The following is a 56,355-nucleotide window of genomic DNA, read 5'->3' on the forward strand; positions in this document are numbered from 1 at the left end:
CCAGCACGGATCAGTCGCCCGCCGACCCGCGCGCGGCGCAAGCAATGACTGCCTGCGCGGGTCTGGTGGCACCGCCCCGACATGGTGTGTTGTCACATCCGGCCCCCTGCGGCCGCTCCCTGTGCAGACCGCGGATCCCGCACCGCGGCGGACGAAGGAAGTGATCTCCATGCGAACCCTGGAAACCCTCTTCGGCGGAGAGTGGGTGGCGACCGGTGAGTGGATCGACGTCCACGACCCCTCCGATCTGCGGACCCCCGTCGCCCGCGTCCCCGCACTCAGCGCCGCCGACATCACCCGCGCCTACGACCACGCCGAGCGGGGCTTCGCCGTCTGGAAGCGCACCAGCCCCTTCGAGCGCGCCCGGATCATGACCGACGCCGCCCGGCTGCTGCGCGAGCGCCTCGAGGAGATCGCCGAGGACCTGGCGACCGAGATGGGCAAGACACGGGCCGAGGCGACCGGTGAGACGATCAAGGCCGCGGACTTCCTGGAGTACTACGCGGGTCTCGCCCGGCAGGGGTACGGCACCCTCGTGCACGACGTCCGCCCGGACACCCGTACCCACCACCAGCGCGAACCGCTCGGCATCGTCCTCGCGATCACCCCGTGGAACGACCCGCTCATCACCCCGGCCCGCAAGCTGGCGCCCTGCCTCGCGGCGGGCAACGCGGCCCTCCTCAAGCCGGCCACCGACACCCCGCAGGCGGCTCTGCACTTCGCCCGCGCCCTCCACGACGCGGGTCTGCCCGCCGGTGTCCTCAACGTGGTCACGGGGCGCGGGGCGGAGATCTCCGAGGCGCTGATCTCCGACCCGCGCCTGGCCGCGCTCACCTTCACCGGCAGCAACGAGGTCGGCGAGGCCCTGCGCGGCCGGCTCGCCAACAGCAACATCCGCTTCCAAGGCGAACTCGGTGGCAAGAACGCGACCGTCGTGCTCGCCGACGCCGACCTCACCGCCGCCGCGAAAGCGGTCGCCGCCGCGGGCTTCGCCCAGGCCGGGCAGCGCTGCACCGCCACCAGCCGGGTGATCGTCGAGCGGCCCGTGTACGAGGAGTTCACCGCGCTGCTGCTCGCCGAGGCGACCGCGCTGCGCGTCGGTCCGGGCCTTGCCGAGGGCACCACGATGGGCCCGCTGGTGAGCGCCCGTCAGCGTGACGGCGTCCTGTCCGACATCGAACGCGCGGTCAAGCAGGGCGCGACGGTCCTCGTCGGCGGAGACCAGCCGGGCGACGAGGCACTGAGCCACGGGTGCTACGTCAATCCCACCGTGCTGGGAGACATGACCCCGGAGCTGGACATCTGGCGCGAGGAGGTGTTCGGGCCCGTCGTCGCCCTGCTTCCGGTGGACTCCTTCGAGGAGGCGGTCGAGGCCGTCAACGACTCCGTCTTCGGCCTCGCCGCCGCCGTGTTCACCCAGAACCTGGGCGCCGCGTACCGCTTCGCCGACGAGGCCGAGTGCGGCCAGATCGCGGTGAACACCACCACCTCGGGCTGGGACGTCCACCACCCCTTCGGCGGCTTCCGCGACTCCGGATCGCCGTTCAAGGAGCAGGGCGAGGAGGCCCTGCGCTTCTACACCCGGGTCAAGACGGTCGCCGTGCACTTCGGTGCGTGACGGCCTCGGCGAGAATCAGGAGGGAAGCCGATGGCTGACGAGACGATCGGCATCGTCGGCGCCGGCATCGTGGGCCTGGCCACGGGGCGTGCGATCGCCCTGCGCCGCCCCGGTACCCGGGTCGTGGTGCTGGAGAAGGAGCGGGCGGTCGCCGTCCACCAGACCGGGCACAACTCGGGCGTCGTGCACGCCGGCATCTACTACGCGCCGGGCAGCCTCAAGGCGGACCTGTGCGTGCGGGGCGTGTCCGTCCTGCGCGAGTACTGCCAGGACCGGGGCCTGCCGTACGCGGAGATCGGCAAGCTCGTCATGGCGGTGCGCGAGGACGAGCTGGGCCGGATGGAGAACCTCTACGAACGGGCCAGGAACAACCATGTGCCCGAGTTGAGGAAGGCCTCGAAGGAGGAGATCAGGGAGCTGGAGCCCCACGCCGGGGGCATCGCGGCGCTGTACTCCCCGCGCACCGCGATCACCGACTACCCGGCGATCGCCCGGGAGTTCGCCAAGGACGTCGAGGCCTCGGGCGGCGAGGTGCGCCTCGGATTCCCGGTCACCTCGATCACCGACGTGCCGGGCGGCATCGAGGTGGCCTCCGGGCAGGAGCGTGTCCGCGTCGACCGGCTGATCCTCTGCGCGGGCCTCCACTCGGACTCCGTCGCCCGGTTCGCCCAGGACAAGAAGGAGCCGAGGATCGTCCCGTTCCGGGGCGAGTACATGCTGCTCAGGCCGGAGCGGACGGACCTGGTGCGCGGGCTGATCTACCCGGTCCCGGACCCGCGTTACCCCTTCCTCGGCGTGCACTTCACCCCCCGCGTCGACGGCTCGGTCGAGGTCGGTCCGAACGCCGTCCTGGCCCTGGCCAGGGAGGGCTACACGCTCGGCAGGATCTCACCGAAGGACCTCGCGGGACTCGCGGCCTATCCCGGCTCCTGGAGGATGGCCGCGCGGCACTGGAGGACCGGCATCAGGGAGTACCGCGGCTCGCTGTCCAGGGCGGCGTTCATGAAGGACGCCCAGCTGTACGTTCCCGATGTCGGCGTCTCGGACGTGGTCCGCGGCGGAGCCGGCGTACGCGCCCAGGCCCTGGACCCGGACGGCACGCTCGTGGACGACTTCCGCATCCACCAGGTGGGCCGGATCACCGCCGTCCGCAACGCGCCCTCCCCGGCCGCCACGGCCTCCATGGCGATCGCCGAGCACATCGTGGACGCCGTGCTCGGCGACACTTCCGCCATCTGAAAATGCCCTGCGTACGGGGGACTTTCGCGCAAGTAGTGCTTGCATCCCGGGGACTCGGCAAGGCCCCACCACCCGCCTAGCGTTCCTTCCACACCACCCCGCCACCCCCTTCCCTTCGAGGGAAGCACGTCCCCTTCGAGATAATTCGAGAGAAAGAGCCGAGGACATGTTCGTTGTCGACACGCAGATCCACATCTGGAAGGAAGAGACCCCGGACCGCCCCTGGGTCCCGGGCGCGCGTGAGCGCATCCGCCTCAACGGCCACCGCGAGGACCCCTTCTCCTACGAGGAGGCCCTCGAGCTGATGGACGAGGCCGGCGTCAACCGGGCGCTGATCCTGCCCCCGTCGTGGGAGGGCAACCGCATCGACTACGCGCTCGAGGCCTGCGAGGCGCACCCCGACCGCTTCGGCATCATGGCCCGTGTCCCACAGGACGACCCGGTCGAGGGCACCGCCCTGCTGAAGGAGTTCGCGCAGAACCCGTACATCAAGGGCACCCGGCTCACCTTCCACCGCCCCCAGGACCGCAACTGGATGATCGACGGGACCAACGACTGGTACTGGCCGATCGCCGAGGAACTCTCCGTCCCCACCATGGTCCACGCCCCGATCTGGAAGCGTGAACTCGGCCGGATCGCCGCCGAGCACCCCGGGCTGAAGATCATCATCGACCACATGGGCATCATGGCCCGCTGCGTGGACGACGCGATCGGCTACTGGGTCCAGGAGACCGCGGACCTCGCCGAGCACCCCAACATCTACGTGAAGGTCTCCGCGCTGCCGGGCTACTCGACGCAGCCCTTCCCGAACAAGAACATCGAGAAGTACGTGCGCGAGATGGTGGACAGGATGGGCCCGCAGCGCTGCTTCTACGGCACCGACATCACCCGGCTGCTCGGCCACGGCATCACCTACACCGACACCATCGAACAGTTCACCAAGCACTGGGACTTCACCCCCGAGGAGCTCGAGTGGATCATGGGGCGGGGTATCTCCGAGGTCCTGAACTGGCCGATCGAGGGCTGAGGAAGCACACGAGATGACGGACACCCGGAACACACCGGACGCCGCCGGAGGTGACGGCGGCGATGCCTTCGTGGCCGCCTTCAACGCCGTCGGCGCCGACTACCTCTTCTGCTCCTCGGGGTCCGAATGGGCTCCGGTGTGGGAGTCCCTCGCCCGCCGCCACCGTGACGGGCTGCCGTGCCCGCGCTACCTCGACCTGACCCACGAGACCGTCGCCGTCGGCATGGCCACCGGCTACGGACTGATCGAGCGCCGGCCGCAGGGCGTACTGCTGCACGCGGCCCCCGGACTGCTGCAGGGCTCCATGGCCGTCCACGGCGCGCTCCTCGCCGGCGTCCCGATGGTGGTCGCCTCCTCGGAGTCGACCACGTACGGCGACGGCCCCGGTCAGGACCCGGGCGGCCAGTGGTACCGCAACCTGTCTTTCGTGGGCGGCCCGCACGGCGTCGCCCAGCCCTTCACCAAGTGGGCCAACGAGGCGGCGAGCGTCCACACCCTGCCCACGATGATCACGCGGGCGGCGGAGCTGTCCTGGCGGGCCCCGGCGGGCCCGGCCTACCTCAACGTCCCGCTGGAGATCCTGTTGGAGGAGTGGGACGGCCGGGAGGCCGTGCCCGTGGTCCCGCCGGGCTCCACGCACAGCTCCCCCGAAGAGGTCGACCTCGTCGCCCAGCTGATCCGCGAGGCGGACAGCCCCGTGATCGTCACCGAGACGGCGGGCCGTGAGGCGGGCGGCTTCGAGGCGCTCCTGGCCTTCGCCGAAGCGTGGAACATTCCGGTCGTCGAGCCCGATTCGGCCGTGTGCGGCAACTTCCCGCGCACCCACCCGCTGCACGCCGGCAGCGACATCGGCCCCTGGATGGACGAGGCCGACCTCATCCTCCTCGTCAACTGCCGCGCGCCCTTCTACCCGCCCTCGCGCCGCCCGTCGAAGGCGCGGATCGTCGTCATCGACGAGGTGCCGCAGCGCCCGCACGTCGTCTACCAAGTCCTCTTCGCCGAGCGGTACCTGGAGGGCAACGTCGCCAACACCCTGCGCCAGCTCACCAAGCGGGCGAAGGCCGCCCACGCCGACGAGACAGCCGTGGCCGCCGCCACCGCGCGGCGCTGCGCGCAGGAGGAGCGGCACGCCGACGAACAGGCCGCGATCGCCGCGGCCGAGGCCAAGGCGGCAGGGGCCGAGGGCATCGACCCGGTGCTCGTGGCCGCGACCCTGCGGGGGCTGCTCGACGGGCGGGACGCGATCGTCGTCGACGAGACGATCACCCACAGCCGCGTCGTGAAACGCCATGTGCAGACCTCCGACCCCGACTCGTACTTCTATGTGCAGGGCGGACTCGGCCAGGGCATCGCCGTGGCCCTCGGCGTCAAACTCGCCGCCAGGGAAAGGTCCGTGGTCCTCACCATCGGCGACGGGGCCTTCGCGTACAACCCCGTCATCCCGTCGTACGACGCCGCCAAGGCGTACGACCTGCCACTGCTCATCGTGGTGTTCAACAACCGCGCCTACAAGTCGATGAACCTCAACCACCGCAGGTTCTACCCCGAGGGCGCGGCCGCCGAGACCGGCGAGTGGCTCGGCACCGATCTGCACCGGCTGCCCCGACTCGCCCAGTTCGCCGAGCCGTTCGGCATGCACACCGAGACCGTCGACGCACCGGACGCGCTCGCCCCCGCCCTGGAGCGCGCGCTCAAGGCCGTGACGGAGGGCACCACCGCCGTCGTCGACGTTCTCGTCACCCGCTGACCCAGGAGGCCCCCGCCACCATGACCGACACCCCAACGCCCAAGCCGGGCAAGGTCCTTGTCCCGGCCGACGATCTGCGCGCCTTCGCCGCCGCCCTCCTGGAGAAGGGCGGACTCGGCCCCGAGCACGCCCGCACCACCGCCGACGTGTTCGTCTGGGCCGCGCTGCGCGGCGTCGACTCCCACGGCACCGCGCGGGTCCCCGCCTATCTGGAGCTGCTCGCCAAGGGGGTGGCCAACGCCCGGCCCGAGATGACGTTCGCGTCCGGTACGTCGGCGGTCGCCGTCCTCGACGCCGACCGCGCGCCCGGCCCGGTGGCCCTCACCGCGGCCGCCGAGGAGGCGGTGACCCGGGCCAGGGCGGGGGGTGTCGCGGCCGTGGGGGTGCGCCGGACCGTCCACACCGGCGCCATCGGCTACTACGTGTCGAAGATCGCCGAGCAGGGCCTGGTCGGCATCGCCTTCGTCGCAGGGATGCCCAACATGGGCTACACCGGGGTCAAGGGCGCGGCCGTGGCCACCAGCCCGCTCGCCATCGCCGTACCCGCCGCGAGCCACGCGCCGCTCCTGCTGGACATGGCCACCGCCACGATCGCCCTGGGGAAGATCCGCCAAGCCAGGGCGAGTGGCACCCCGCTGCCGGAGGGGGCCGCCGCCACCGCGGACGGCACCCCCACCACCGACCCGGAGCAGGCGGTCATGCCGTTGCCGCTGGGCGGTGCCAAGGGGTCCGGCATGTCGCTGGCGTTCGAACTGCTCACCAGCGTGCTCGTCGGCGCGCCGATCTTCGCCGCCTTCCACTCGGACGATCCCCAGGGCCGGGGGCACCGCCAGAACGCCCTGATCATCGCCATCGACCCGGCGGCCTTCGGTGACGCGGACGCCTTCACGGCGGCTGTCGACGCCACTCTGGGCACGCTCAAGGGTCTGGCCGCGACGGACGGCGCCGAGGGGGTGTTCTACCCCGGTGAGCGCAGTGCCGCCGTGAGTGTGCGGCGCGCCGAGAAGGGGGTACCCGTGGCGGCGAAGGTGTGGCGTGAACTGACGGAGAGCGCGGACAGGTTGGGCATCACGCCACCCGAGGCCCGCTCGCAGGGCTGACAGTCACCTCCATGGAGAGGGGGATGGAGGAGCGGGTGGTCGGGGCGTCCGACGTGCGGCGGGCGCCTCGTCCGTCCCGGGCCCGCCCGCACGACCGCCTCCGGTCCGCCTTGCCCCTCCCGGTGTTCGGCGCTGCTCAACCGGCCTCGCGCGCCTCGGGGTTGAGGGCCTGCCGCACATGGCGGGCGATCACGGCGTAGGTCTCCAGGGCCTTCTTGTCGTCCTTCCCGTCGTACCCGTGATCGACCCCGAGCACGTCGTGGTGCTCGACGAGGGCGCCCGCCCGCTGAAGACGCTCGGCGTAGCGCACGGCTTCCGCCCTGAGAAGGTCGTACTCCGCCGTGACGACCAGAGCCGGGGCGATGCCCGTGAGGTCGGCGGTGTCGGCCGCGCCCGCGGGGGACACCAGTCGGTCGGCACGCTCGCGCGGGTCGGGGACGTACGAGCTGTCGAAGATCTCTCCCATCCAGGGGCGCAGCACCGGCTTGGCGATGGCGGCGCGCTTGTCCCGGGCGCTCGTCGCGAGGTCCAACGGCGGGTAGTGCAGGACCTGCAGGGCGATGCCGGGCCCGCCCTCCTCGAGTGCCTGGCGTGCGACGGCCGCGGCGAGACCGCCTCCGGCGCTCTGTCCGCCCACGGACAGGCGGCCGCCGTCCCAGCCGTGCTCGCCGCCGTGCTCGGCGACCCACCGGACGACCTCGAAGGCCTGCCGGGGCGGGGCGGGGAACGGGTGCTGCGGGGCCACGACGTAGTCGACGTTGACCACGGCCACCCCCGCCTCGGCGGCGAGGAAGCGGCAGAGCGGATCGTCGATCTCCGTCAGCGGCATCACGTACCCGCCACCGTGGAAGTTGACGTGAACCGGCGGTGGCGGACCCTCGGACGTCGGCAGATACACCACGACCCGGGCCGGAGCGACCGAGGTCGGGACCGTCAACTCGCTCACAGAGCGCGGGAATTCGGGGAAGCGGCCGTGCGAGGCGGCCGCCGAACCGCGGCCGCTCGGGCGCCGGTCGGCCGCCACGGCGAGGCGCTGTATCGACTTGGCGGCGAAGGAGGCCACTCCGGGCCGGGCAAGGAGAGACATACGGTTCCGATCGTCGAGCCGTGTCGCCAATCAACAGGATTCCTGGCAATTGGTGGGGCGATGCTAGCACGGGCACCCGAGCCTTCTCGGGGTTGATGCGGGCCTTCTCGGCGCCGTGTGACGTGGTCGGCCGGTCCGGCAGGCTGTGGCGGATCAGGGCGACGGCGATCCCGGCGAAGGCAGGGAAGGGTTACGCCTTGTTCTTGCAGCCATGATGCAAAGCCAGTTGAGGCGATCTCCGGGTGTCCGAGTCGGTGGTCACCAGCCAGTGGAACAAGAGGTGCGGCGAGGCAGAGGTTCATCATGTCTCTCCTGCGCGCCGGGCCCAAGCCGGACGGCGGCGCGACGTGGCACCCGCCGCGCCGCACGTCCGCAGGCTTCCCCGCGAGCCCCCATGATGGACCGGGCGAGCCCCTAGGGCCTGTCCGGCGGATCATGCCGCAGACGCGGGGGTTGGCACGCCCATCTGCGGCGTTGTCGTCACTCGCCGACGCTCCGCGTCGACTCCCTCCTCCGCCTTGCAGCTGCACGCACCAACCCCCGCTCACCAGCGTCGACGAGGCGCCGCCTGTTCCCTGCGACTTGATCCGCCGGACAGGCCCTAGGCGGTCCCGCCGTTGTTCCACAGCTGCTGGGGTTCGTCGCTGTTGCAGGTGGCCACCATCACCTGCTTGCCGCCGCCGTACGCCGGGGAGGCGATCTCCAGGCAATGCCCGGTCTTGGTGTTCTTCAGGGTCTGGCCTGCCGCGGTGGAGCTCCCGATACGCCACTCCACGTAGCCAGTGCCTCCGACGCCGCCGCAGGTTTCCAGCCCGGCCTTGTAGTCGTTGTTGAAGGGCGCCGACAGGCAGTTTCCACTCGCGCGGTTGACCAACTCGAAGGTGCCGCCGCCGGAGGAGCGCAACGTCCATACGTAGGCATCGCTGGAATTGCAGGTCCCGAAGCCGGGGTAGACCGAACCGTCGCCGGACGCGCACTGGTTGGTGGAGACGTTCCGGAGGCGCGACACGGACCCCGGGGAGAGCTTGCTCGCCCCGGACTCCGCGGAGGGCGGCGCCCCGGCTTCGGGCGTGGCCGCCGCACCGGTCCGCTCCGGCTGGGCCACGGCTGCCGCGGAGCCGGACGCGCGCACGATCGGTGCCGACGGCGAGGCGGGGGCGGACGGGGAGCCGGTGGCGGACGGCGGCCCGGAAGGCGACCGTGTCGCGGAGAACCACGGTGCCGGGGAGGACCGCTCGGGGCCCGACGGGGATGAGTCCGGCCCGAGAGTGATGGCCGTGATCGTCCCGCCCGCCACGACGACGGGCACGACCAGCATCCGCAAGCGGCGCGCACGCTGCTTGCGGATGTACGTGACATGGTCGGCGTGACCGACCGCCACCGCCCCATGGGAGGCGCTGACGTAGGAGGCCCGGATGTCACCGGCGGCGCCGAAGCCCGCCATGCGCAGCAGTCTTCCGAGGAACGCGCCGCGGCTACGGCGCTGTGGACTTGAGGAGCCGGGGGCGGTCAGTCCTGGACCGGCCCCGGCTTCGGAGGGTCCACGCGCACACCTCCGTTGACCACACCGGCGACAACCGATCCGTTTGTGGCCTTCATGGTGACGTCGCCGGTGACCGCGAACCCACCGGTACCGGCCGAGGCAGCGGAGCCGGAAGCGTGCTGCCGGACATGCTCGACCAGGGAACGCAGCGCCCCGACGGCCTCGTCCCCTTCAGGTTCCGGCAGATCCTGGAGCAGGTCCGTGAAACGCGTCTCCCAGGACAGGGACTGTGCGACACGTAACCGTTCCAGCGCCCCCTGCGCGTCTTCGGCGGATGCCCGTGCGAGATCGGCGGCGGTCTGGTCAAGGCGCTGCAACACCGCCTCTTCCCGTTGCCCGTCTCGCCCCAGGAGCCGGGCCACTGTTGTTCGGGTCCCTGACCAGGCATCGGTGCCGGCCGCCGTCACGACCGCCGTTCCCCCCGAAGCGGCAAGCCCGACCAAGATTTCCGGCAACATCCAGATCCCCTATGAACAGTTGAGTGACGGACCTTCAGCCACGCCATTCAACACGCCTCTTAGGGTGCGGGGGCGACGAATCCGACAACGGGGCGACCGACCGGGAGAAGGATTCGGAACTCGCCCGACCGGCCACGTTCGCCGACGCGCACCGCGCTCTCCCTCTGGCGCCCGTTGACAAAGCGGAACGTCGCTCCGTATCTTAATCGGAACGACGCTCCGTTTGATGCGGAGTCGATGCCGGACGCCCCTGACCGCCTCACCCGCCGTCAGCCGAACGGGACCGGCAGCAAAGGTCATTGAAGGGAAATACGCATCATGAGTGAATCGACGTACCCGGCCCACACCTTCGCTCCGCCCACTCCAGTGCTCTCGGTCAGTCCCGTAGTACTGCCGGCCCCCGGCCGAGCCGTGGATCTGGAGGTGCGCGTCTCCGCGCCCGTGACCGGGAGCGACCTGCCGGTCATCCTCCTCTCGCACGGCCAGGGTTACTCGAACCACCTCTCCTCGCTGAACGGCTACGCCCCCCTCGCCAACTTCTGGGCAGCGCACGGCTTCGTCGTGATCCAGCCCACCCACCTGAGTTCGAGCACGCTGAGCCTGGATCCCGCTACCCCCGGGGGGCCTCTGCACTGGCGCTCACGGGCCGAGGACATGACGCGCATCCTCGACCGACTCGACGTGATCGAGGCCGCCGTCCCGCAGCTTCTCGGGCGCCTGGACCACGACAAGGTCGCCGTGGCCGGGCACTCGATGGGCGGGCACACCGCGAGCCTGCTGCTCGGTGCCCGGCTCACCGATCCGGACGACGGAACGGAAGTGGACCTGGCCGAGCCCCGCATCAAGGCGGGTGTACTGCTTGCCGCGCCCGGCAGGGGCGGCGATGCCGTCACCGACTTCGTGGCCGAGAACTATTCGTTCTTCTCGACCACGGACTTCTCCAAGATGACGACGCCCACGCTCGTCGTCGCCGGCGACAAGGACGCCTCCACCCACCTGACGGTCCGGGGCCCGGACTGGCACGCCGATCCGTACTTCCTCTCCCCGGGCCCCAAGTCCCTGCTCACCCTGTTCGACGCGGAGCACGGGCTCGGCGGGGTTTCCGGATACGACGTCGCCGAGACCACGGACGAGAACCCCGAGCGAGTGGCCGCGGTCCAGCGGCTCACCTGGGCCTACCTCCGCACCGAGCTCCACCCCGGGGATTCCGCTTGGCAGGCGGCGCGTGACGCGCTGACGGCCGACCCCGACCCGCTCGGACGAGTCGAATCCAAGTAAGTCGAATCCAAGTAGTCCATGTAGTCCCAGTAATTCAAGTAATTCAAGTAAAGGGTTCAAGGCGGTCCCGGACGGCCACCAACGGTCAGCAGTACGGGTGTTGGTTGGTGAGGGAAGCCGCCACTCGCATCCACACTCCGAACAGCCGGTAGAGGCCGGGCAGAGGGACCTGCGCCTGGACGGTCCGCGTGTCCGTCGAGGTGACCCCTGGAATTCCCAGGAGGGTGGAGGCCACTGAAGCCGACTGCCAGCGGACGGTGAGCGTGGACGGGCCCGAGGGCACCACCGTGGCCGGTCGTCGCGCGGACAGACTGGCGGCGACCGCGTTCTCGATCGCGGTACGCGCTTCCGCGGCAGGTCGCAGATCCGCCGCGAATCTGTCCCGCGCATTCTTCACGGCCACGGTGGTGACGGAGGCGTCCCAGTCGGCCATCTCCGCGCAGGCACAGTCGTCACCGGTGAGGACCGCCACCGGAACGCCGATGGCCGCCGCGGTGGCGTGGGCCAGGCCGATCTCGCCCACCGGCCGGCCGTCCAGCCACATGTCTTCGATCTCGTGGCCCATGAAGCTGTGGCTCAGCACCCCGAGTGCGCCGGCCCGCGAGTGATAGCCGACGCAGACCATGGAATCGTGCTCGGGCGCGAGACCTTCGAGCATGAGCATGTGCTTGGGCTTGCCGCGGACGAGGCGGGCCGCCGGGTGCAGGGCCTCCGGAAGGATGTTGCGCATCGGTCCGTGAGCATCGTTGACAGTGATGTCGGTGGCGCCGGCCGCGAGGGCACCCCTGATCGCGGCGTTGACGTCCTCCGCCATCATCAACCGTCCACGCTCGTAGTCCCGGCCGCCGGGCTGCACGTCGTCGGCGTCGACGAGCCCTGTGACGCCCTCCATGTCCGCGCTGATGTAGATCCGCACTGCGCACACTCCTCAAGCTTGATCGCTGAGGAGACGTCTGCCACTCCTCCTACGGTTCCGTCGGGCGCGATTGCCTGGGTCCGCAGAGTGACCTGCCTCACATGCTGTCACAGCGATCGATCCCGCGGTGTCTTGAGGCCGAACCCCCGTAAACGAAGGAGGCACCATGGCCGAGAACACCGATGTGGTCGTGATCGGCGGCGGTTACGCCGGCGTCATGGCGGCCATTCGCCTGACGCAGCGCGACGACGTGACAGTGACTCTGATCAACCCGCGCCCGACCTTCGTCGAGCGGATCCGCCTGCACCAACTGGTGGGCGGGTCCGACGACGCGGTCGTCGACTACCGCAAGGTCCTGAGCGAGCGCGTCCGGCTGGTGGTCGACACCGTGACCCGGATCGACGCGGCCGAGCGCAGCGTGACGTCGGCGACCGGCGGCACGGTCGGCTACGAGTATCTGGTCTACGCGGTGGGCAGTGGCAGCGCCGACCCGCAGGTGCCCGGGGCGGCGGAGTTCGCCTACCCGATCGCCGGCCTGGAGGAGGCCCAGCGGCTGCGGCCGGTCGTCGACGCCGCGCCCGCAACGGCCGCGGTGACCGTTGTCGGAGCCGGTGCGACCGGCATCGAGACCGCCGCCGAACTGGCGGAGGAGGGCCGCACCGTCCGCTTCATCGTCGGCGGCACGGGCAAGGCCGAGGGCTCGCTCACCAGTGCCCCCACCGTGGTCAATGGCAACCCGGCACTCGTCCTACGCCTGGACGGCGAGGTCGACGGCATCATGGCGATCCGTGTCGAGGGCGCCCGCATCACCGGCCTCTACTACGTCCGCAACCCGGAGAAGCTGACCCGCGTCGCATCCGAGACCTCGCTCACCCTGCGATGAAGACGATGAAGACCGGTGGCGGAACAGCCCCCGGATATCAGGCGCGCGGCCGGCGCGGGGGGTGTCGAGCGGTGACTCGCGCGGCGATGGCTCACGCGGCGATGACGGCGGCACCCACGCGGCCGCCGTCGACGTCCACCACCGATCCGTGCACGAAGGAGGCCTCGTCACCGGCGAGCCAGACGGCGGCGCGCGCGATGGCGTCCGGGCTGCCGACTTCGCCGGCCGGTGTCCCCTTCATCATGATCTCGCCGGGGTGCGGTTCGCTCCCTTCCGCGGTGTGGGGGAGGATCACGCCCGGCGAGATGGCGTTCACCCGCACTCCCCGCGGTCCGAACTCCGCGGCCCATGCCCGGGTGAGGGTCTCCATGGCCCCCTTGGTGGAGCTGTAGAGCGCGCCGACCGGAATACCCAGGCGCGCGACCCATGACCCGAGGTTGATGATGCTGCCCCCTCCGGCCTCCGCCATGGCCGGTGCGACGGCGGCGGTCAGGAAGAACGGTGCTTTGACGTTCACCGCGTAGACCTGGTCGAAGGTCTCCTCGTCCGTGGCGGTGGTCACGGCGCCCGGGTAGATGCCGGCGTTGTTGACCAGGATGTCGATGCGCCCGCCGAGGGACCGACGCGCCCGCTCGGCCAGGTCCCGGGAGGCCCCGGCACTGCCGTCGAGATCCGCCACGAGGAAATCGGCCCGCCCGCCGGCGGCGCGGATGCCTTCGACGACCCGGGCCGCCCGCTCCCGATCGCGCCCCGACACGATGACATGAGCCCCCTCGGCGGCGAACGCCTCGGCGATAGCCCGCCCGATATTGCTCGTCGACCCCGTGACGAGCGCGGTCTTGTTGTGCAGTCGTTCAGCCATGATGTGGTCCCTCGTCCCGCTCTCCGCGGCCGGGCAGGCCGACCGGCTCCGTACGGCGGTCCACCGGTGGGCTGAACCGCGCGACCCACTGTGCATCGGCGAAAATGGACCAGCAAGTCCAGTCTGGGGCGCCTGTGAGGACGTAAAATGGACTCTTCGGTCCAGTGAGTCAGTCCGGTCAGTCCGGTCAGTCCGGTGAGTCAGTCCAGTGAGTCGGTTCAGTACGCCGGTCCAGGGAGGGAGCACGCCATGCCACACGCGCCGACCACCAAAGGCCGGGCCACGCGGGCCCGCATCATCGAGGGTGCCGCCGAGGTGCTCCGCGAAAGGGGTGTCGCCTTCACCACCCTCGACGACATCCGCGCCCGGACCGGCACGAGCAAGAGCCAGCTCTTTCACTACTTCCCCGAAGGCAAGGACGAGCTACTGCTGGCGGTGGCGCAGTTCGAGGCGGACCGCGTCCTGGAGGACCAGCAACCGTATCTGGGATGCCTGGACTCCTGGGAGTCCTGGTACCAGTGGCGGGACGCGGTCGTGGAGCGCTATGAACGCCAGGGTGATGAGTGCCCGTTGGGGTCCCTGTTCCTCCAGGTCGGGCGATCCCGGCCGGGCGCGCGGGCCATCGTGGCCGAGCTGATGCGTCAGTGGCAGGAGCAACTCGCCCGGGGCATACGCGCGCTGCGGGCGCGTGGCCTGGTGTCGCCCACCCTCGACGTCGACACGACGGCCGCCGCACTGCTGGCCGGAGTCCAGGGAGGTGTGTCGGTGATGATGTCCACGGGTGACTCGACCCACCTGAAGGCCGCGCTCGACACCGGCATCGAGTACCTGCGCGTGACGGCGGACCGGACCGACCCACGCTGACCCCGGCGCTCCCCGTGCCCGCGATCGGTGATCACGCGGGCGTGCCACATGATGGCCGGACGCCCGCTCCCCGCGCCCCCCGTCAGGACGTTCCGCGCGGGACGACCAGACCGCAGTCGTACGCCAGGATCACGGCCTGGACGCGGTCGCGCAGCTGGTACTTCTCCAGGATGTGGGCGACGTGCGTCTTGACCGTGGTCTCGCCCACGCCGAGTTCGAGCGCGATCTCCGCGTTGGACAGACCACGGGTGAGGGCGCGCAGCACGTCGAGTTCGCGCCCGGTCAGGGCGTCGAGCTTCGTCGGCACGGTCGGCGTCGCGGGCGCGGCGAGGTGGGCGAAGCGGTCCAGCAACCGGTGGGTGACGCGCGGAGAGAGCACCGCCTCACCGTCGGCCACCGTACGGATGGCGCCCACCAGGGAGTCGGCGGGACCGTCCTTGACCAGGAAACCGCTGGCCCCGGCGCGCAGGGCGTCCACGACGTGCGCGTCCAGGTCGAAGGTGGTGAGGATGACGATCCGGCTGGGCGAACCCGCCCCCACGATTCGGCGGGTGGCCTCTACACCGTCCATGTGCGGCATCCGGATGTCCATCAGGACGACGTCCGGGGCGAGGGCCTCGGCGCTCTCGACGGCGGCCACGCCGTCCGACGCCTCGCCGACGACGACGATGTCCGGTTCGGCCTCGAGGATGAGCCGGAAGCCCGTCCGGATCATGGGCTGGTCATCGACCAGCAGGACGCGGATGGATCGCATGCGGGGAGTGCCCTTCGTGCTGGGGGTCGGGTTCGGGGGAGGGGAGCGGGACGACCGCGTGGACGCAGTATCCGCCGCCCGGGCGGTTGCCGGTGTGCAGGGAGCCGCCCACGGCGCCGATCCGCTCCCGCATACCGACCAGGCCGTGACCGGAACCCCTCGTCGGCAGGGGCGGTCGCGCCATCTCGCCGCCCTGCCGCGGCCCGTCGTCGCAGAGCCGCACGGTGAGCCGGTGCCGCTCCGGCTCCCAGGAGACGGTCAGGGCGGTGTGCGTGTGACCGGCGTGCTTGAGGGTGTTGGTGAGGGCTTCCTGTACGACGCGGTAGACGGCGAGTTGTGAACCCGCCGGGAGCTCGGCGGGGGTTCCCCTGGTGTCGAACTCGACCTGGAGACCGGCGGCGCGCACCGACTCCACGAGCGCCGGCAGAGCGTCGATGGTGGGTTGGGGCGGTTCCTTGTTCGGGTCACTCTCCGCCTCTTCGTCGGTCCGCAGCACGTCAAGGAGCCTGCGCAGCTCGGTGACGGTGGCCCGTCCCGTCTCCTCGATGGTGCCGTGCAGTTCGTGGGCCTTGGCGCTGTCGCGGTCCTGGACCCGGTCGGCGGCGATGGTCTGCACGACCATGAGACTGACGTTGTGGGCGACGATGTCGTGCAACTCGCGGGCGATCCGGGCCCGTTCCTCCATCACGGCGGCGCGCGCGTTGGCGACCTGTTCGCGTTCGATCGCCGCGGCCCGTTCCAGCGCCTGGTTCCGGATGGCGGCGCGCGCTCTGGAGAGCCGGCCCAGTGCCCACGCGGCGACCAGCAGCACCGTCTCGACCAACAGGGTGGTGACGCGGTACCCGGCCGGCGCGAGCAGCGATTCGGTGACGGCCGCGGCCGGGATGAGCACCGCCACGACCAGGGTCGCCGTACGGGGGGTGGACCGTACGGCGGTGAGGAACACGCCGGTGGCCACGCCCACGTATGTCGGTCCGATGGAGGTGCCGTCGGGTCCGGAGAGCTGCGGGATGTAGTGGAGGCCCTGGAGCGCGGCGGCCGCCGCCGACATCACCAGCAGCGCGGGCAGCGGAGACCGGCGGTGCACGGCGAGCGGCAGCGCGGACACCAGCACGAGCACCAGGAACCAGGCGTCCGGCGCGCGCAGTTCGGGCCCGCCGGGCGGGATCGCCAGCGGCGTGGCCGCGCATCCGGCGATGAGCAGCAGGGCCAGACCCGCGTCGGTGACGGCCGGGGGCACACGGCGCCCGGCGAACGAGTCCATCAGGTCCATGCGCCCCACGCTAGACGGCTCACCCGGTGTCCTGATCTGCCCTGAGGGTGAGAGCGCGCGGCCGGCCTCCTCCGCGGCGGCATCCTCCGCAAGGAGGAGGCGCCCCGCGCGACCGGCGGCGCGAGGAGACCCTGCCCTCCTCCGTACGGCGGAGGGCATCGGGGATCTCGCCCGACCGGCGGAGACCACGGTTCGGCGGTGCGGCCGAGGCCGCGGCCCGTTGCCGCCGCTGGACTGGGAGCACCACTCACGGAACGCCCTGCGAGAAGCCGGAACTTGAGAAGCCGGAACTTCAGCGGCAGGAATTTGAGAAGTCGGAATTTGAGAAGTCGAGGAGTCACAGTGCGGTCTTGGGGCCAACAACCGGACGGGCCGGCCGACGGCCGGTACGCGGTGCAGCTGACGGACGTGACCAAGCGGTACGGCGACGGCCCCTCGGCCGTCCTGGCGCTCGACAAGGTCGGCGCGGGCATCGCACCCGGCACGTTCACGGCCGTGATGGGCCCTTCGGGATCCGGCAAGAGCACCTTCCTGCACTGCGCGGCGGGCCTCGACCGGCCCACCTCGGGCGTGGTCCGGCTGGGCGACCAGGACCTGTCGGCACTGAAGGAGCGACGGCTCACGGAACTGCGGCGCACCCGCATCGGCTTCGTGTTCCAGGCATTCAACCTGCTGCCCTCGCTGACCGTCGAGCAGAACATCACGCTGCCCCTGCGGCTGGCCGGACGGCAGGTCGACGAGGGCTGGTTCGACCACATCGTGAAGGCCGTCGACCTCGGCGACCGGCTCGCGCGCTTCCCCGCCCAGCTGTCCGGCGGCCAGCAGCAGCGGGTGGCGATCGCGCGCGCCCTGGTCACCCGGCCCGAGGTGATCTTCGCCGACGAGCCGACCGGGGCGCTCGACCCGGAGACCGCACGGGACATCCTGGGGCTGCTGCGGCAGGCGGTCACCGATCTGCACCAGACGGTGGTCATGGTCACCCACGATCCGGTGGCCGCCGCACACACCGACCACGCACTCTTCCTGAGCGCGGGGCACCTCGTCGACGCCTTGGCCGAGCCGAGCGCCGACCGCGTCGCGGACGTCATGGCCGGCCTGCGGAGGGCCGCCTGATGCTGAGTCTCGCCCTGTTGACGCTCAAGGCCCGCAAGGGCGGTTTCGTCGGCACCTTCGTCGCCCTGCTGCTGGGCGCCGCCGTCCTGAGCGCGTGCGGGATCCTGCTGGAGTCGGGCATACGGGCCGGATCCTCCGCCGAGCGGTACGCGGCGGCCGATGTCGTCGTCGCGGGCCGCCAGGAGGTCGAACTGACCTTCAAGGACCTCGACGGATCGACCGTGAAGGAGTCCCAGCCGCTGCCCGAACGCGTACCGCTGCGGGCCTCGTCGGCCGACCGGATCACCGGCGTGGACGGAGCGGAGAAGGTGATCGCGGACGTGGGCGCCCCGGTGCGGCTGGTGACCGGTGGCGGTCGGCCGGTGCCGGGACACCACGGCGCGGGGGTGGAGGCGCACAACTGGTCGAGCCTGGGCCTCGGCGACTTCCGGCTGACCATCGGTCACGCGCCCCGCGCCGCCGGAGAGATCGTCCTGGACACCGAAGTCGCCGCACAGGCGGACGTCCGCCCCGGCGACGACATCCGTCTGATGAGCACCTCGGTGCCCCGTACCTTCCAGGTCGCCGGACTGGTCGCCCTGAGGGACGGCGGCGCCCCCCGCCGGTCCGTGGTGTTCCTGGCCGACGCGACCCTGCGCCAGTCGGTGCCCGAAGCCTCCGTCCAGGCCTTCGGCGTCCTCGCCGCGCCCGGCGTGTCACCGCACCGACTCGCCGACGCCATCCGGTCCGCGCTCCACGACGACACCCTCGCCGTGCACACGGGGGAGGGGCGTGGACGGGCCGAGTTCCTCGACGTCACCGTCAGCGGCTCCAACCTCGTCGTCCTGGCGGCCGCGATCGGCGGCAACGTCCTGCTCGTCGCCGTCTTCGTCCTGTACGCCACCACGTCCCTGTCGATCCGGCACCGCCGCCGGGAGATCGCCCTGCTGCGCGCGATCGGCACCACCCCCGGCCAGATCCGGCGCATGGTCGCCGCCGAGGCCGCCGCCACCGGCCTGCTCGCCGGAGTGATCGGCTGCCCGGCGGGTCTGCTCCTCGTGTACTGGCTGCGCGACCGGTTCGCCGGACACGGCATCGTGCCGTCGGACTTCGGGCTCGCCCTCAGCCCCCTGCCCTTCCTCGCGGCGGTGCTCGTCACCGTCCTGACCGCGCTGGTCGCGGTGTTGTCCGCCGCGCATCGCGCGACCCGGATCCGGCCCACCGAGGCGCTCGGCGAGGCCGCCGTGGAGACCCCGGGGCTCGGCCGCGGGCGCCGGATCACCGGCGGTGTGCTGCTCGTGCTGTCGGCGGGGATCTTCGTCACCGGACTGGCGCAGGACGCCGACTTCTTCACCCTCGTCGGGCTCGCCAACTCCCTCGTCCTCGTCCTCGTCGTCGCGGTCGCCGTCCTCGGCCCGCTGGTCTCCCGTACCGCCGTAGGCCTGCTCGCCCCGCTGCTGAACCGGACCGGTGTCACCGGCTACCTCGCGGCGGCCAACACCCGGGCCAACGTGGCCCGGTTGGCCGGCGCGATCACCCCGCTCGTGCTCGCCGTCTCCTTCTCGTCGACCGTCGTCTTCGCGCAGACCACCGGGCTCAGGGAGTCGGCCGACCAGCTGCGGGCCGGGCTCGTCGCCGACCGCGTCCTCACCGCGCCGTCCGGAGTGTCACCCGAACTCGCCCAGAAGGTGGGGGACATGAAGCAGGTGGCATCGGCCACCGGACTGGTCAGGTCCAAGGTCGTCGCCATGGGCAGGATGCTGGGTGCCCAGGAGTCCGTCTCGCTCAGCGCGCAGGGCGTGGATCCTCGGGCGCTCGGCAGCGCCCTGGATCTGCGGCCGCGGGAAGGGAACATGAAGGCCCTGTCGCGGGACACCGTGGCGATCAGCACCACCACGGCCTCCTGGCTCGGGCTCGGCGTCGGGGACACCGCACGGCTCCACCTCGGCGACGGCACCCCGTTGCGGGCCAAGGTCGTCGCCGTGTACGAACGCGGCTTCGGATTCACCGACGTGACCATGGACCACGACCTGCTGCTCGCCCACACCACCGGCAAGGTCGACGAGTCCGTCCTCGTACGCTCCGCCCCCTCGGCACCCGACCTGACCCAGGCCCTGTCGCACCTGGCCGCGGCCTACCCCGGCACGGTGCTCCGTGACGGCCTCGCCGTCGACGACCAGCTCGCGGAACAACGGGCGAACGCGTGGGTCAACTACCTCGTCGTCGGCGTGATCATCGCCTACACGGCGATCACCGTCGTCAACACGCTGGCGATGAGCACGGCCGCGCGCCGACGCGAGTTCGCTCTGCTGCGGCTGTCCGGCACGGCCCGTGGGCAGGTCGTGGGCATGATGCGGCGGGAGAGCGTCATCGTCATCGCGGCCGGGGTGGGCATCGGGACCCTGCTCTCCGCGTTCCCGCTCGTCCTCGTGTCGATGGCGGTGAGCGGCACCCCGGTCCCGGCCGTGCCCGGCCTCGGCTACCTGGCGATCGCCGGCGCGACGGCGGCCCTCGCGGCCGCGGGCACGATGCTGCCGACGCGGATGCTGCTGAGGATCCGGCCGGTCGAGGCGATCGGCGCGAAGGAATGACCACGGCGTGAGCGGGCCCGGGGTGCCTCACAAGGCATCCCGGGCCTCGCCCGTGCCGGACCTCGATACGGGCCTCGCCGGGCCCTGGCGGTGGTCAGTCCCTCAGGCGGTCTATCTGGCGGATCTTGTTGGTGGCGTCCAGGGCGGCGACCTTGTAGGACTCGGCCAGCGTGGGGTAGTTGAACACCGCGTCGACGAGGTAGTCGACCGTGCCGCCGCACCCCATCACGGACTGCCCGATGTGGATCAGCTCGGTGGCCCCGGTGCCGAAGCAGTGCACGCCGAGCAGCTTGCGGTCGTCCGGGGAGACCAGGAGCTTGAGCATGCCGTGCGAGTCACCGATGATCTGGCCTCGGGCCAGTTCGCGGTAACGGGAGATGCCGACCTCGAAGGGCACGCACTCCTCGGTGAGCTGGTCCTCGGTCCGCCCGATGAAGCTGATCTCCGGGATGGTGTAGATGCCGATCGGCTGGAGGTCGTGCATCGGGTGCACCGGCTCGCCGAAGGCGTGGTACGCGGCCGTACGGCCCTGCTCCATCGAGGTCGCCGCCAGCGCCGGGAAGCCGATGACGTCGCCCACCGCGTAGATGTGCGGCACCTCGGTGCGGTAGTTCTCGTCGACCTTGATACGCCCGCGCGGGTCGGCGGACAACCCGGCCTTGTCCAGGGCGAGTTCGTCGGTGAGACCCTGCCGGCCCGCGGAGTACATCACGGTGTCCGCGGGGATCTTCTTGCCGCTCTCCAGAACGGTGAGAGTGCCCCGGGGATGATGCTCGACCGAGGCGACCGTCTCTCCGAAGCGGAAGGTGACGGCGAGGTCCCGCAGGTGGTACTTGAGCGACTCGATCACCTCGACGTCGCAGAAGTCGAGCATCGAGGCCCGCTTCTCGACCACCGTGATCTTGCTGCCGAGGGCCGCGAACATGGAGGCGTACTCCATGCCGATCACCCCGGCCCCCACGATGACCATGGAGCGCGGCACCCGCTCCAGGTTGAGAACGTTGTCCGAGTCCATGATCGTGCGTCCGTCGAACGCGACGCTCGCGGGCCGTGCCGGCCGGGTGCCGGTGGCGATCACGATGTGCTCGGCGGTCAGCAGCTTTTCGTTGCCGTTCGCTTCGACCAGGGCGACCGTGTGGTCGTCCACGAAGCGGCCGGTGCCGGCGAACAGGGAGACGTGGTTGCGGGACAGCTGGCTGCGGATGACGTCGACCTCGCGGCTGACCACGTGCTGGGTGCGCGCGGTCAGGTCGGCGACGGTGATGTCCTCCTTGAGGCGGTAACTCTGGCCGTACATATCGCGTTGGGTGAGGCCGGTGAGATAGAGGACCGCCTCGCGCAAGGTCTTGGAGGGGATGGTCCCGGTGTGGATGGAGACCCCGCCGACCATGTCGGGGCGGTCGAGGACGGCGACCCGGCGGCCGAGTTTGGCCGCGGCGATGGCGGCCTTCTGACCACCCGGGCCGGATCCGATGACAAGCATGTCGAAGTCGCGCACCCTCCGGAGTCTGTCAGGCCGAAGTCCTCACCCGGAAGGGTGAAAGGACAACAGCCGGTCCCACGACGGAAATGAGAGTGGCTCAACGCACCAGACACGGACGCTTGCTGTCGAACTCCCAGCCGGGGACGAGGTAGCGCATCCCGACGGCGTCGTCACGCGCCCCCAACGCCTTCTCCTGGTAGAGCTCGTGGGCCGCGAGCAGCCGCTCCTTGTCGAGCCGGACACCGAGACCGGGCGCGTCCGGCACGGCGATCTCCCCGTCGACGATGCGCGGCGGTTCGACGGTGAGGCGCTCCAGACCCTCCTGCCAGATCCAGTGCGTGTCCAGGGCGTTGTACGCGCCCGGAGCCGCGGCCCCGCAGTGCGTCACCATCGCCAGCGAGATGTCGAAGTGGTTGTTCGAGTGGCAACCCCAGGTCAGCCCCATCGCGTTGCACAGCTGCGCCACCCGCACCGAGCCCTGCATGGTCCAGAAGTGCGGGTCGGCCAGCGGGATGGACACCGACTGCAGGGCCAGGGCATGGGTCAGCTGCCGCCAGTCGGTGGCGATCATGTTGGTCGCGGTCGGCAGGCCCGTCGCGCGGCGGAACTCGGCCAGGATCTCCCGACCGGAGTAGCCGCCCTCGGCTCCGCAGGGATCCTCGGCGTAGGCGAGCGTGCCCACCAGGGGCGTACACAGCTCGATGGCCTCGCGCAGCGACCACGCGCCGTTCGGGTCCAGGGTGATCCGCGCCTCGGGGAAGCGGTCCTTGAGTGCCCGTACGGCCTTGACCTCCTCCGCGCCCGCGAGGACACCGCCCTTCAGCTTGAAGTCCCGGAAGCCGTACAGGTCGTGGGTCGCCTCGGCCTGCCGGACGATCGCCTCCGGCGACAGGGACTCCTCGTGCCGGATCCGGTACCAGTCCTCGGCCGCGTCCGGCTCGCGGACGTACTCCAGTTCCGTGCGGCCGGGGTCACCGACGTAGAACAGATAGCCGAGGACCCGTACGGAGTCGCGCTGCTGTCCGTCGCCCAGGAGCGCCGCGACGGGTACGTCGAGGTGCTGCCCCAGCAGGTCGAGCAGCGCCGACTCGACCGCGGTGACGGCGTGGACGGTGGTCCGCAGGTCGAAGGTCTGGGCGCCGCGCCCACCGGCGTCGCGGTCGGCGAAACGGTCACCGATCTCGCGCAGGACGCGCTTGTAGTCACCGACCTTCGCTCCGACGACCAGGGACTCGGCATCCCGCAGCGTCCGCGTGATCTTCTCCCCGCCGGGGACCTCACCGAGACCCGTACGCCCCTCGGAGTCCGTCAGGACGACGACATTGCGGGTGAAGTAGGGGCCGTGCGCGCCGGAGAGGTTCAGTTCCATGGAGTCCCGGCCGGCGACCGGGTAGACGGAGAAGGCGGTGACGGTCGGTTGGTTCTTGCTCATGCGTCTCAAAGTCCTTGGGTACGGGGGTGATGGGGGCTGTGGTCAGAGGGTGAGGACGTCGAGGGCCCACTCGACCGCAAGGACACCGCCCAGACCGAGGACGGCCAGCACGGTGGTGTACGTGGTGCGGACCTTGATCGCCTCGACGACCGAGAGGTCGAAGTACTCCTTGAACAGCCAGAATCCGGGGTCGTTGACGTGGGAGAAGGCGATCGAACCGCAGCAGACGGCGAGCACCATCATCTCGGGGTGTACCCCGCCGCCCGCCAGGAGCGGCAGCACCACGCCGGAGGCCGTGACGACGGCGACCGTCGCCGAGCCCAGTGCCACCCGGAGGATGACCGCGATCAGCCACGCGAGGACGATCGGCGAGATGGACCAGCCGTGCGTCTGGTCCTTGATGTAGTCGGATATCCCGCCCTCGACGAGGACGTTCTTGAAGGCGCCGCCGGCACCGATCACCAGCAGGATCATGGCCATCGCCTGGGCGGCGGAGTTACAGGAGGCGCTGACCTCCGCGAGGCTCCGCCCGATGCGCGGGCCGAACGCCCAGACCGCCAGCAGCAGGGTCAGCAGCAGTGCGATCGGCGCGGATCCGATGAAGGCGACGAAGTGCAGGAACGGGCTCGAACCGGACGCGGCCATGTCGGTCACGGCGGCACCGGCGATCAGCACCACGGGGAACAGGGCCACGCCCAGTGACCAGCCGAGCCCGGGCATCTCCTCGTCCTCGAAGACCCGCTCGCCGACCAGTCCCGGGGGGATCGAGGGATTCATCGCCCTGATGAACGGCAGCCGTGGCCACACCAGGGCGATGAGCGCGCCGACCGGGACGGCGATGAACAGGCCGTAGAACAGCGTCAGACCGACGGACGCGTGGAAGGTCGCGGCCACCGCGGTGGGACCGGGGTGGGGCGGCAGGAAGCTGTGCATGGTCGACAGGGCGATCGACATCGGCAGCCCGACCCACAGCAGCTTCGCGCCGGTCACCCGTACCAGGGTGAACGCGATGGGCACGATGATGACGAATGCGACCTCGTAGAACATCGTCACGCCGATGAGCATCGACGTCACCACCATGGCGACCTGGACGCCGCGCGGGCCGAAGGCGTCGAGGAGCTTGCCGGCGATGCGCTGGGCGGCGCCCGAATCCCCCATGACACGGCCGACCATCGCGCCCAGCCCGATGGTGAGCATCGTGTCGCCGACCTGGCCGCCGATGCCTTCGGAGAGGACGTCCGGGATCTTCTCCAGCGGAATTCCACGGACCAGACCGACGCCGACCGCCACCAGGAGCAGGGCGGCGAAGCCGTTCAGTTTGAGCTTGGTCATGAGCAGCAGCAGGACCAGCACGCTGATCCCGACTACGAGGAGCGGCACGTCTCAGTTCCCCTTTGAACTGGTTGGACCGGGTGACGGATGACAGAGGGCAGATGACGGGTGACGGGTGACGGGTGACGGGTGACGGGTGACGGGTGACGGATGACAGAGGGCAGATGACGGATGACAGATGACGTCATCTGTCAGTCGGATCGCCGTACGGCTCCGACCGCCTTCAGACCGTCGGCGAGCACCTGCGCCAGCGCGTCGAGCTCCTCCGGACCCGGGTCCGTGAGCGGCGCGCGGACCGGCCCGACCGGCAGACCGCGCAGCCCGGCGGCGGCCTTGACCAGCGACACCGCATAGCCGGGGACCCGGTCGCGCAGTTCGACGAGCGGGACGTAGAAGTCGCGCAGGAGCTTGGTCACTCCCGCGTCGTCGCCGTCCCGCAGGGCGGCGAAGAAGGCGTTCGCGATCTCGGGAGCGAAGGCGTGAACCGCCGAGGAGTAGGCGGGGACGCCCACGGTGGCGTAGGCGCGGGCCTGGATCTCGGCGGTGGAGGCGCCGTTGAAGAAGAGGAAGCCGTCGGGCGCCGCGAGCGTGAGGCGCTGGAGGCGGTCGAGGTCGCTGTGCCCGTCCTTGAGGCCGATGACCGTGGGGATCTCCGCGATCCGGAGCAGACTGTCGGCGGTGAAGGCGACCTGACCGCGCTGGTAGGCGATCAGTGGCAGAGAGGTGCCGGAGGCGATCCGCCGCAGCTGTTCCACCAGCCCGTCCTGCGGGGCCGCGACCAGATAATGGGGGAGTACCAGCGCGGCGTCCGCGCCCGCCTCCTCCGCGATCCGGGCGAAACGCAGGGCCTGCGCCCAGCCGTAGCCGATGCCCGCGACGACCGGCAGCCGTCCGTCGGCGATCTCGACCGTGGCCCCGACGACCGCGCGGTACTCGTCCTCGTCCAGCGAGAAGAACTCTCCGGTACCGCAGGCGGGGAACACCGCGCCCGGCGCGCTGTCCAACTGGGCGGACAGGTAGGCCCGGTACGCCTCCAGATCCAGACCGCCGTCCTCCCGGAAGCTCGTGAGCGGGAACGACAGCACCCCGCCCACCATGCCGTCGCGCAGTCGCTTGGCCACGCCCTCGGCCGTCGCACTGAACCGTGTCATGAACTCTGTCCTCATATGCAGATGGCGTCTATGTATGAAGATGGAGGCTAGGTTCGTGAACGCGCGGGGTCAATGGGTGCGGCAGGGCGGATTTACGATGGGCCCCATGCCGGAGAGCAGTGGTGTCCGAGAAGTGAAGTCGGCGGCCCGCACGGTCGCGCTGCTGGAACTGCTCGCCGGGCGGGGTGACCGGCCGGCCCGGCTGGACGAACTCGCCGTGCAGTTGGGGGTGCCGCGCAGCAGCATGTACCAGTTGCTGCAGACCCTCGTCGACCGCGGCTGGGTGCGCGCCGACACCACCGGTTCGCTGTACGGCATAGGGATCCGTGCCCTGCTCACGGGCACCAGCTATCTCGACAGCGACCGGCACGTACGGGTGGTCCGCCCCTACCTCGACGAAGCCTCGGAGGCGCTCGGGGAGACCATTCACCTGGCCCGCCTCGACGGCGCCGACGTCGTCTATCTCGCGACCCGCGAGTCCCACGAGTACGCGCGCACCCTCAGCCGGGTCGGCCGCCGGGTCCCGGCCCACGCCGGTGCCCTCGGCAAGGCCTTGCTCGCCGAGCGTCCGGACAGCGAACTGTCACTTCCGGCACAGCCGTTGACCGCTCTCACGGAGAACACGCACACCGAGTCGGCCACCCTGCTCGCGGACCTCGCGGAGGTACGGGAGCGCGGCTACTCCATCGACCGCGAGGAGACGGTGCCCGGCATCGCGGGCTTCGGCTTCGCGCTGCGCTACGACACGCCGGCCGTCGACGCGATCAGCTGCTCGGTTCCGGTGGCCCGGCTCACCGGCGAGCACGAGGCCCGTATCGTCGCCGTCATGCGGGAGACGCGGATGAAGATCGAGTCCCTGCTGTCGCCCGCCTCGGGTGCTCCCGACTGGCGTTGACCGGTTCGGTGGCGACGGTTTCGGTGGAACGGCCGGTCCGGCACCGGCCGCCGTTGTTACCGTCAAGCATGGACACGACCTTGTACGGCCCCGGGGCCTGGGAGGGGCCGACGCGCCGCTACGGTCCCATGCGACGGGTCGCGGTCGTTTCCGACGTCCACGCGAACGTGCCGGCGCTGACCGCGGTCCTGGCGGAGATCGAGGGAGCCGGCGTCGATCTGGTGGTCTCGTGCGGAGACCTGACCTGGGGTGCCGAACCCGACCGTACGGTGAAGCTGATGGCCGGGCTGCCGCGGGCCCTGTTCGTCCGGGGCAACGGGGAGCGCGCCGTCGTGGACATTCACCGCGGGGTCCGTCGGCCGAGCACCGAACGTGAGGCGTGGGTGCCGCGGCAACACTCCGACGCGAGTGTCGCGTTCGTCGCCGGGATCCCCTTCAGCGTCGTCGTGGACGTCGTCGGACTGGGACCCGTGCGGTTCTGCCACGGATCGCCGCGCGGCGACACGGAGTTGGTCACACCCGCCACGCCTGCCGAGCGTTTCGCGGAACTGGCCGCGGACGTCGAGGAGGCGGTGATCGTCACCGGGCACACGCACCTCCAGTTCGACCGCACCGTCGCCGGACGGCGCAGCGTCAACCCGGGCAGCGTCGGGCTCCCCTTCCACGAGGGCCCGCCGGGCACCGCCTTCTGGGCCCTGCTCGGCCCGGACGTCGAGCTGCGGCAGACCTCGTACGACGTCGACGCGGCCCGTGCCGCCGGGCCCCGGACGGGCGACCCCGCCGCCGAACGCATCACCGCCCTGCTGGACGCCCCGCCCACGCCGGCCGAGATCACCTCGGACGCGGAGGCGCGGGTGTTCTCCGATTAGGAGCGGGGCACCCGGCCCACGGGGCGCCGGACAGCGGGCGGCGAGTGTGGGGTTCACCCTGCCGGGGCCGTGCCCGAGTTCGCGCGGTCCGGTTCAACGACGGGCGGCCAGGGTCTCCTCCACCCACTGCCTCAGCGCCGGCGCGGGCGCCGCTCCCGTCTTGCGTGCGATCACCTCTCCCTTGTCGAGCAGCAGGAGCGTCGGGACGGCCTGCACCTGGAACCGCTGGGCGAGCCGCGGGTTCTGGTCGATGTCGACCTTGACCAGCTTGACCCGCCCGGCGAGTTCGTGGGCGACCTGTTCCAGCGCGGGGCTGACCATCCGGCAGGGCCCGCACCAGGTGGCCCACAGGTCGACGACGACGTACGGTTTCGCCTGTTCGGCGACCTCCGCGAAGTCCGCGTCGCCGGCGTCGGCGATCCACGCGAGCGGGGACGCGCAGTTCCCGCAGCGCGGCGTGCCCCCGGCTGCCGCCGGCACCCGGTTCTTGCGACCGCAGTGGTCGCAGACGACCGTCTTGCTCGTGCCCGTACTCGTCGTCACCGCACTCACGCCGCTTTCCGCACGTCCGGTGCGGCCTGTGCGCCGTAGGTGACGACGAGTTCGCCGTTCTGGGCGTCGACGCGGATCGTCGTACCGTCCTGCACGTCACCGCGGATCAGCGCCCGGCCGACCATCGTCTCGACCTCGTGCGAGATGTACCGGCGCAGCGGCCGGGCTCCGTACACGGGGTCGAAGCCCTGCTCGGCGATGAGTTCGCGGGCGGCGTCGGTGAGCTCGACGGTGATCTGCCGTTCCGCCAGCCGTCGGCGCAGGTCGTTGAACTGCAGCTCCACGATCCGCTCGATCTGGGTGATGCCCAGCGGCTTGAACAGCACGATGTCGTCGACGCGGTTGAGGAACTCGGGCCGGAAATGGCTCCGCAGATCGCTCATCACCAGCGTCCGCGCGTCGGACTTGATCTCGCCGTCGGCGGTCACCCCGTCCAGCAGGTGGGCCGAGCCGATGTTGGAGGTCATGATGATCACGGTGTTGCGGAAGTCGACGGTGCGGCCCTGGGAGTCGGTGACGCGGCCGTCGTCGAGCACCTGCAGCAGGATGTTGAAGACGTCGGGATGGGCCTTCTCGATCTCGTCGAACAGGACCACGGAGTACGGCTTGCGGCGCACCGCCTCGGTGAGCTGGCCGCCCTCCTCGTAGCCGACGTATCCGGGAGGCGCTCCCACCAGCCTGCTGACGGTGTGCCGTTCCTGGTACTCGCTCATGTCCAGACGGACGATGCTCTCCTCCGAGTCGAAGAGCGCCGCGGCGAGCGCCTTGGCCAGCTCGGTCTTCCCGACGCCGGTGGGGCCGAGGAAGATGAACGAGCCGATCGGCCGGCGCGGGTCCCGGATCCCGGAGCGGGCCCGGATGATCGCGTCGGTGACCAGCTTGACCGCCTCGTCCTGGCCGATCACCCGCTCGGTGAGGATCTCGTCGAGGCGCAGCAGCTTCTCGCGCTCGCCCTCCTGGAGGCGGGTGACGGGGATGCCGGTCCAGGCGGCGACGATCTCCGCGATCTCGTCCTCGGTGACGACCTCGCGCAGCAGCCGGTTCTCGCCCTGCTTGGCGGCCAGCGCGTCCTCCTCCGCCGCGAGGCGGCGTTCGAGTTCGGTGAGCCTGCCGTAGCGCAGTTCGGCGGCCCGGTTGAGGTCGTAGCTGCGTTCGGCCTCCTCGGCCTCCTGCCGGACGTGCTCCAGTTCCTGGCGCAGCTCCTGCACCCGGCGGATGGCCTGGCGTTCGGCCTCCCACTGGGCGTGCATGGCGTCGGCCTCGGCGCGCAGGTCGGCCAGTTCGCGGCGCAGCTCGTCGAGTCGCTTCTGGCTGGCGGCGTCGGTCTCCTTGGCGAGCGCCGCGTCCTCGATCTCCAGACGGGTCACCCGGCGGGTGATCTCGTCCAGTTCGGCGGGCATGGAGTCGATCTCGGTACGCAGCCGGGCGCACGCCTCGTCGACCAGGTCGATGGCCTTGTCCGGCAGGAACCGGTCGGAGATGTAGCGGTGGCTGAGGGTGGCCGCCGCGACCAGCGCGGTGTCCTGGATCTTCACACCGTGGAAGACCTCCAGGCGCTCGCGCAGTCCGCGCAGGATGGAGATGGTGTCCTCGACGCTCGGCTCGTCCACCTGCACCTGCTGGAAGCGGCGTTCGAGGGCCGCGTCGGACTCGACGTACTTGCGGTACTCGTCGAGGGTGGTGGCGCCGATCATGTGCAGCTCGCCGCGCGCCAGCATGGGCTTGAGCATGTTCCCGGCGTCCATGGCGCCCTCGGCACCGCCGCCCGCGCCGACGACCGTGTGCAGTTCGTCGATGAAGAGCAGGATGCGCCCCTCGCCCGCCTTGACCTCGCTCAGCACGGCCTGCAGTCGTTCCTCGAACTCGCCGCGGTACTTGGCGCCCGCCACCAGCGAACTCATGTCGAGCGAGAAGATCGTCCGGTCGCGCAGCCCGTCGGGCACGTCGCCCCGCACGATGCGCTGGGCGAGCCCCTCCACGATGGCGGTCTTGCCGACACCCGGGTCACCGATGAGGACGGGGTTGTTCTTCGTCTTGCGGCTCAGGATCTGGATGACCCGGCGGATCTCCGCGTCCCGGCCGATCACCGGGTCCATCCTGCCGCTGCGTGCCTCGGCGACCAGATCACGGCCGTACTTCTCCAGTGCCTCGTACGCCGCTTCGGGCGTCGCCGAGGTGACGCGCTGGTGGCCGCGGATCCGCGTGAGCGCGGACAGGAACCCGTCCTTGCTGACGCCGTGCTCCTTGAGCAGCCGGCCGGATGCCGTGCGGGACCCCTCGTCGGCGAGTGCCAGCACCAGGTGCTCGACGGACACGTACTCGTCCTTGAGCCGCTTGGCCTCCTGCTCGGCCGAGTCCAGCACCTTCGCCAGCCGTTGGGTGACGTACACCTGCCCGGGGGTGGCACCGGGGCCCGTCACCTTCGGCCTGCGGGCCAACTCCTCGTTCAGCGCGGTGCGCAGGGCCCGGGTGTCGGCGCCTGACTGGTCGATCAGCCGCGGTATCAGGCCGTCGGGCTGGTCGAGCAGGGCGAGGAGCAGATGCTCGCCGTCGACCTCGGTCTGGTTCAGCCGGCCGGCGATGGTCTGCGCTTCCTGGAGCGCCTCCTTGGACTTCTGGGTGAGCCGGTTCATATCCACGATTCATCACTCCTGGAGCCGGCGTTGCTGCGCCTCAGGGCGTCCTCCAACTCACTGATCCGGTCGAGCAGATCGAGCACCAGACCCAGGGAGGCGTAGTTGAGGGGGAGCGCGGCCCGTAGTCGTTGGATGCGGGCGAGGGTGGCGGGCGCGGACGGCTCGAACCACAGTCGCCCGGTGGCGTCCCGGGTGGCGTCGACGAGGCCGAGGGTGACGAACCGGCGTACGAGCTCCGGATGGAGACCGGAACGGGTGGCGACGGCGTCGAGACCGAGCCGATGGGCCGGTCCGAGCGGGGCGGCGCGGACCACGATGTTCAGGGCCGGCCGGGGTAGCGGGGTGGCGGTACGGCGGTGCGCACCGCCGGGACGGGGGGCTGTGGTCATCGGGGCCTCCTCGGGTCGAAGGCGGACGCGGCGGCCAGTTCCTCGAAGAGCTCACGCTCACGGGCGGTCGGCTCGGGCGGCACCATGATGCGGACCTCCGCGTACAGGTTGCCGTCCTCGCCGCGCGGGTTGGGCATGCCCTCGCCGCGCAGCCGCAGCCGGCGGCCGCTGGAGGAGCCCGCGGGGACGGTGACCTTGGCCGTGCCGCCGGGGGTGGACACCGGCACGGTCGCGCCGAGTGCCGCCTCCCACGGTGTCACCGGGAGGACCACGTGGATGTCGCGGCCCTCCAGCCGGAACCGCCCGTCGGGCTTGATCCGCACGCGCAGATACAGGTCGCCCGGCGGGGCGTCGGGGCTGCCCCTGCCGCCCTCTCCGGCCAGCCGGATGCGCTGCCCGTCCACCACCCCGGGCGGGATGGTGACGTCGTAGGTGCGCTGCCCGGTGGGGCCGCCCAGGGTGATGCCGCGCTTGCCGCCCCGGTAGGCCTCCTCGACGCCGAGCTGGATCTCGGCCTCCTGGTCGGCGCCCGGCACGGGACCCCAGCCGCCCCCCGCCCCCGCGCCTCCGCCGCGTCCGAAGATCCCGCCGAACAGGTCCTCGAAGTCGACGCCGGAGCCGTCGAAGTCGGCACCGTCCGCCGTACGGAAGCGCACCCCGCGTCCGCCGCCTCTTCCGGCCCCTCCGACGCCCGCGCTCCAGCCGCCCCGGGCACCCGCTCCCGCGGCCACCCGCTCGTCGTAGTCCTCCGGGATCTGCCGGAAGTTCTCACCGAAGCGGTCGTAGCGCTGCCTGGTCCTGGGGTCGGACAGCACGCTGTACGCGTCGTTGATCTCCTTGAAGCGCTCCTCGGCCCCCGGGTCCTTGTTGACGTCGGGGTGGTGTTTGCGCGCCAGCTTGCGGAAGGCCTGCTGGATCTCCTCCGCGCTCGCGGTGCGCGGCACCCCGAGCACGTCGTAGTAGTCCCGTGCCATGGGGCGTCACTCCTGCCGCTTGCTGACCACGACGAAGGCGGGGCGCAGCTGCTTCCCGTCCGCCCCGTAGCCCGGGCTCACCACCTGGGCCACGGTGTTCGGCTCGGCGTCGGGGGTGTCGACGACTCCGACGACCTCGTGCCGGGTCGGGTCGAAGGGCACCCCGGTCTCCTCGTAGCGGGGATACCCGAGGCCGCGCAGCACCTCGACCGCCTGGTCGCGTACGGCTTCGACGCCCTTCAGTACGGCGGAGGGGTCGGAGTCGGAGTGGGCCAGCGCCCGTTCCAGGTTGTCGAGGACGGGCAGCCAGGCCCCGGCGGTGCGGGCGCGCTCCTCGGCCCGCACGCGTTCCAGTTCCTTCGCGTGACGTTTTCGGAGGTTGTCCAGGTCGGCGAGCGCGCGGCGCCAGCGGTCGCGCATCTCGTCGAGGGCGGCGGTCTGCTCGTCCGCCTCCGGCACCTGCGAGGACGAGGGGGTCTCGCCCGGCTGTTCCGGGGGCGTCATCGGCTCCTGCTCGGTGGCCATGACCGCTCCTCAGCTCTTGTCGAATTCCGCGTCGATCACGTCGTCGCCGGCTGCTGCCGAGGCGCTCGCGGTGTCCTCCGTCCCGGTTCCGGTCGCGGCGCCGGCCTGGGCCTGTGCGGCCGCGCCCGTCTGGTACTGGGCGAGCGACGCCAGCACCTGCTGGAGCTCGGAGGTCAGCGGCCTGGCCTTGTCCGGGGACGCCTCCTGCTGGACCGCCTCACGGGCATCGGCGACGAGCATGTCCGCCCGGGCCCGCTCGTGCGAGGGCACCGCGTCGCCCAGCTCGTTCAGCCGGCGCTCCACCTGGTAGGCCACGGCGTCCAGTTCGTTGCGGGCGTCCACTGCGTCGCGCAGCGCCTGGTCCTCGCCGCGGTGCTGCTCGGCCTCCTGGACCATCCGCTCGACCTCGGCCTGGTCGAGGTTGGAGCCCTCGCTGATGGTGATGGTCTGTTCCTTGCCGGTGTCCTTGTCCCGTGCGGTGACGTTCAGGATGCCGTTGGCGTCGATGTCGAAGATGACCTCGACCTGCGGCTCGCCGCGCGGGGCGGGGCGGATGTCCTTCAGCTGGAAGCGGCCGAGGACCCGGTTGTCGGCGGCCATCTCGCGCTCGCCCTGCAAAACGACGACGTCCACGGCCTCCTGGTTGTCCTCCGCGGTGGAGAAGGTCTCCGAGCGGCGGACCGGGATCGTGGTGTTCCGGTCGATGATCTTCGTCATCACACCGCCGCGGGTCTCCACGCCCAGCGACAGCGGGGTCACGTCGAGCAGCAGGACGTCCTTGACCTCGCCCTTGAGGACGCCGGCCTGGATCGCGGCGCCCAGCGCCACGACCTCGTCGGGGTTGACGCTCATGTTCGGGTCCTTGCCGCCGGTCAGCCGGCGGACCAGGCTCTGCACGGCCGGGATGCGCGTCGAGCCGCCGACGAGGATGACCTCGTCGATGTCGTTCGCGCTGGCCTTGGCGTCGGCCATCGCCTGCTTGACCGGTTCCATGGTCCGCTCGACCAGGTCGGCGGTGATCTTCTCGAACGTGGACCGCATGATCGTCTCGGTCAGGTGCTTGGGGCCGGCGGCGTCCGCGGTGATGAACGGCAGGCTGACCTGCGTCTGCGTGACCGAGCTCAGCTCCGTCTTGGCCTTCTCCGCGGCTTCGAACAGCCGTTGCAGCGCCTGTGGGTCCTTGCGCAGGTCGATCCCGTTCTCCTTCTGGAAGCCGTCCGCGAGCAGGTCGACGAGGCGACGGTCGAAGTCGTCGCCGCCGAGGTGGCTGTCGCCCGCCGTCGAGCGCACTTCCACGACCCCGTCACCGACGTCCAGGATGCTCACGTCGAAGGTGCCGCCACCGAGGTCGAAGACGAGCACCGTCTCGTGCTTCTTCTTCTCCATGCCGTACGCCAGTGCCGCCGCCGTCGGCTCGTTGATGATCCGCAGTACTTCGAGCCCCGCGATGCGACCCGCGTCCTTGGTCGCCTGGCGCTGGGCGTCGTTGAAGTACGCGGGCACGGTGATGACGGCCTCGGTGACCTTCTCGCCCAGCTGCTTGCCGGCGTCGTCGGCGAGCTTGCGCAGCACCAGCGCGCTGATCTCCTCCGGCGCGTACAGCTTGTCGCGCACCTTGAAGCGCGCGACTCCGCCCTCGCCCTCGACGACGTCGTACGCCACCGCCTTGGCCTCGTCGGATATCTCGTCGAAGTGCCGGCCGATGAACCGCTTGGCCGAGTAGATGGTGCCTTTGGGATTGAGGATCGCCTGGCGCCTGGCGAGCTGACCCACCAGCCGTTCGCCGCTGTCGGTGAAGGCGACGATGGAGGGCGTGGTGCGCGAGCCCTCGGCATTGGGTATGACGGTCGCTTCACCGCCCTCCCATACGGCGATCACCGAGTTGGTGGTGCCCAGGTCGATTCCGACTGCCTTGCCCATGAGGAACTCCTTCGCCTGCCACCCCCGGCGTCCGCCCGTCTCCGGTGGCGGCGGTTGTCTTCAGGTGAGGTCGCGTGTCCGCGGGCGTCAGCGGGCGGACACGGGTCGTGGGCTCCGTCCTTGCCAGGGTGTTACGGGACGAAGGGTGACGCCTGCTCCCGACGGGGTGAAGTTCGGGCCGTCCTCTCGCCCTGGGAGTACAGGAGCCCACGCGGCACGCGCCACCCCCAGGGGTGCTCGGTGCAAGAAGCGGTGAAAAGGGGCGAAAGCTAGTATTGCGTCATGTCTGGCACGGCCGACGACGCGACCGGTGCGGCGCACCGGAGCATCGCACCACGCGGCCTCGGCAGCCGGGCGCCGACCACCACACTGGCCGGCTGGGGGCGCAAGCAGTCGGCGAGCCTGTACGACGTGTTCGTGCTGGCCGCGACCATGCTCGACGGTCGCCCGGTGGACGAGATCCTCCAGTTGGCCATGGACGAGGTGCCACATCTCCTCGACTGCCGGCCCGAGGGCTGCTACATGCTCAGGGACGGCCGCTTCGAGCTCGAGGCCACGCCGAGCGCACGGGCCCTTGCCGGCCGCGCACCGCGCGATCTGACCGACCCGGTCGAACAGCTGACCGCACTGGAAGGGGAGGACGGCGCCGTCCACTTCCGGGAGGGCGGCTGGGGCTGGGCAGTGGGCCTGCGCAGCTCCGGCGGGCTGCTCGGCTACCTGCTGGTCAGCGCCGGGAAACCGCCTCCCGACGAGGACCGCTTCCTCGTCTACGCCCTTGCCCATTCGACCGGCGCCGCGCTCTACAACGCCGAAGCCCGCCGCCGCGACCGCGAGTACGCCCGACAGCTGTTCCGGGCGATCGAGGAGCGGGACGCGGTCAACGAACGACTCACCGCGCTGGTGGCGGAGCTGGAGGAGCAGCGCACCGTGCACGACGTCCTCGCCCGGACCTCCCTCACCGACGAGGGGGAGCACGGCATCGCCGTCGCCGTGTACGAGTTGACCGGACTCGCCACCCGGGTCGAGGACCGCTTCGGAAACCTCCTCGCTCGCGCGGGGCCGGTCCCGCCCGAGGCCGACACCAAGCCCGATCCGCTCCAGCGCGAGCAACTCATGCACGACGCGATGCGCGAGCTCGGTCCGATCCGCCACGAGGGACGCCTCATCGGACTGGCCCGCCACCACGGGGAGCCCCTCGGCAGCATCGAGCTGATCGACCCCGACGGCACGGCGGGAGAGGCCGAAAGGTTCGCCCTCGAACACGCGTGCACGGCACTGTCCCTGGAACTGGCCCATCGTCGCAGCCTGGCGGAGGCGGAACTGCGCCTGCGCCGGGAACTTGTGGACGACCTGCTCACCGGCGCCGACGCCGGCGGCGCGTACGCCAGGGCCGAGGCCGTCGGCCACGACCTGCACGGACCGCACCACGTCACGGTCGCACAGTGGCGGGGAACGGCCGCCGACGACCGCTTCCTGGGAGCGGTGGGACGTGCCGCGCAGGGACGGGGCCTGCGGTCGCTGCTGGCCCGACGAGGGGACATGGCGGTGCTCGTGGTCCGGGGCGAGCCGCGCGACTCGGGTCTGTACAAGGCCCTCGCCGACGAAGTGGGCTCCCCGCACGGCGCGGTGGGCATCGGCAGCCTGTGCGAGGCGGTGGCGGACATCCCGCGCTCCTTCGACCAGGCCGTCCGCGCACTCGCCGTACGCCGCCAGTCCCACCCCGCGGACGGCACCACGACCTGCGAGGAACTCGGCCTCTACCGCATCCTGGCCCGGGACAAGGACGCGGGGGACGTCAGCGACTTCGTCCGCGAATGGCTCGGCGCGCTCCTGGACTACGACGACGCCCACGGCACCGACCTGGTGCACACCCTCACCCGGTACTTCGACCACGGCGGCAACTACGACGAGACGGCGCAGGCCCTCGCCGTGCACCGCAGCACGCTCCGCTACCGTCTGCAGCGCATCAGGGAGGTCAGCGGCCGTCGGCTCGACGAGGTGGACAGCCGCTTCAACCTCCAGGTCGCCACCCGGATCTGGAAGGTCAGCGGCCCCGCCTTCTGACCGCCCGCCTCGCCCCGCTCCCTCGCGTCACTCGAACCGGGAGGGATCGCCCGCTCCTCGTCGTACGATCTCGGGCTCGCCCTGCGAGAAGTCGATCACGGTCGTCGGCTCGACGCCGCAGTCGCCGGAGTCGAGGACCGCGTCCACCACGTGGTCGAGTTCCTCCTTGATCTCCCAGCCCTGGGTCAGCGGCTTCTCCTGGTCGGGGAGGAGCAGGGTGCTCGACAGCAGGGGCTCGCCGAGCTCGGCGAGGAGCGCCCGGGCGACGACATGGTCGGGAATCCGGACCCCGACCGTCTTCTTCTTCGGGTGCAGCAGCCTGCGCGGTGCCTCCTTGGTCGCCGGGAGGATGAAGGTGTAACTACCCGGAGTGGAGGCCTTGATCGCACGGAACACCGCGTTGTCCAGGCGTACGAAGTGGGCCAGCTGCGCGAAGTCCTGGCACATCAGGGTGAAGTGGTGCCGGTCGTCCAGCCGGCGGATCGAACGGATCCGGTCGAGTCCGTCCCGGTTGCCCAGCTGAGCCCCCAGGGCGAAGCAGGAGTCGGTCGGATAGGCGACGAGCCCTCCGCCGCGGATGATGTCCGCCACCTGGCTGAGGGTGCGCTGCTGGGGGTTCTCGGGGTGCACGTCGAAGTACTTGGCCATGCGCCGAGCTTAGATCGGCGACGTCGGGGACCTGACGATTCGCCCCATGGCCGCTCGTTCGGCCAGTGAGACACCGGCACCGCTCCCAGCTCGGCGCGGGCGGCCGGACCTGAGATCTCGCGCCCCAGGTACCAACCAGGTACCATCCGGGTATGCCATCACTGAACGTGACCTTCACGGAAGAGGAGCTCGAGGGAGTGCGCGCGGCCGCCGCGGCCGACGGCAAGAGCCTCAAGCAGTATCTGCACGACCTCGGCGTCCGGGAGATGCAGCGCAGGCAGTTCGTCGCGGGCGCCACCGCCTGGGCCGACCGGCTGCGCGGCGAGTTCGACGACGCGTTCCCCGACGAGGTGCCGCCCGCCGAGCGCCAGGACGGATCCGCGGCCGCCTGATGCACCTGACCATCGATGTCGCCTGGCTGCTCGACGTCCAGGAGGCCGCCCTCGCCCGCGAGGACATGTCCGTCTCGGACTACTCCGCGCTCGTCGCGGCCGTCGCCCGGCACAGGACCAAGCTGCCCACGCTCGCCGCGGCCGACCCGGACGCGGCCTGGCGCGCCGCCGCGCTGATGCACACCATCGTGCGCCTGGAGCCCCTGCCGCACCGCAACAGCCTGTTCGCCGCGTTCGTCGCCGCCCAGTACATGGACCAGTCGGGCGAGGGCATCGACCCGCCCTACGGAGCCCTGTCGGACCTCGTCCGCAAGATCCGCGACACCCGCGTCGGCGTCCCCGCCGTCGCCGACCAGCTGCGCTCCTGGAAGGTCTGAGGACGTCGGTCCACCAGATCCACCGCCGCGCCCCGGAGCCGTCATCGCCGGCAGGCGCGAGAATGCGCGCCCCGATCTCGAGACCCATACTTCTTGAACGGCCGGAATGTCCCTTGGACTGCGACCAAGTACAGGACGACTCGATCGGAAAGACTCATGCGAGCAACTCTGATTTACGGTGCCGGTGACGTGCGGGTGGAGGAGGTTCCCGACCCGAAGATCCAGCGGCCCACGGACGCGGTCGTACGCGTGGTGCGGTCGTGCATCTGCGGCAGCGACCTGTGGCCGTACGGGTCGCGTCCGCCCACCGAGCAGGGCGACCGCATCGGCCACGAGTTCCTGGGCGTCGTCGAGGACGTCGGCGCGGAGGTGTCCGGACTGAAGACCGGAGACCTGGTGGTGGCCCCCTTCGTCTATTCGGACAACACCTGCGACTTCTGTCGCGAGGGCCTGCACACCTCGTGCCGGCACGGGGGTTTCTGGGCCACGGACGGGGTGGACGGCGGCCAGGGAGAGGCGGTGCGGGTACCGCACGCCCAGGGCACGCTGGTGAAGCTGCCCGTCGGCGAGGACTCAGCCCTGCTGCCGTCGCTGCTGACCCTGTCGGACGTGTTCTGCACCGGCCACCACTGCGCGGTGACGGCGGGCGTCACCCCGCGGACGACCGTGACCGTGGTCGGTGACGGAGCGGTCGGGCTGTCCGCGGTGCTGTCCGCCAAGCGGCTCGGCGCCGAGCGGATCATCCTGATGGGGCGGCACAAGGACCGCACCGATCTCGGCCGCGACTTCGGTGCCACCGACATCGTCGCCGAACGCGGTGAGGAAGGCGTCGCGCGCGTGCGCGAGCTGACCGGCGGCGACGGTACGCACACGGTGCTGGAGTGCGTCGGTACGCTGCCCGCCCTGGAGATGGCGCTGGGCGTGGTGCGCGCGGGCGGCACGGTCAGCCGGGTGGGCGCCCCGCAGTACGACCAGGCGCCACTGGGCTTCGAGGTGTTCATGAACAACATCACCGTCACCGGCGGTGTGGCTCCGGCCCGCGCCTACATCGAGGAACTGCTCCCCGACGTCCTCGAGGGGAAGATCGAACCCGGGCGCGTCTTCGACCGCTCGGTGAGCGTCGAGGAGGTCCCCGACGGCTATCGCGCGATGGCCGCCCGGGAGGCACTGAAGGTGCTCGTCCAGCCCTGAACACGGCGCCGACCGCTGGTGCTGCGCCCCACTCCGGCGCCCTCGTGACCTGCGCGAGGGCCCCCGTGGGGGCCCTGTCACACCCCTGAACACCGCTCCCCTGAACATCACGGTCTGCCGGGATGCGGGCCGGGCGAGCAGGCTGGATGCTCGTTGAAGATCCCATTTCCCGGGAGCATCCCATGCCCGTCCCCGTCACTCCGACCCGGCGACCTGTCGGCGTTCCCCCGGGGCAAGCCCTTCCAAGTCCCGCGCCGGCGCTGGCCGCGGCCGTCCTCGGCTTCTTCGTGATCACCCTCGACGCGCTGGTCGTCAACTGACCCTGACGGACGCCGACGGCGAGACCAACAGCGAGGTCGACGCCGCCTACCGCACCAAGTACGGCCGCTACTGCGCGAACACCATCGCCCGCGTCACGAGACCCGTGGCGGGCTCCACGACGATGCGACCGGTGTCACGCGGCGGAGCGGACGCCCAGCCAGACGTCGGCAGCCGGCCGGCTGCCGACGACCCCCTCACCTTCCCCCCCCACTGGAGCACCGGTGCTTACCGTCCCCGCATACGCCGCCACTTCGGCGACCGAACCGCTCGCGCCGACCACCGTCGAGCGCCGTGACGTCGGCCCGCACGACGTCCTCATCGACATCAAGTACTGCGGCATCTGCCACTCCGACATCCACAACGTCCGCAGCGAGTGGGGCCCGGCGACCTACCCCCTGGTCCCCGGCCACGAGATCGCCGGCATCGTCACCCAGGTCGGTTCCGAGGTCACCCGGCACGCCGTGGGCGACCGGGTCGGCGTCGGCTGCATGGTCAACTCCTGCCGTGAGTGCGTGCCCTGCCTGCGGGGCGAGGAGCAGTACTGCCTCAAGGGCAACACCCTCACCTACGGCTCGATCGACGCCGACGGCACCCTGACCCAGGGCGGCTACTCCACCCATGTCGTGGTCGACGATGACTTCGTCGTCACCATCCCCGAGGGGCTCGGCCTCGACGAGGCCGCCCCGCTGCTGTGCGCGGGCATCACCACGTACTCCCCGCTGCGCCGCTGGGGCGCGGGCCCCGGCAAGAAGGTCGCCGTCATCGGCCTCGGCGGACTCGGTCACATGGCCGTCAAGATCGCACACGCGATGGGCGCCGAGGTCACCGTCCTGTCGCAGTCGCTCAAGAAGATGGACGACGGCCTGCGGCTGGGCGCCGACCACTACTACGCCACCAGCGACCCGGCCACCTTCGAGCAGCTCGCCGGCACCTTCGACGTCATCCTCAACACGGTCAGCGCCAAGCTCGACCTCGACACCTTCCTCGGCCTGCTCGCCGTGGGCGGCACGATGGTCAATGTCGGCGCCCCCGCGGAGCCCCTGTCGCTGAACGTGTTCTCGCTGATCATGCAGGGCCGCGTGTACGCGGGCTCGCTGATCGGCGGCATCCGCGAGACGCAGGAGATGCTCGACTTCTGCGCCGAGCACCGCATCGGCGCCGAGATTGAGATCATCCCCGCCGAGAAGATCAACGAGGCGTACGAGCGTGTCCTGGCCTCGGACGTGCGCTACCGCTTCGTGATCGACACCGCGACCCTGACCTGACCCACCGCGGCACCGTCCGCCCGAGACCACCCCGTACGAGGCGCGCCCCCGAGCCCTCGTACGGGGTGCTGCCGCCCGCGCCGAGATCACCCGAGGGGCACGTGAAGAAAGGAGCCGCTAGCCGGCCGCGGGCCGACCGGCCCCCGCCCGGCGCGCGGACTGCTCTCCGGCCTTCCCGGCCGTGTCGAGCAGGAGCATCGCGTCGTACTCCGGGGTGCCGGGCGGGGCGTGGTACGCGACCAGGCGGTGGCCGTCGGTGCCCTCCAGCGTCATGGACTGATAACCGAAGGTGACGTCGCCGACCCGGGGGTGGTGGAAGGTCTTACGGCCCGAGGAATGGCCCTTCACGTCGTACGCCTCCCACAGGCGCGCGAAGTCCGGGCTCTTGAGCAGGAGTTCGTCGACGAGGTCGGCGAGGTCCGGGGCGTCGGGGTCGGTGCCTGCGAGGGTGCGCAGCCGGGCGACGCAGCCGCGGATCTGGTTCTCCCAGTCGTCGAAGAGCGCACGGGCGGCGGGGTGCAGGAAGACGTAGCGCACGATGTTGCGCTGCTTCTCGGGCCAGTCCTCCAGCCCGGCCATCAGGCGCAGGCCGCCCGGATTGGCGGCGATCATGCCCATGGTGCGGCTGACCACGTGCGCGGGATGGGGCCGCATGCTCTCCAACAGCAGCTCGACACCGGGATCCACCGAGCCGCCGGGCGCCGTCGGCTGTTCCGGGACGGCGCGCGCGGCGCGCGCGGCGAGGTCGCGCAGATGCTCGCGCTCGGTCCCGTCCAGCCGGAGCGCGGCGGCGAGGGCGTCGACGACGGACGGGCTCGGATTGGTCTCCTTGCCCCGCTCCAGACGCGTGTAGTAGTCGATGCTGACCCCCGCCAGCGTGGCCAACTCCTCGCGGCGCAGGCCGGGTGTGCGGCGCAGCCCGGGTCCCTCCGGGAGACCGACGTCGGCCGGCGTCACCCGGGCGCGGCGGGCGCGCAGGAAGCGCCCCAGTCCCGTACCACCCTTGCCCCCCGCGTTGCCGCTGTGCTGCTCACGTGCCATGCGATCCAGTGTGGCAGTCCCGTGACCTGGGCGGCAGCCGCGTGGGGGGCCCTGCCACACCCCCGAACACACCCAGGCGCGCGGCAGGAACCCGATGGGTGGGCCGCGCACCCCACGGAAGTGAGCCGCGCGGCCCGACTCCTGTCAGGCGGTGGTTTCGGGGCGGTCGGGCTGCGACCAGTGGGTGTGGAAGGAGCCCTCACGGTCGGTGCGCCGGTAGGTGTGGGCGCCGAAGTAGTCGCGCTGCCCCTGGAGGAGGGCGGCCGGCAGGCGGTCGGCGCGCAGGGTGTCGTAGTGCGCGAGCGCGGCGGAGAACGCGGGGACGGGGATGCCACGCCGGGCGGCGGAGGCGACGATCTCCCGCCAGGGCACCTGGGCGTCGCTGATCTCCTGGGCGAAGCCGGCCTCGGCGAGCAGGCTGACGAGGTCGGGGTCAGTGGCGTAGGCGGCGCGGATACGGTCGAGGAAGGAGGCGCGGATGATGCAGCCGCCGCGCCAGATGCGGGCGACCGAGCCGAGGTCGATCTTCCAGCCGTACTCGGCGGCGGCGTCCAGGATCATCTTCCAGCCCTGGTCGTAGGCGATGACTTTCGAGGCGTACAGGGCGTGTTCGACCTGGGCGGTGAAGCGTGCGGCCTCGGTGCGGCTGAGCGGGGGAGTCGTGCCGCCGGGCAGCCCTCGGTAGGCGGCGCGCAGGTCGCTCTGTCCGGAGGCGGCGCGGGCGAAGGTGGCCTGGGCGATGGCGGTGACCGGGGAGGCCAGGTCGAGGGCGGTCTGCACGGTCCAGCGGCCGGTGCCCTTCTGCCCGGCGGCGTCGTCGACGATGTCGACGAACGCGCCACCGGTCTGCGGGTCGGTGTGGGCGAGGACCTCGGCGGTGATCTCGACCAGATAGGAGCCGAGGCGGCCCTCGTTCCAGGTGCGGAAGACGTCGGCGATCTCGGCGGGGCTGTAGCCGGCGACCTGGCGCAGCAGGTCGTAGGCCTCGGCGATGAGCTGCATGTCGGCGTATTCGATGCCGTTGTGGACCATCTTGACGAAGTGTCCGGCGCCGTCGGTACCGATGTGGGTGGCGCAGGGTTCGCCGTCGACCTTGGCGCTGATGCTCTCGAACATCGGGCCGAGGACGGCGTACGACTCCGCCGAGCCGCCGGGCATGATGCTCGGCCCGTTGAGGGCGCCCTCCTCACCGCCGGAGATGCCCGCGCCGACGAAGTGCAGGCCGCGTTCGCGCAGTGCGGCCTCACGGCGGCGGGTGTCGGCGAAGTGGGCGTTGCCGCCGTCGATGATCATGTCGCCGTTCTCGAGGAGCGGGGCGAACTCGTCGATGACGGCGTCGGTGGCCGCACCGGCCTGCACCATGATCATGAGGCGGCGGGGCCGGGCCAGCGCGGCCACGAACTCCTCGGCCGTCTCGGCCGGGACGAAGGAGCCCTCGTGGCCGAACTCGTCCACCAACGCGCGGGTGCGGCCGGCGGAGCGGTTGTGGACGGCGACGGTGTAACCGTTCCGGGCGAAGTTACGGGCCAGGTTGCGGCCCATCACTCCGAGGCCGGTGACGCCGATGGAAGCGGATGCGTTCATGAGGCTGCCTGTTCTTCGAATGTCGGCCATGTCAGGGGCGGGGCGACCCCATGACCATGGGTACGGGCCGACGGCCCGGTCTTCTCGATGTCGCGGCGGCCAATCTTGATCAGGTTCCCGGAGGACGTCGTCGAGGCGCGGTCCACGCGGCCGGTGCCGGTGCACGGGCCGGGGTCTAGGACGAACCGCCCCTCGTCGATCCGTCGCGTGGAGGCCGCACCGCTCATGCGGAGTGCTTCGCCCAGGCGGCGGCTCGCAGCGTGTTCACCATCAGCAGGGCGATCGTCATCGGTCCTACGCCGCCCGGTACGGGAGTGAGTCGTCCCGCGACGCCGTCCACCTCGCTCGCGCGGACGTCGCCGGTGAGCCCCGAGTCGGTCCTGTGGATGCCGACGTCGATGACCGTCGCCCCCGGCTTGATGTGCTCGGGGCCGACGAGCCCGGGCACCCCGGTGGCGACCACGACGATGTCGGCCGGCCGGGTCACGGACGCGAGGTCCGTCGTGTACCGGTGGGCGATCGTGACGGTCGCGTCCCGTTGCAGGAGCAACTGGGCCATGGGCCGCCCGACGAGCTCGGAGCGTCCGACCACGACGGCGTGGGCGCCCCCGATGGTGACGCCCTCCGCGTCGAGCAGTTCGACGACACCGCTGGGGGTGCAGGGCCGCAGGCCGAACTCCCCGCGGGCCAGCAGACCGGCGCTCGCCGTGGTCAGTCCGTCCACGTCCTTGCCGACGGGGATACGGTCGATCAGCGCGGCGGAGTCGAGCCCCTCGGGCAGCGGCAGTTGCAGCAGGATGCCCGACACATCGGGGTCGGCGGCCAGTTCGTCGATGACGGCGGCGACCTCCTCCTGCGTGGCCCGCCGCGACAACGTCCGGTGGAAGTCGCGCATCCCCGCCTCGCGGATCGCGCGCCGCTTGTTGGCGACGTACACGGCGCCGGCCGGGTCGTCACCGACGAGGATCGTCGCCAGACCCGGTACGCCCGCGCCTGCGGCGACGCGGGAGGCGACCTCCTCGGCGACCCGTGACCTGATGTCCCGGGCGATCTTCTTGCCGTCGATTTTCGTCGTCATGGCAGTGACATCACCTTCTGGTGTGGGAACTCATCTGCGGTGGGACCCGATGGGAACCGGTGGGAAACGGCGCGTCGGTCAGGCGAAGACGATCGTGTGGTTGCCGTCGCGGATCACGCGGTCCTGGCTGTGCCACTCCACCGCCCGGGACAGGACGGCACGTTCGACGTCCGCACCGCGGCGCTGGAGGTCGGCGGCGTTCTCGGCGTGCGTCACCCGGACGACGTCCTGCTCGATGATCGGGCCCTCGTCCAGGTCCTCGGTCACGTAGTGGGCGGTCGCGCCGACGAGTTTCACGCCCCGCTCCTTCGCCTTGGCGTAGGGACCGGCGCCGATGAAGGCGGGCAGGAACGAGTGGTGGATGTTGATGATCGGAACGCCCACCTGGGCGATGAAGTCCCCCGACAGGATCTGCATGTAGCGGGCGAGGACGATGAAGTCGACGTTGCCCCGCAGCAACCGCAGGTGTTCGGCCTCGGCGGCGGACTTGTCAGGACCCGTCGACGGCACGTGGAAGAAGGGGATCCCGAAGCCGCGGACCTCCTCGGCGGTGTCGGGGTGGTTGGAGATCACCATGGAGACGGTGATGGGGAGTTGACCCTGCCGCTGCCGCCAGAGGAGGTCGAGCAGACAGTGGTCGGACTTCGAGGCGAAGAGGGCGACCCGCTTCGGCACGGACATGTCCCGCAGCGTGAACCGAAGTTCGAACTCCTCGGCGAGCCGCGCCTTCAGCTCGGTCTCGATCGCGGGCAGCGCCGCCTTGAGGTTGTCCATGCTGAAGACCGTGCGCTGGAAGAACGCGCCGCCCTGCGGATTGTCGGAGTACTGGTCGAGGGAGACGATGTTCGCGTCGTGACTGCTGAGCACCGCGCCGACGGCGGCGACGATACCGGTGCGGTCCTTGCCCTTGACGATCAGCGAGGCGTGGTGCGGGGCGGGCTTGCGCGCCGGGGTGCGCGCGGGAGCGTCCTGGGTGAGCGTCACGTCAGTTCTCCTTGTCGCGGAAGTCGGCGACCCACTCGGAGGTGTTCTTCAGGCCGCCGAATGTGTAGAAGTGCAGCTTGAGTTCGCCGTGCCGGCGTGCGTCGTAGCCGTTGGCCAGGGCCCTGATGAAGCGGTCGGGCCCGGCGGTGCCCATGAGGTTGGTGAGCGAGAAGCCGTACTTCTTGGCGATGGACGTACTCGTGCCGACGCCGAAGCGGGCCGCGTAGGTCATCAGCCGTCTGACCCCGGCGGGCCCGGGCACACCGATCCGGACGGGCAGGCCGATGCCCCGGGCCCGTACCGCCTCGACCCAGGCCAGGACGGCGTCGACGTCGAAACCGAACTGGGTGATGACGGCACCGGGCAGCCCGTGCTCCTCAAGGGCGGCGCTCTTGTGCTCCATCGCCGACCAGAGCACCGGATCCGCGATCGCGGGGTGCCCCTCGGGGTAGCCGCTCACACCGACGTGCCGCACGCCGTGCTTCCGCAGCAGTCCGGACCGGATCAGGGCCAGCGCATCGTCGTAGGGGCCGTGCGGCTCGACGGGGTCGCCGCCCACGACGAAGACGTTGTCGGCGAGGCCGTCCGCCTCCAGCGCGGCGAGGAACTCCTCCAGCGCCGCCCGCGAGGGCAGCCGGCGGGCCGATATGTGCGGTACGGGGACGAAGCCCAGCCGTTTGACCGCCCGCGCGGCGGCCAGTCGCATGTCGAGGTCCTCGTTGCCGAGGAAGGTCACATTGATCCGCGTGCCCTGGGGGATGGTGCGGCGGGCCTCCTCAAGCCTTGGGACGTCCTTGCCCGTCATCTCGAGGGAGAAGTCATCCAGCAAAGGGACGACGGCCGACGCCGACGCCGTGGAGACGGAATCCATGGTGCTCCTTGTTCACATCGTTCTCCGTGCCGCATGCGTTGCGTTCTCCGGGAGGGCGCGGGTGGGGTGCGCGACAGTGCCGCAGGAGGAGTCGACCCCCCGTTTCAGGCGGTGGATCACGCCCATACGTCAACTAAATCGATCTAGTGACGAAGCGTAGCAGGCGGTTGCTAAATCGATCTAGCAATAAGGCGTGAGCATTGAGTGCGACGAGCGTCGGCCGAGAGGGAACGCAAGTGCGGTGATGACTGGTTCGGCGCGGGTGACGTCGAACGAAGTCGCCGCGGCGAGCGGCATCGTGTGGGCGCTGCGCGTGGCCTCGTCCCGGATCGTCGTACTTGACGGGCCGTCAACTCGACGACAGCGGCGGCAGCTTGACCGACGGGTTCACCGCGCACATGGCCCCGCAGATCGGTCACCTCGCCGAGCGCGTCCGCGCCCGCACCACCATGGCGCTGCCCCTGCCGTCGCCGTGCCCCGAAGCGCCCGCGTGTTCCGAAGCCGAAGCGCCCTCCGGCGCGTGGAGGTGACCGCCGACGGGGCCGCCCGGTTCCGCAACTCGGCCCGGTGTCAACGCCGCTGAGGTCCGACGTCGCGCCGGTACAGCGTGCGCGCGTGCTGGTTGAAGGGCGCGGGCTGGACCGTGGCGCGGATGCGGGGGAATCCGAGGTCCGCGTTCGGGGCCGTCCCCGGTCCGGGGTGCTCGCCCCACACCACCGACACCTCGGTGCCCGGCTCGGCGCACCGCTGGTCGATCAGGGTCAGCGACAGGACGGTGCCCACCGGATCGATGCTCGCGCTCTGGCAGGTGATGCCGACGAGCCCGGAGCCCGACTCCACCCGGTGCCGGGAGTAGCTGAGCACGAATCCGGGGTCGTCACCGAGGACCTTGCGCACGTCGTCGGCGTCGAAGACCAGCGTGACCTTCTTGCGCAGGACCTCGTCCTTGGCCTTGCGCAGGGCGTCGCGGCCGATGAAGTCGTGGTTGAACGAGATCATCTTGCCGTAGCCGAGTTCGTACGGGGAGCAGTAGTAGTCCTCGATGTTCTCCGAGAAGAAGCTGCCACCCAGGGGCCGTTGGCCCTCGATGCCGTACAAGGCGATGTGCCTGCGGTACGCGAGCAGCGCCGGGTCGCTGTAGATCCCGGGTACCGGCGACGGCACCCAGCCGCTCTCCACGCTGGGCGTGGCGTACGCGAGCGCGCCCACCTGGACCAGCCCGAAGGGCTCACCCGCCCGCAGCAGTGCCTCCCGCACCGCCTCGGCGTGCTCCCACGCGCCGATGAACTCGTAACCGGCCTGCCCCGCCATGCCGTGGCGCAGGGCGCGGAAGTCCCTTCCGTCCAGGGTGACGGGGGAGGAGTGGAAGAACTTGGTCGGCGGCAGCGGGCCCCCGAACGCGCGCTCCACGAGCTCGCTCGCCAGCGGTCCCTGGATCTGGTAGCGGAACAGCTTGGGGTCACCGCTCTTGCGGAACGCCGACGACGGGTCGGTGACGTAGGTGACGTCGTAGCCGCCCTGCTCCCCGTGGTACCGCACCCAGTGCTGGGCGGTGGGGATGCCGCTGAGCGTGTACGTGTTCTCCGCGTCGCGGGACAGGATGCCATCCGTGACGATGTTCCCGTCCCGGGTCACGGGTATGTACTGCTTGGCCTGACCCACGGCGAAGTTCTCGAAGTTGTTCGCACCCAGGTCCGCGAGCAGACGGGTGGCGTCGGGTCCCTCGATGAACATGTCGTACATGTGGTGCGAGAGGTTGAGAAGCGCGACGCCCTCGTGCCACGCGGCCTGTTCCTCGCGCCAGCCGGCGTACTCGCGGGCGACGACCTCGGGGGTCCAGGGCGCCGCGTTCGGCTTCCACAGCAGCTTGACGGGCGAACCGGCCCGGTCGATGCCGTCCTGAAGACTGGGGGATGCCATACGGCTCCTCTCATCACCGTCTGCCCGGGCGACTCGCCCCATCGAACCGGTAGTGCCGCGGCTCTGCACTAGATCGTTCTAGTTGCGTCGGCAGACGTGTCTGCTAAATCGATCTAGCGGGACCGTAACAGAGCGAATCCGGCGTTGGCGAGAGTCGTGCAATGATCTTCCGGAACGAACGTGGCCCGGCTGGATTAGGCTGCGCTGCGAGGCAGGAGTCGACGCCGGCGTCGATGGCGGCGCGGTACGACGACCGGGAGTGCGGTGATGGCTGGTTCGGGGCGGGTGACGTTGAACGACGTCGCCGCGGCGAGCGGCGTCTCGCGGGCGACCGTGAGCTTCGTGCTCAACGACGATCCGAACCAGACGATCTCACCGACCACCCGGGAGCGCGTACGGCAGGCCGCACGCGACCTCGGCTACGTACCGCACGGCATCGCGCGGGCGCTGCGCGAGGGCTCCTCCCGCATCGTCGTCCTCGACATCGGCTGGGGGCTGGAGGGCAACTACTCGCGCAGCTACATCCGGGGCCTCGACGACGAACTCGCCGCGCACGACCATGTGCTGCTCGTCCGGCACGGCCATGGCGCGCGGCACTCGACGCAGCAGGTCCTCGACACGATCACCCCGCGCGCCGTGCTCCGGTTCGCCGAGGCCTATCTGAGCGGCCACGAGCCCGACGCCGAGGACTGGAAGAACGGCTTCGCCGGGCATGCGGCCCTGCAGATCCGCTACCTCGCCGAGCGCGGCCACACGGCCATCGCCATGGCGCTGCCGGACAGCGACTCGCCGCTGACCGAGGTGCGTCTGCGCTTCGTCCATGAGACCGCGGACGTGCTGGGACTGCCGGCGATCACCCCCTTCGTGGTGCCGAGGCCAAGAGCGGCCGGTACCGTGGCTGTTGAGGCGTTCCGTGCGGTGCACGAGTCGGTGACGGCCGTCGCGGCCTTCGACGACGACGTTGCCCTGCGTACCCTGACCGCCCTGCACGACCTCGGTCTCACCGTGCCCGACGACATCGCCGTGATCGGCTTCGACGACACCGAGTACGGCGCCCTGATCACCCCCGCACTCACCACCGTCCACATCGACGCCGAAGCCCACGGGCGACTGGCCGCACGCACCGCCCTCGGGCTCGACACGGGCGGCATCACCCGGTCCCCGGGACGGGTGCTCGTCCGCGACTCGGCCTGACCCGGCCTGCTCCCCAGAGGGCCGTGACCTCCGTGGCGCTGGGGAACTCGACGCCGGTGAGGCGGCGCCCCTCCGGTCGGCACCGACTCACCACCTGCGGCAGCGGTCGGATGTTTCGGGTCATGGCTACGGGTAATGCGGAGGATATGGTGCAAATCGGCTACACGATGATGACCGAGCAGGCCGGCCCCCGCGACCTCGTAGAACACGTGATCGAGGCGGAGCGGGCGGCTTCGGCATCTCCGTCCCGTCCGTTCACTACTTCCCCTGGCTGGAGTCGCAGGGGCACGCCCCCTTACGCGTGGAGCGTGCTCGGCGCCGCCGCCCAGGCGACGGCGCGGATACCGCTCATGACGTACGTGACCTGCCCGACGACCCGCTGTCCCCCCGTCGTCGTCGCGCAGAAGGCGGCGACCGTGCGACTGCTCTCGGAGGGCCGGTTCCGGCTCGGGCTCGGCTCGGGCGGGAACTTCAACGGGCATGTGGTGGGCGGTGGTTGGCCCTCCCCACAGATCCGACCGGAGATGCTCGAAGAGGCCGTGGAGATCATCCGCGAGCTCTTCGGAGGCGGCGACGTGCATCACCGGGGCACGCACTTCGAGGTGGCGAACGCCCGGCTGCCCGTCCGCTACGACCCGGACCGGGAGGCCGCGGTGGCCCGCGCGCACGAACAGTTCCGCTGGGCTCTCGGCGGCTGGCCCGGCAACGCCGAACTGCCGGGCCCCTCGGGCTTCGAGGGCGCCACCCGGTACGTCACGCCGGAGGAGATCGCACCTCTGGTGCGGGTGGGCGGCGACCAGCAACTCCCGTTCATCGCCTGGGCCGAGAAGACCCTGCTGCCCGCCCTGCGCGAACTCTGACGACAACGCGACCCGCACACGGTTCGGCTCCGCTCCGCCGGTGCCGGGCCCGACCAGGAGACGTGAGAGGACACCATGAACAGCACGGCGCACCACACCGACCCCGCGCACAACACCTCGTCATCCCCCGACCCGGCCGATCGGTCGGCCTCTTCCCCGGAGCTGGTGCAGGTCGTCCTGGACGCCTGCTCCCTCGCGGACGCGGACACCGTGTTGCGCGTCCTGGGTACACGCTTCGCCGAGGAGAGCGGTCACGACATGCCACGGCACGACAGCACCGCGCGGTCCGACACCTGGACGGGAGCCTTCCTCGTCGGGCGGGACGCGCGCGACGCCGCGCTCCCGTCCGACCTCTCCCTGAACGGTTCCGTCACCGTGGAGCTCCAAGGCGGTCCCGTGGCGGTCGACCGGCTGCGGCAGACCCTCACGTCCGCCTTCGGCGTCCAGGTGTCCGGGTCCGCCTCCGGCGACCAGGAGATCGATCTACGGCTCCGGCTGACGCACGCGTAGGCCCGCCCGGGGAACGAGTCGCCCCTCGGACCCTCAGATCTCCTCCTCCATCCGGATCACGTCCCTGAGGTTCTCGTGCGCCTCTCCGGGCTCGCCCTCCTGGGCTTCGAGCAGAGCGGCGGCGATGGCGTCCAACTTGCGCTGGATCGCTCGCTCGGCCCGCAGTTCCGAATTCTTGAGCAGTGCGAGGAGCAGCAACGTCACCGCTGTCATGGAGTCGCCGGCGAGCAGGAGCCACTCCGTCGCGATTCCGGCGATGTGCACGGCGACGGTGAAGGAAACCAGCGCGAGGCAGAAGACGAAGAAGGCCGGTGAACTGGTCACCGTCGACACCGACTCGGCGAATCGTTCGAACCTGCCGCGTCCGGCACCGCCGCGGTCGGCGGGATGCTGAAGAGTCATGGTCCTGCGCGCCCTCCGTTGCGGGGTTCCGGCCCGAGCCGGGCGGAGCTTTTGGCGCGTCGCGGACCCTCCTCGGTGGCGTGGTCGCGCACGCCACCGAGACGGTCGCGCACGCCACCGAGACGAAGGGGCCCTCACCGGCATCGATCCCGGCACCGTCACATCAGTCCGGGGGGACGACCGAGGACCGCGCCCCGGGGCGCTGAAGGCCCTGCCCGGGGCGCCGACGACGGTGTCCGGGACGCCCGGGCCGTCGTCCTCAGTGCTTGGTCCGCTGGCGGATCTGGCCCGCGGCCCTTTCGGTCATCTCCTGGGCCTTTCCGCGCAGCTGTTCGCCGCGGCCCGCCCTCTGCATGGACTTGTCGCCCAGGGCTTTGCCGAGGGTCTCCCTCATCTTGCCCCTGAGCTGCTTCGTTCTGGCATTGCCCTTCATCATCACAGTCGCTTTCCTCGAGGCCGCCGACGAGTGGGGTGCGGCGACATGCCTTTCTTCACCGTGTGGCCAGGAGGTGGACACCGCAAACCGGCATACGCGATTTCACCGTTCGGGTCACGGACACGGACCCGGGCGTCCCCCTCCTGACGCCACGGATCCCACGGACCGACGGGTCCGTTCCGCGCACCGTCCCGTACGGCGGTCCGGCGGGATCCGGCGCACCTCTTGCACGGCCCCGCTGTTGCTGATGTCATATTCAGTCGCAGGGCGGTGACTTTGGCTGATTACGCTTTCGGGTGATCCGAAAGTTTCGGCTACCTTGTGGCTGCACAGATGTTGATGCCTAAACAAGGCCTGCGTCTATGCCCTTCCCCGGTCTCGGTCGTGTCGATTCATCCCGCATGCCCGTTTCCCGACTCGCCCTCGTTCCGAGCGGAGTTCGTGTGACCCGACATCGCGTCATGGCATGGACGAGCAGTCCTCTCTCCACCGGTCCTGGTGGCGAGGTCTCCACCGGTCCCGGTGGCGAGGCGGTCCGCACCACCCCGTAGGTGCCGCCGGTTTCGAACGGACCGCCGCCGGGGCGTCACGCCGTGGACGGCGGGTGGCTCTCCGGCTCGATGAATGTCGTGCACCTGCCCGCCTGAGGGTCCTTCGAGCCCGCCGGGCGTTCCCCATCACAGCTGAGTGAAAGCCCCCCAAACTCCGTGACCATTCAACTGTACGAGGGCCGACCGGCCGGTCGGCATGCCGCCGTACCTCCCGGCAGCCTGCTCCGCCGGGTCTACGCACCGCGGGCCTTCGACGCACTCGCCTTCTCCATGTCGACGTACGCCATGCCGCTCCTGGTGCTGGCCACGACCGAATCCGCCTCGCTGACCGGACTGGCCTTCGCGCTGGAATGGATACCGCGGGTGGCGGCCTTCGGCCTCGCCGGTGACCTGGTCGACCGGCGTGGAGCCGCCATCGTGTTCTTCCTCGCCTCCTTGGCGCGCGCGGTCCTCGTGGCCGGCGGGAGCGTCGCGCTGATGATGCTGGAACAGGGGACGGCGCAGACACTCGTCGTGATGGCGCTGGCCGCCGCGACGGGCACCCTGACGCAGTTCAGCTTCATCGCCAACGAAGCCGTGGGCGCGATCGTGAGCCGCCGTGCGGACACCCAGGCACACAAGGTTCAGGCCGTCCTGATCGGCATCGACCAGACGGCGACGCTCACCGGACCCGCGCTCGGCGGCGTCCTGCTGCTGGCGGGGCCGACCCATATGCTCGCCGTGCTGAGCGTGCTGTCGTGCCTGGCGGCGGCCCTCGCCCTGCAGACCCCGCCGACCCCCCTACGCGGCTCCCAGCCCGGCACCACACAGCGGGGAGCGGGCCTCAAGACGGGCTGGCGGACGCTGCGTTCGCTGCCCGCGCTCGGCTGGCTGGTGGGCGGCCTGACCGTCTCCAACCTCGCGCTCGGGCTGCTCCAGTCCGCCAGCCCGATCATCGTCGTCGAGCGCTTCGGTCTGTCCCCGGCGGCCGTCGGCACCCTCTGGTCGGCAGCCGCGGCCTCCACGCTCCTGACGGTCACCGTCTGCCGTTTCGCGCTCAACCGGCTGGGCCTGTGGGGAGTCGGCGTGGTGTGCTCCACCGTCGCGTCCGCGGCCTGTCTCGCCCTGGCGCACGCGCCCACGTACACCGCGTACGTCGTCCTCATGGCGCTGTTCATGGCGGGCGACGGCGGCCTGACCGTCGTCCTGCGCACGCTGCGCTCCCTGCTCATCCCGGCCGCGGTCTTCGGCAGCACCCTCTCCCTGACCATCCTGCTTCTGCTGCTGCCCTTCCCGCTCGCGGGCATCGTGGTCGCCCTCACCTCGCCGTGGGCCCTCGACTACGTCATCGCGGTGTGCGCCGCGCTGCAGGCCGTCGCCCTCGGTCTCGCCTTCCTGCGTCTGCGCACCGACCCGGTCCTGCGCACTCCGGGCAAACCAGCGCAGGTCACGGCCTGAACCACTGCCTGAGGCAACGGGCGCCCCGCGGCGTCCCGTTCGTGCGGCCTGGGGTAGGGTCTGGCACCGGTTCGTAGCCACTGAAGGGCTACGAAACGGTGGCGGGGAGCGTCGAAGGGCTGCGAACGGTGGAATCCCACATGGGGGACGGCGGATCCATGGACGTGGACGACACGCGGTTGGAGGCGATGACCGCGCAGCCGCTGCTGACCCGGGACTACGAGACGCGCCCCGCGCTCGTCTACGAGCGGCTGAGGCAGCGGCACGGCCCGGTCGCGCCGGTCGATCTGCTGGGCGTACCGGCGTGGTTGGTGCTGGGGTACCGCGAGTCGCTTCAGGTCCTCCAGGACGACGACGCGTGGCCCAAGGGGCTGGAGAACTGGCGGGCCCGGTCGGAGGGCAGGGTTCCCGCCGACTGGCCGCTCGGACCCTCCCTGGAGGTGAACCACGTACTGATCCAGGGCGGTCCCGGCTACCAGCCGCTGCGGACGGCGTGGGACGCGGCGCTCAAGCCCTTCCAGGATCCGCGCCATCCGCAGACCAAGCGGCTGAAAGCGGCCGTCACCGCCCATGCCGACGAGCTGATCACCCTGTTGGGACAGGGTGGCGGCACGGGCGTGGCCGACCTGTCCGCGCAGTTCGCGCGACCGCTGCCGCTGATGGTGGCAAGCCATCTGCTCGGTTTCCCCGGCTCGCAGGGCGACGACGCGCTGATGGACATGTGGCGGGTCCTCGACGCGGGGCCGGACGCGGAACCCGCCCTGGAACGCCTGCTGGAGACCCTGGTGGAGCTGGCGGCGGCCAAGCGGACGCGGCCGGGCGACGACTTCCCCTCCTACCTGCTGGCCGCTCACCCCGACCTCTCCCTCGACGCGCTCGCCCGTGAGCTGTTCATGCTGCTCGGCATGACGTCCGACCACGTCGGCATCCTGATCTCCAACACCGTGGTCGAGGTCATCGCGGGGGAGGGCAGCGCACGGGCAAGTCTGTCCGCCGGGATGGTCAGGGAGACCATGAACCGGGTCGTCATGCGCAAACCGCCGCTGGTGAACTTCGTACCGAGGTTCGCAGCCAAGGACACTCCGCTCGGCAACTACACGATCCGCGAAGGCGATCCGGTCTGGGTGTCCTCCGCCGCCGCGCACGCCGATCCCGTCTTCGCCGACCACGCGGTGGCCAACACGACGATCAGCAGCCGGGCGCACCTCGCGTGGGGCGCGGGCCGACGCCAGTGCCCGGCACGCGAGCTGGCGTCCACGGTCGCGGCGGCGGGGGTGAGCCGCTTGTTCGAGCGCTTCTCCCACCTGGAACTCGCGCTCCCGGTGGACCAACTGCCCTGGCGCTCCTCCCCGTTCATGCGAGGCCTGCGATCGCTGCCCGTACGTTACGAACTCGCCTCGCCGGTCGCCCCGTCGGCGCCGGAAGGGCAGGTGCGCGCCGCGGGCCCGGAGTCCGACACGCCCGACGCGTCCGGGACGGTGGAGGCGGACCAGGCCGTCCAGCGCCGCTCGTCGCTCTGGCGCTACCTGACGGGCCTGATCCGGACGGGCCGTTGAGCCGCCACCATCCGCACCGCCCCCGCCGCCTTAAGAGCCGATTGCTGGGGGAGGTGTGCGCCCGGGCGCGGCAGGCCGGGTTCATCGTGCTGCGCGGAACTCCCTGTTGCGCGCCGCTCCCTTGGTGAAGCGCTCCGGACAGGGCCCCGCGCCGCCGTGATGGGACACCGGGCCCAGCGGATCGCCGCGGTCGGCGGCGCGCGCCTGCCGACGGACCTGGCCGAGCTGACCACCCCTGTGAATTCGAGATCGCCGAGCCGGTGGCGGAGGGACTGAGCGACCAGGCCGTCGCGGCGCGGCTGCACCTCAGCCGCCGTACGGTCGAGACGCATCTGTCCGCCGTCCACCGCAAGAGCGGGATACCGTCCCGCTCGGCCCCGGCCGGCCTGATGACACGCGCCGCCCTCGGCACGGCGGGCTGAACGGGCGGGGTCACAGGGACAGTTCCAGCACGAGCGGGCGATGGTCCGAGATCCCCGTCGCGGGCGTGCGCGCTCCGCTCGCCGCTGCCACGCCGACGCCGTTCGCGAGCACATGGTCGAACTGCACGACCGGGCGGTGCGCGGGATAGGTCGGGGTGCGGGCCAGATCGAACCAGCCGCGGGGCGACGGTGGGGTGCGGGTCTTCCCGGGAGCGTTCAGCACGACCCTGGGCAGGGCGCCGATCAGGTTGAAATCGCCCAGCAGGACATGAGGTGAGGGAAGGTCGGCGATCCAGTCTCGGACGGCGAGCAGCTGTGCGACGTTCCAGCCCGGTACGAACGACAGGTGCACCGCCACCGCCGTGAACGGACCGCCCGGTGCCTCCAGTACGGCGGCCAGCGCGGCGCGCGGCTGGTCCCGGACCAGGGTGAGCCCGGGCCGCCCGGCCATCCGCAGGGGCATACCGAGGGGCGCGGGAGCCAACCGCCGGGCCCGCCAGTCCCGTACCGGAAAGCGGGACAGCAACGCGATCCCGTGCGAGGGGACGTCCGTGGCCGAGTCGGCGTCCTGCGGGCCGTACACCCGTAGCCCCGGCTCGGTCGGGTCGAGGACCCACCCCCGGTCCGCTGTGGAACGGGCGTGGCACGCGCTCGCGTAGCGCCAGTGCTTCAGCCCCGCCGCGTCGGCGGCGATCGACGCCTGGTCGACGCCGCCCGATCGCTCCTGGAGGCGGTCCAGTTCCTGCAACGCCAGGACATCG

The 56,355-nt window shown here is 70.9% G+C and carries 51 protein-coding genes and 1 pseudogene (1 of these 52 cut by a window edge); 25 read left to right on the top strand and 27 right to left on the bottom strand.

The window, feature by feature from the left end; translation table 11 throughout:
• The first annotated feature begins 169 nt into the window (after positions 1-169).
• The 5 genes from ACZ7M3_RS31510 to ACZ7M3_RS31530 all read left to right on the top strand — a co-directional run bounded on the left by ACZ7M3_RS31510 (position 170) and on the right by ACZ7M3_RS31530 (position 6,731).
• Positions 170-1,618 carry an aldehyde dehydrogenase family protein gene (locus ACZ7M3_RS31510; RefSeq protein WP_472067569.1) on the top strand — a complete coding sequence of 483 codons (1,449 nt, stop codon included), beginning with the start codon at positions 170-172 and terminating at the stop codon, positions 1,616-1,618.
• A 30-nt stretch (positions 1,619-1,648) separates the two neighbouring features.
• On the top strand, positions 1,649-2,857 hold the full coding sequence (gene lhgO / locus ACZ7M3_RS31515; RefSeq protein WP_472067571.1) for an L-2-hydroxyglutarate oxidase: 1,209 nt from the start codon (positions 1,649-1,651) through the stop codon (positions 2,855-2,857).
• A 166-nt stretch (positions 2,858-3,023) separates the two neighbouring features.
• Positions 3,024-3,884 (top strand): amidohydrolase family protein, encoded by an 861-nt coding sequence (locus ACZ7M3_RS31520; protein WP_472067573.1) that lies wholly within the window; start codon positions 3,024-3,026, stop codon positions 3,882-3,884.
• 13 nt (positions 3,885-3,897) lie between these two features.
• Positions 3,898-5,631: a thiamine pyrophosphate-dependent enzyme gene (locus ACZ7M3_RS31525; RefSeq protein WP_472067575.1), complete on the top strand. Its 1,734-nt coding sequence runs from the start codon at positions 3,898-3,900 to the stop codon at positions 5,629-5,631.
• A 20-nt stretch (positions 5,632-5,651) separates the two neighbouring features.
• A complete protein-coding gene (locus ACZ7M3_RS31530; protein ID WP_472067577.1) occupies positions 5,652-6,731 on the top strand; it encodes an Ldh family oxidoreductase in 1,080 nt (359 codons plus the stop codon).
• A 136-nt stretch (positions 6,732-6,867) separates the two neighbouring features.
• Here ACZ7M3_RS31530 and ACZ7M3_RS31535 read toward each other — a convergent pair whose 3' ends face one another.
• The 3 genes from ACZ7M3_RS31535 to ACZ7M3_RS31545 all read right to left on the bottom strand — a co-directional run bounded on the left by ACZ7M3_RS31535 (position 6,868) and on the right by ACZ7M3_RS31545 (position 9,681).
• Positions 6,868-7,818, bottom strand: a complete 951-nt coding sequence (locus ACZ7M3_RS31535; protein ID WP_472067579.1) for an alpha/beta hydrolase fold domain-containing protein — start codon at positions 7,816-7,818, stop codon at positions 6,868-6,870.
• Between the two features lie 601 nt (positions 7,819-8,419).
• A complete protein-coding gene (locus ACZ7M3_RS31540) occupies positions 8,420-9,262 on the bottom strand; it encodes an RICIN domain-containing protein (RefSeq protein WP_472067581.1) in 843 nt (280 codons plus the stop codon).
• Positions 9,263-9,327: 65 nt separating this feature from the next.
• A complete protein-coding gene (locus ACZ7M3_RS31545; RefSeq protein WP_472067583.1) occupies positions 9,328-9,681 on the bottom strand; it encodes a hypothetical protein in 354 nt (117 codons plus the stop codon).
• Positions 9,682-10,137: 456 nt separating this feature from the next.
• Between ACZ7M3_RS31545 and ACZ7M3_RS31550 the strand changes: the two genes are divergently transcribed.
• A complete protein-coding gene (locus tag ACZ7M3_RS31550) occupies positions 10,138-11,097 on the top strand; it encodes an alpha/beta hydrolase family protein (RefSeq protein WP_472067585.1) in 960 nt (319 codons plus the stop codon).
• 85 nt (positions 11,098-11,182) lie between these two features.
• On the opposite strand, the gene ACZ7M3_RS31555 is transcribed toward ACZ7M3_RS31550, so the two are convergent.
• Positions 11,183-12,013 (bottom strand): M55 family metallopeptidase, encoded by an 831-nt coding sequence (locus ACZ7M3_RS31555; RefSeq protein ID WP_472067587.1) that lies wholly within the window; start codon positions 12,011-12,013, stop codon positions 11,183-11,185.
• A gap of 166 nt (positions 12,014-12,179) precedes the next feature.
• On the opposite strand from ACZ7M3_RS31555, the pseudogene ACZ7M3_RS31560 reads away from it, so the two are divergent.
• Positions 12,180-12,695 (top strand): annotated as a pseudogene (locus ACZ7M3_RS31560) (FAD-dependent oxidoreductase); the annotation flags it as partial.
• Between the two features lie 292 nt (positions 12,696-12,987).
• On the opposite strand, the gene ACZ7M3_RS31565 reads toward ACZ7M3_RS31560, so the two are convergent.
• Complete coding sequence (locus ACZ7M3_RS31565; RefSeq protein ID WP_472067589.1) at positions 12,988-13,758, bottom strand: SDR family NAD(P)-dependent oxidoreductase; 771 nt, start codon at positions 13,756-13,758, stop codon at positions 12,988-12,990.
• A gap of 249 nt (positions 13,759-14,007) precedes the next feature.
• On the opposite strand from ACZ7M3_RS31565, the gene ACZ7M3_RS31570 reads away from it, so the two are divergent.
• Entirely contained in the window at positions 14,008-14,622 is a 615-nt protein-coding gene (locus ACZ7M3_RS31570) for a TetR/AcrR family transcriptional regulator (protein WP_472067591.1), read from the top strand.
• Between the two features lie 82 nt (positions 14,623-14,704).
• Here ACZ7M3_RS31570 and ACZ7M3_RS31575 read toward each other — a convergent pair whose 3' ends face one another.
• Positions 14,705-15,376 (bottom strand): response regulator, encoded by a 672-nt coding sequence (locus ACZ7M3_RS31575; RefSeq protein ID WP_472067593.1) that lies wholly within the window; start codon positions 15,374-15,376, stop codon positions 14,705-14,707.
• Positions 15,345-16,649, bottom strand: coding sequence for a sensor histidine kinase (locus tag ACZ7M3_RS31580; protein ID WP_472067595.1), 1,305 nt, complete (start codon positions 16,647-16,649; stop codon positions 15,345-15,347). The genes ACZ7M3_RS31575 and ACZ7M3_RS31580 overlap by 32 nt, the downstream gene beginning before the upstream one ends.
• A gap of 342 nt (positions 16,650-16,991) precedes the next feature.
• Between ACZ7M3_RS31580 and ACZ7M3_RS31585 the strand changes: the two genes are divergently transcribed.
• Both ACZ7M3_RS31585 and ACZ7M3_RS31590 read left to right on the top strand, forming a co-directional pair.
• Positions 16,992-17,762 (top strand): ABC transporter ATP-binding protein, encoded by a 771-nt coding sequence (locus ACZ7M3_RS31585; protein ID WP_472067597.1) that lies wholly within the window; start codon positions 16,992-16,994, stop codon positions 17,760-17,762.
• On the top strand, positions 17,762-20,332 hold the full coding sequence (locus tag ACZ7M3_RS31590; protein WP_472067599.1) for an FtsX-like permease family protein: 2,571 nt from the start codon (positions 17,762-17,764) through the stop codon (positions 20,330-20,332). Before ACZ7M3_RS31585 ends, ACZ7M3_RS31590 begins: the two co-directional genes overlap by 1 nt.
• A gap of 94 nt (positions 20,333-20,426) precedes the next feature.
• Here the strand turns inward: ACZ7M3_RS31590 and sthA are convergent, their stop codons facing one another.
• The 4 genes from sthA to ACZ7M3_RS31610 form a co-directional block, all read right to left on the bottom strand.
• Positions 20,427-21,830, bottom strand: a complete 1,404-nt coding sequence (gene sthA, locus ACZ7M3_RS31595) for a Si-specific NAD(P)(+) transhydrogenase (RefSeq protein ID WP_472067601.1) — start codon at positions 21,828-21,830, stop codon at positions 20,427-20,429.
• A gap of 82 nt (positions 21,831-21,912) precedes the next feature.
• Complete coding sequence (locus ACZ7M3_RS31600) at positions 21,913-23,247, bottom strand: enolase C-terminal domain-like protein (protein ID WP_472067603.1); 1,335 nt, start codon at positions 23,245-23,247, stop codon at positions 21,913-21,915.
• Positions 23,248-23,289: 42 nt separating this feature from the next.
• Positions 23,290-24,627 carry a GntT/GntP/DsdX family permease gene (locus tag ACZ7M3_RS31605; protein ID WP_472067605.1) on the bottom strand — a complete coding sequence of 446 codons (1,338 nt, stop codon included), beginning with the start codon at positions 24,625-24,627 and terminating at the stop codon, positions 23,290-23,292.
• 143 nt (positions 24,628-24,770) lie between these two features.
• Positions 24,771-25,730 (bottom strand): 5-dehydro-4-deoxyglucarate dehydratase, encoded by a 960-nt coding sequence (locus tag ACZ7M3_RS31610; RefSeq protein WP_472067607.1) that lies wholly within the window; start codon positions 25,728-25,730, stop codon positions 24,771-24,773.
• Between the two features lie 106 nt (positions 25,731-25,836).
• On the opposite strand from ACZ7M3_RS31610, the gene ACZ7M3_RS31615 reads away from it, so the two are divergent.
• A complete protein-coding gene (locus ACZ7M3_RS31615) occupies positions 25,837-26,625 on the top strand; it encodes an IclR family transcriptional regulator (RefSeq protein ID WP_472067609.1) in 789 nt (262 codons plus the stop codon).
• 68 nt (positions 26,626-26,693) lie between these two features.
• Entirely contained in the window at positions 26,694-27,494 is an 801-nt protein-coding gene (locus ACZ7M3_RS31620) for a metallophosphoesterase family protein (protein WP_351301529.1), read from the top strand.
• 93 nt (positions 27,495-27,587) lie between these two features.
• Here the strand turns inward: ACZ7M3_RS31620 and trxA are convergent, their stop codons facing one another.
• Genes trxA through dnaK form a run of 6 tightly spaced genes read right to left on the bottom strand, consistent with a single transcriptional unit; the run spans position 27,588 to position 34,490 of the window.
• Complete coding sequence (gene trxA, locus ACZ7M3_RS31625) at positions 27,588-28,046, bottom strand: thioredoxin (protein ID WP_355972143.1); 459 nt, start codon at positions 28,044-28,046, stop codon at positions 27,588-27,590.
• Complete coding sequence (gene clpB, locus ACZ7M3_RS31630; RefSeq protein ID WP_472067611.1) at positions 28,043-30,685, bottom strand: ATP-dependent chaperone ClpB; 2,643 nt, start codon at positions 30,683-30,685, stop codon at positions 28,043-28,045. The genes trxA and clpB overlap by 4 nt, the downstream gene beginning before the upstream one ends.
• Positions 30,676-31,071, bottom strand: a complete 396-nt coding sequence (locus ACZ7M3_RS31635; protein ID WP_472067613.1) for a chaperone modulator CbpM — start codon at positions 31,069-31,071, stop codon at positions 30,676-30,678. Before ACZ7M3_RS31635 ends, clpB begins: the two co-directional genes overlap by 10 nt.
• Positions 31,068-32,045 carry a DnaJ C-terminal domain-containing protein gene (locus ACZ7M3_RS31640; RefSeq protein ID WP_472067615.1) on the bottom strand — a complete coding sequence of 326 codons (978 nt, stop codon included), beginning with the start codon at positions 32,043-32,045 and terminating at the stop codon, positions 31,068-31,070. Before ACZ7M3_RS31640 ends, ACZ7M3_RS31635 begins: the two co-directional genes overlap by 4 nt.
• A 6-nt stretch (positions 32,046-32,051) precedes the next feature.
• Positions 32,052-32,570: a nucleotide exchange factor GrpE gene (locus ACZ7M3_RS31645; protein ID WP_097282698.1), complete on the bottom strand. Its 519-nt coding sequence runs from the start codon at positions 32,568-32,570 to the stop codon at positions 32,052-32,054.
• A gap of 9 nt (positions 32,571-32,579) precedes the next feature.
• Positions 32,580-34,490, bottom strand: a complete 1,911-nt coding sequence (gene dnaK / locus ACZ7M3_RS31650; RefSeq protein WP_472067617.1) for a molecular chaperone DnaK — start codon at positions 34,488-34,490, stop codon at positions 32,580-32,582.
• A 282-nt stretch (positions 34,491-34,772) separates the two neighbouring features.
• On the opposite strand from dnaK, the gene ACZ7M3_RS31655 reads away from it, so the two are divergent.
• Positions 34,773-36,554, top strand: a complete 1,782-nt coding sequence (locus ACZ7M3_RS31655) for a PucR family transcriptional regulator (RefSeq protein WP_472067619.1) — start codon at positions 34,773-34,775, stop codon at positions 36,552-36,554.
• 27 nt (positions 36,555-36,581) lie between these two features.
• On the opposite strand, the gene ACZ7M3_RS31660 is transcribed toward ACZ7M3_RS31655, so the two are convergent.
• Positions 36,582-37,202, bottom strand: coding sequence for an L-threonylcarbamoyladenylate synthase (locus ACZ7M3_RS31660; RefSeq protein ID WP_060900152.1), 621 nt, complete (start codon positions 37,200-37,202; stop codon positions 36,582-36,584).
• Positions 37,203-37,354: 152 nt separating this feature from the next.
• Here ACZ7M3_RS31660 and ACZ7M3_RS31665 point away from each other — a divergent pair, with 152 nt between their 5' ends.
• The 5 genes from ACZ7M3_RS31665 (at position 37,355) to ACZ7M3_RS31685 (ending at position 40,748) form a co-directional block, all read left to right on the top strand.
• Positions 37,355-37,594 carry a hypothetical protein gene (locus ACZ7M3_RS31665; RefSeq protein ID WP_472067621.1) on the top strand — a complete coding sequence of 80 codons (240 nt, stop codon included), beginning with the start codon at positions 37,355-37,357 and terminating at the stop codon, positions 37,592-37,594.
• The gene (locus ACZ7M3_RS31670; protein ID WP_095856718.1) at positions 37,594-37,971 is read left to right on the top strand and encodes a toxin Doc; all 378 of its coding nucleotides are present in this window, start codon (positions 37,594-37,596) and stop codon (positions 37,969-37,971) included. The genes ACZ7M3_RS31665 and ACZ7M3_RS31670 overlap by 1 nt, the downstream gene beginning before the upstream one ends.
• A gap of 156 nt (positions 37,972-38,127) precedes the next feature.
• Positions 38,128-39,162 carry a zinc-dependent alcohol dehydrogenase family protein gene (locus ACZ7M3_RS31675; RefSeq protein ID WP_472067623.1) on the top strand — a complete coding sequence of 345 codons (1,035 nt, stop codon included), beginning with the start codon at positions 38,128-38,130 and terminating at the stop codon, positions 39,160-39,162.
• A 182-nt stretch (positions 39,163-39,344) separates the two neighbouring features.
• Positions 39,345-39,482: a hypothetical protein gene (locus ACZ7M3_RS31680; protein WP_472067625.1), complete on the top strand. Its 138-nt coding sequence runs from the start codon at positions 39,345-39,347 to the stop codon at positions 39,480-39,482.
• A 222-nt stretch (positions 39,483-39,704) separates the two neighbouring features.
• Entirely contained in the window at positions 39,705-40,748 is a 1,044-nt protein-coding gene (locus ACZ7M3_RS31685; RefSeq protein WP_355972121.1) for an NAD(P)-dependent alcohol dehydrogenase, read from the top strand.
• 117 nt (positions 40,749-40,865) lie between these two features.
• Here the strand turns inward: ACZ7M3_RS31685 and ACZ7M3_RS31690 are convergent, their stop codons facing one another.
• The 5 genes from ACZ7M3_RS31690 to ACZ7M3_RS31710 form a co-directional block, all read right to left on the bottom strand.
• Positions 40,866-41,789, bottom strand: coding sequence for a helix-turn-helix transcriptional regulator (locus ACZ7M3_RS31690; RefSeq protein ID WP_472067627.1), 924 nt, complete (start codon positions 41,787-41,789; stop codon positions 40,866-40,868).
• Between the two features lie 144 nt (positions 41,790-41,933).
• Positions 41,934-43,373: an NADP-dependent phosphogluconate dehydrogenase gene (gene gndA, locus ACZ7M3_RS31695; protein ID WP_351301490.1), complete on the bottom strand. Its 1,440-nt coding sequence runs from the start codon at positions 43,371-43,373 to the stop codon at positions 41,934-41,936.
• A 223-nt stretch (positions 43,374-43,596) separates the two neighbouring features.
• The gene (locus ACZ7M3_RS31700; protein WP_472067629.1) at positions 43,597-44,451 is read right to left on the bottom strand and encodes a bifunctional 5,10-methylenetetrahydrofolate dehydrogenase/5,10-methenyltetrahydrofolate cyclohydrolase; all 855 of its coding nucleotides are present in this window, start codon (positions 44,449-44,451) and stop codon (positions 43,597-43,599) included.
• A 78-nt stretch (positions 44,452-44,529) separates the two neighbouring features.
• Complete coding sequence (purU, locus tag ACZ7M3_RS31705) at positions 44,530-45,435, bottom strand: formyltetrahydrofolate deformylase (RefSeq protein WP_472067631.1); 906 nt, start codon at positions 45,433-45,435, stop codon at positions 44,530-44,532.
• 1 nt (position 45,436) lies between these two features.
• On the bottom strand, positions 45,437-46,306 hold the full coding sequence (locus ACZ7M3_RS31710; protein WP_472067633.1) for a methylenetetrahydrofolate reductase: 870 nt from the start codon (positions 46,304-46,306) through the stop codon (positions 45,437-45,439).
• A gap of 338 nt (positions 46,307-46,644) precedes the next feature.
• On the opposite strand from ACZ7M3_RS31710, the gene ACZ7M3_RS31715 reads away from it, so the two are divergent.
• Positions 46,645-46,836: a hypothetical protein gene (locus tag ACZ7M3_RS31715; RefSeq protein WP_472067634.1), complete on the top strand. Its 192-nt coding sequence runs from the start codon at positions 46,645-46,647 to the stop codon at positions 46,834-46,836.
• A 40-nt stretch (positions 46,837-46,876) separates the two neighbouring features.
• Here the strand turns inward: ACZ7M3_RS31715 and ACZ7M3_RS31720 are convergent, their stop codons facing one another.
• Positions 46,877-48,226: an aminomethyl transferase family protein gene (locus ACZ7M3_RS31720; protein ID WP_472067636.1), complete on the bottom strand. Its 1,350-nt coding sequence runs from the start codon at positions 48,224-48,226 to the stop codon at positions 46,877-46,879.
• Positions 48,227-48,493: 267 nt separating this feature from the next.
• Here ACZ7M3_RS31720 and ACZ7M3_RS31725 point away from each other — a divergent pair, with 267 nt between their 5' ends.
• The 3 genes from ACZ7M3_RS31725 (at position 48,494) to ACZ7M3_RS31735 (ending at position 50,790) form a co-directional block, all read left to right on the top strand.
• Positions 48,494-49,420, top strand: coding sequence for a LacI family DNA-binding transcriptional regulator (locus ACZ7M3_RS31725; RefSeq protein ID WP_472067638.1), 927 nt, complete (start codon positions 48,494-48,496; stop codon positions 49,418-49,420).
• Between the two features lie 146 nt (positions 49,421-49,566).
• A complete protein-coding gene (locus tag ACZ7M3_RS31730) occupies positions 49,567-50,280 on the top strand; it encodes an LLM class flavin-dependent oxidoreductase (protein ID WP_472067640.1) in 714 nt (237 codons plus the stop codon).
• A 75-nt stretch (positions 50,281-50,355) separates the two neighbouring features.
• Positions 50,356-50,790 carry a hypothetical protein gene (locus ACZ7M3_RS31735; protein WP_472067642.1) on the top strand — a complete coding sequence of 145 codons (435 nt, stop codon included), beginning with the start codon at positions 50,356-50,358 and terminating at the stop codon, positions 50,788-50,790.
• Between the two features lie 33 nt (positions 50,791-50,823).
• On the opposite strand, the gene ACZ7M3_RS31740 is transcribed toward ACZ7M3_RS31735, so the two are convergent.
• Both ACZ7M3_RS31740 and ACZ7M3_RS31745 read right to left on the bottom strand, forming a co-directional pair.
• Positions 50,824-51,192 (bottom strand): low affinity iron permease family protein, encoded by a 369-nt coding sequence (locus ACZ7M3_RS31740; RefSeq protein WP_351301466.1) that lies wholly within the window; start codon positions 51,190-51,192, stop codon positions 50,824-50,826.
• Between the two features lie 259 nt (positions 51,193-51,451).
• Positions 51,452-51,628 (bottom strand): CsbD family protein, encoded by a 177-nt coding sequence (locus ACZ7M3_RS31745; RefSeq protein WP_079065332.1) that lies wholly within the window; start codon positions 51,626-51,628, stop codon positions 51,452-51,454.
• 707 nt (positions 51,629-52,335) lie between these two features.
• On the opposite strand from ACZ7M3_RS31745, the gene ACZ7M3_RS31750 reads away from it, so the two are divergent.
• From ACZ7M3_RS31750 to ACZ7M3_RS31760, 3 genes are all read left to right on the top strand, one after another.
• Positions 52,336-53,616, top strand: a complete 1,281-nt coding sequence (locus ACZ7M3_RS31750) for an MFS transporter (RefSeq protein WP_351301462.1) — start codon at positions 52,336-52,338, stop codon at positions 53,614-53,616.
• A gap of 140 nt (positions 53,617-53,756) precedes the next feature.
• Complete coding sequence (locus ACZ7M3_RS31755) at positions 53,757-55,172, top strand: cytochrome P450 (RefSeq protein WP_472067644.1); 1,416 nt, start codon at positions 53,757-53,759, stop codon at positions 55,170-55,172.
• Between the two features lie 248 nt (positions 55,173-55,420).
• Positions 55,421-55,594: a LuxR C-terminal-related transcriptional regulator gene (locus ACZ7M3_RS31760; protein ID WP_472067783.1), complete on the top strand. Its 174-nt coding sequence runs from the start codon at positions 55,421-55,423 to the stop codon at positions 55,592-55,594.
• A gap of 10 nt (positions 55,595-55,604) precedes the next feature.
• On the opposite strand, the gene ACZ7M3_RS31765 is transcribed toward ACZ7M3_RS31760, so the two are convergent.
• Positions 55,605-56,355: the 3' portion of an endonuclease/exonuclease/phosphatase family protein gene (locus tag ACZ7M3_RS31765; protein WP_472067646.1), read on the bottom strand. The gene runs 167 nt beyond the window's last position; 751 of the gene's 918 nt are visible here — the last part of the coding sequence; its start codon lies off the right edge, out of view; the stop codon is at positions 55,605-55,607.

The sequence above is a fragment of the Streptomyces sp. NPDC111656 genome (assembly GCF_055656965.1).

Bases quoted from the DNA above. Each gene is read 5' to 3' on its own strand.
- ACZ7M3_RS31510 (WP_472067569.1), top strand. From the start codon at position 170: ATGCGAACCCTGGAAACCCTCTTCGGCGGAGAGTGGGTGGCGACCGGT.
- lhgO (WP_472067571.1), top strand. From the start codon at position 1,649: ATGGCTGACGAGACGATCGGCATCGTCGGCGCCGGCATCGTGGGCCTG.
- ACZ7M3_RS31520 (WP_472067573.1), top strand. From the start codon at position 3,024: ATGTTCGTTGTCGACACGCAGATCCACATCTGGAAGGAAGAGACCCCG.
- ACZ7M3_RS31525 (WP_472067575.1), top strand. From the start codon at position 3,898: ATGACGGACACCCGGAACACACCGGACGCCGCCGGAGGTGACGGCGGC.
- ACZ7M3_RS31530 (WP_472067577.1), top strand. From the start codon at position 5,652: ATGACCGACACCCCAACGCCCAAGCCGGGCAAGGTCCTTGTCCCGGCC.
- ACZ7M3_RS31535 (WP_472067579.1), bottom strand. From the start codon at position 7,818: ATGTCTCTCCTTGCCCGGCCCGGAGTGGCCTCCTTCGCCGCCAAGTCG.
- ACZ7M3_RS31540 (WP_472067581.1), bottom strand. From the start codon at position 9,262: ATGGCGGGCTTCGGCGCCGCCGGTGACATCCGGGCCTCCTACGTCAGC.
- ACZ7M3_RS31550 (WP_472067585.1), top strand. From the start codon at position 10,138: ATGAGTGAATCGACGTACCCGGCCCACACCTTCGCTCCGCCCACTCCA.
- ACZ7M3_RS31565 (WP_472067589.1), bottom strand. From the start codon at position 13,758: ATGGCTGAACGACTGCACAACAAGACCGCGCTCGTCACGGGGTCGACG.
- ACZ7M3_RS31570 (WP_472067591.1), top strand. From the start codon at position 14,008: ATGCCACACGCGCCGACCACCAAAGGCCGGGCCACGCGGGCCCGCATC.
- ACZ7M3_RS31575 (WP_472067593.1), bottom strand. From the start codon at position 15,376: ATGCGATCCATCCGCGTCCTGCTGGTCGATGACCAGCCCATGATCCGG.
- ACZ7M3_RS31580 (WP_472067595.1), bottom strand. From the start codon at position 16,649: ATGGACCTGATGGACTCGTTCGCCGGGCGCCGTGTGCCCCCGGCCGTC.
- ACZ7M3_RS31590 (WP_472067599.1), top strand. From the start codon at position 17,762: ATGCTGAGTCTCGCCCTGTTGACGCTCAAGGCCCGCAAGGGCGGTTTC.
- ACZ7M3_RS31600 (WP_472067603.1), bottom strand. From the start codon at position 23,247: ATGAGCAAGAACCAACCGACCGTCACCGCCTTCTCCGTCTACCCGGTC.
- ACZ7M3_RS31610 (WP_472067607.1), bottom strand. From the start codon at position 25,730: ATGACACGGTTCAGTGCGACGGCCGAGGGCGTGGCCAAGCGACTGCGC.
- ACZ7M3_RS31615 (WP_472067609.1), top strand. From the start codon at position 25,837: ATGCCGGAGAGCAGTGGTGTCCGAGAAGTGAAGTCGGCGGCCCGCACG.
- ACZ7M3_RS31620 (WP_351301529.1), top strand. From the start codon at position 26,694: ATGGACACGACCTTGTACGGCCCCGGGGCCTGGGAGGGGCCGACGCGC.
- ACZ7M3_RS31635 (WP_472067613.1), bottom strand. From the start codon at position 31,071: ATGACCACAGCCCCCCGTCCCGGCGGTGCGCACCGCCGTACCGCCACC.
- ACZ7M3_RS31640 (WP_472067615.1), bottom strand. From the start codon at position 32,045: ATGGCACGGGACTACTACGACGTGCTCGGGGTGCCGCGCACCGCGAGC.
- ACZ7M3_RS31645 (WP_097282698.1), bottom strand. From the start codon at position 32,570: ATGGCCACCGAGCAGGAGCCGATGACGCCCCCGGAACAGCCGGGCGAG.
- dnaK (WP_472067617.1), bottom strand. From the start codon at position 34,490: ATGGGCAAGGCAGTCGGAATCGACCTGGGCACCACCAACTCGGTGATC.
- ACZ7M3_RS31655 (WP_472067619.1), top strand. From the start codon at position 34,773: ATGTCTGGCACGGCCGACGACGCGACCGGTGCGGCGCACCGGAGCATC.
- ACZ7M3_RS31660 (WP_060900152.1), bottom strand. From the start codon at position 37,202: ATGGCCAAGTACTTCGACGTGCACCCCGAGAACCCCCAGCAGCGCACC.
- ACZ7M3_RS31665 (WP_472067621.1), top strand. From the start codon at position 37,355: ATGCCATCACTGAACGTGACCTTCACGGAAGAGGAGCTCGAGGGAGTG.
- ACZ7M3_RS31670 (WP_095856718.1), top strand. From the start codon at position 37,594: ATGCACCTGACCATCGATGTCGCCTGGCTGCTCGACGTCCAGGAGGCC.
- ACZ7M3_RS31675 (WP_472067623.1), top strand. From the start codon at position 38,128: ATGCGAGCAACTCTGATTTACGGTGCCGGTGACGTGCGGGTGGAGGAG.
- ACZ7M3_RS31680 (WP_472067625.1), top strand. From the start codon at position 39,345: ATGCCCGTCCCCGTCACTCCGACCCGGCGACCTGTCGGCGTTCCCCCG.
- ACZ7M3_RS31690 (WP_472067627.1), bottom strand. From the start codon at position 41,789: ATGGCACGTGAGCAGCACAGCGGCAACGCGGGGGGCAAGGGTGGTACG.
- gndA (WP_351301490.1), bottom strand. From the start codon at position 43,373: ATGAACGCATCCGCTTCCATCGGCGTCACCGGCCTCGGAGTGATGGGC.
- ACZ7M3_RS31700 (WP_472067629.1), bottom strand. From the start codon at position 44,451: ATGACGACGAAAATCGACGGCAAGAAGATCGCCCGGGACATCAGGTCA.
- ACZ7M3_RS31710 (WP_472067633.1), bottom strand. From the start codon at position 46,306: ATGGATTCCGTCTCCACGGCGTCGGCGTCGGCCGTCGTCCCTTTGCTG.
- ACZ7M3_RS31720 (WP_472067636.1), bottom strand. From the start codon at position 48,226: ATGGCATCCCCCAGTCTTCAGGACGGCATCGACCGGGCCGGTTCGCCC.
- ACZ7M3_RS31725 (WP_472067638.1), top strand. From the start codon at position 48,494: ATGGCTGGTTCGGGGCGGGTGACGTTGAACGACGTCGCCGCGGCGAGC.
- ACZ7M3_RS31730 (WP_472067640.1), top strand. From the start codon at position 49,567: ATGGTGCAAATCGGCTACACGATGATGACCGAGCAGGCCGGCCCCCGC.
- ACZ7M3_RS31735 (WP_472067642.1), top strand. From the start codon at position 50,356: ATGAACAGCACGGCGCACCACACCGACCCCGCGCACAACACCTCGTCA.
- ACZ7M3_RS31740 (WP_351301466.1), bottom strand. From the start codon at position 51,192: ATGACTCTTCAGCATCCCGCCGACCGCGGCGGTGCCGGACGCGGCAGG.
- ACZ7M3_RS31745 (WP_079065332.1), bottom strand. From the start codon at position 51,628: ATGATGAAGGGCAATGCCAGAACGAAGCAGCTCAGGGGCAAGATGAGG.
- ACZ7M3_RS31755 (WP_472067644.1), top strand. From the start codon at position 53,757: ATGGGGGACGGCGGATCCATGGACGTGGACGACACGCGGTTGGAGGCG.